Consider the following 57,671-nt stretch of genomic DNA (forward strand, 5'->3'; position numbering starts at 1 on the left):
AAACTTTTACTCTCACAGAGATGAATGAAAAGTTGCAGGCTTTTGATATTCATTAAATTTTCATTTCCATGTTGCATAAATTGCAATAACTAATTGTGAATATATCACTTTAAGCAATCTCATGTCTGTTTTAGTATGAAGTTATTCGGTAAGGCAATTACTGACCTCAATGGAAGAATCTCAAAGGAGCACCCAGATGGCTAATTATTTCAATACCCTAAACTTGCGCGAGCAGTTGGACCAATTAGGTCGTTGTCGTTTTATGGACCGCAGTGAGTTCGCTTCAGAAGCGGATTATCTTAAAGGTAAGAAAGTAGTCATTGTAGGTTGTGGTGCTCAAGGTCTTAACCAAGGTCTGAACATGCGCGACTCTGGTCTAGACGTTGCTTATGCGCTTCGCCAAGCCGCGATTGATGAGCAACGCCAGTCATTCAAAAACGCAAAAGACAACGGTTTTGAGGTAGGTAGCTACGAAACGCTAATTCCACAAGCTGATCTAGTAGTAAACCTTACTCCAGATAAGCAGCACACAAACGTTGTTGAGACGGTAATGCCGTTAATGAAAGAAGGCGCAGCACTAGGTTACTCTCACGGTTTCAACGTTGTTGAAGAAGGCATGCAAATCCGTAAAGACCTAACGGTAGTAATGGTTGCACCTAAATGTCCAGGTACGGAAGTTCGTGAAGAATACAAGCGCGGTTTCGGTGTACCGACTCTTATCGCTGTTCACCCAGAGAACGACCCAAAAGGTGAAGGTTGGGATATCGCGAAAGCTTGGGCTGCAGCAACAGGTGGTCACCGTGCAGGCTGTCTAGAGTCTTCTTTTGTTGCTGAGGTGAAATCTGACCTAATGGGTGAGCAAACTATCCTTTGTGGCATGCTACAGGCTGGCTCTATCGTATGTTACGAGAAGATGATTGCTGATGGTATCGATCCTGGCTACGCTGGTAAGCTTCTTCAATACGGTTGGGAAACCATCACTGAAGCACTGAAGTTTGGTGGTATCACTCACATGATGGATCGCCTAACTAACCCTGCAAAAGTGAAAGCATTTGAGCTTTCTGAAGAGCTAAAAGAACTGATGCGTCCGCTATACAACAAGCACATGGATGACATCATCACCGGTCACTTCTCTAGCACTATGATGGCTGACTGGGCAAACGACGATGCAAATCTACTAGGCTGGCGTGCAGAAACAGGTGAAACTGCTTTCGAAAACTACCCAGAAACTGACGTAGAAATCTCTGAGCAAGAGTACTTCGATAACGGTATCTTGATGGTTGCTATGGTTCGTGCGGGTGTTGAGCTAGCATTCGAAGCGATGACGGCATCTGGCATCATCGATGAGTCTGCTTACTACGAGTCTCTACACGAGCTGCCACTTATCGCAAACACTATCGCACGTAAGCGTTTATACGAGATGAACGTGGTTATCTCAGACACTGCGGAATACGGTAACTACCTGTTCGCTAACGTAGCAACGCCGCTTCTACGTGAGAAGTTTATGCCAGCCGTAAATACTGACGTAATTGGTAAAGGTTTAGGTGAAACGTCTAACCAAGTGGATAACGCGACTCTTATCGCTGTGAATGAAACAATCCGTAACCACCCTGTAGAGTACATCGGTGAAGAGCTACGTGGTTACATGACTGATATGAAGCGTATCGCGGTGGGCGGCTAAATGACTGGCCTTAAGGCTCCATTTCGGTGTCGAAGGTGCTTGTTTACTATCGTAAAGTCCGCGCCTTCTCCTAGAAATGAAACCTTAATACAGCGTAATTTACTTAGTCTCAAGTAACGCAGTAGATAAACTCCAGGCAGACTGGAGTGATAAATACAAAATAAAACACAACATCTAATCAAAAGGCTTGGTCGCCGTTGACCAAGCCTTTTTGTTTTTAGCCGATTTATCTGCGCGCCGATAAGAAAAACGCTCCTTTGTGAGGAGCGCTTTGATACTTATTTTTCAGCAAGCTTTTCTTCAAGTTGCGCCAACTTCTGTTCCATTTCTGTTAGCTTTTGACGTGTACGTAGTAAAACTTGAGTTTGAACATCAAACTCTTCGCGACTTACAACATCTAGCTTGTTTAGCTGGCCTTGGATTACTTGACGAACTTTCTGATCGACATCAGAGCCCAATTCTTTTACAGGTTGAGGCATTGAGTCGTGAATCTGTTTAGCAATTTGCTCTAATTTCTTTGGGTCAAACATAGTGGCTAAAACTCCTTTTGATTTGTCCTCATTTTAAGTAAATGATACGTGAAAGTCGCCACTTAGATGGCAAAAAAGAGAGCGGCAATAAAAAAGGCCACCGAAGTGACCTTTTTGAATGCCTTAATAGCTTATCTGTTATCCGCTAATTCACGATGAGCTGCTTTCGCTTCGTCAACTCGCGCTAACTTCTCCAAGTCTTTGTCTTCAACAAATACTGGCAGAGGTTTGTGTTTTTCAGCTAGGTAGCTGTAAATCACAGGTAGTACGAATAGTGTGAACAGTGTACCGATTGCAAGGCCAGCAACGATGACGATACCGATACTGAAACGTTGCGCGGCACCTGCACCTGTTGCGTACATCAGCGGGATCAGACCTGCGATCATCGCTGCAGTGGTCATTAGGATAGGGCGAAGACGCACTTTCGCAGCTTCCATCACCGCATCAATACGAGACAGTTTATTATGTAACTGCTCTTCCTTGGCGACTTCACAGATCAAGATACCGTGCTTGGTTATTAGGCCGACCAGCGTGATCAAACCAACCTGCGAGTATATGTTCATCGAGGCCGTACCCCAGGCCAATGCGATCAAGGCACCACATATTGCCAGAGGTACAGATACCATGATGACAATAGGATCGCGGAGTGATTCAAATTGAATCGCCAGAACGAGGAAGATGATCGCAAGTGCAAGACCGAAGGTTGCATACAAGGCACTACCTTCCGTTACAAACTGACGAGATTCGCCCATGTAATCATGGTTATACCCTGCAGGCAGTTTGGTTTGTGCAATATTTTCAAACCAATTAACTGCATCCCCCATCGAAACACCAGGGCCTGTAACAGCACCCACAGTTGCTGAGTTTAGCTGGTTGAAGTGTGGCAAAGAGCGAGGCTCAGCCACCACATCAATGGTAATCAGACTGCCTAATGGAACCGCTTTACCATCCACAGAGCGTACATAGTAGTTCTTCATCGATTCTGGGTTTAGACGCCATTTACGCTCAACTTGAGGAATCACCTCATACGAGCGACCATTCAGGTCGATTCGGTTTACATAACCATCTGCCATCATGGTGCTGAGGGTGATACCAATGTCTTGCATAGTCACACCGTAGGCACCTGCTTTGTCTTTATCGATCTTGATCTTCATCGTTGCAGAATCATATTTCAGATCCAGATCGGAATAGACAAACATTGGACTGCTTGCTACTTCCGACAGAATGTCATTTGCAACGGTAAACAAACTTTCAAAGTTGTTTGGCGTTGTAATTACGAACTGTACAGGAAGGCCTGAACCAGCACCTGGTAGCTCCGGCATTTCGTAGGCAGCAATAGACATTCCCGGAATGCTCGAAACAAGCCCACCAACACGCTGTTTGATTTCTGCTTGGCTCGCTTCTCGTTCGCCCCATGGTTTGAGTGTAGCTAAACCAAACGCTTGATTAGAATCCGGTACACCGTTAAATACCTGAGCGTATTCCACTTCTGGTTGATCAGAGAGAATCTTATTCACATCATCCATGGTGTTTTGGATGTAGTCCAAATTCGAATTTGATGGTGCGGTCCCTATGAGTACTACAACACCTTTATCTTCAGATGGAGCTAGCTCGCTAGGAATAAACTTGAATAGGACTGGTAAACTTGCGAATACAATTATCGCAAACACGATCACCACTGGTCGGCTAGCCATTATTGCTTTTAACATGCTTGCGTAGCGATTAGTCATGCCATCAAGTACATGGTGAACTTTTTGCTCAAACTTGCTTGGCTTCTCGTTCGCCTTCAGCATCTTCGAACACATCATTGGTGATAGTGTCAAAGCGATGATGCCGGATACGAATACTGAACCTGCCAGTGTCAAAGCGAACTCTTTGAACAATGAACCGGTGATACCACCCATCAATGCGATCGGCGCGTACACTGCACCTAGCGTCAATGTCATCGCGATAACTGGAACCGCAATTTCACGCGTACCAATAATTGCAGCTCGGAATGGCGATTCCCCTTCTTTGATGTGACGGTCAACGTTTTCTAGTACAACGATCGCGTCATCCACCACCAGACCGATGGCAAGCACCATCGCCAGTAGCGTCATCAAGTTCCAAGAGAAACCCATTGCCTGCATCACCATTGCCACACCAATCAATGAAAGTGGAATGGTCACGATAGGAATGATTACCGCGCGGAATGAACCTAGGAACAGTGTGATAACCACAAGTACGATGACCGCTGCTTCAAGAATCGTTTTCACTACTTCGTGAATCGATTCGTTGATGGCGATAGTTGAGTCGTACATCACGTTCATTTTGATGTTACTTGGTAGGTTGCGCTCAAGCTGAGGCAACAGTTCAAGTACGTCTGCTGCAATGTTGATTGGGTTAGCGCTTGGTGCTGCGTTGATCGCCGCAACCACGGCTTCTTGACCGTTTGCACTTGCGCGATAAACGTCGTGACTCTTCTCCAGCGTTACTTTAGCGATATCACCTAGGCGGATGACATCCCCTTCACCAGTTTTCACGACCAATGCTTCAAGTTCAGCAACGTTTGATACCTGAGTATCTGCGCTACCGTTATAAAGTACGAACTCACCCGTCGCTTGACCGGTTGCAGATTGGTAGTTGTTGGCGTTAAGAACGCTCATCACATCCGTAGCGGTCAACTTCAAAGCGCCCATTTTGGCAGGATCTAGCCATACGCGCAGTGCGTACTTCATACCACCATACAGGTCAACTTTGGATACACCGTTTACAGTGAACAACTGCGGGTTGATTACACGCTCAAGGTAGTCAGTGATCTGGCTTGAAGATAACTCGTCACTCGTAAAGCCGATGTACAGTACCGCCGTTGTCGAACCTGTCGACATGGTTACGGTTGGATCTTCGGCTTCTTTTGGAAGCTGAGAACGTACTGAGTTCGTTTTCGCTAAGATATCAGCCAATGCTGCATTCGGGTCAGTATTCAACTTCATGTTGACAGTAATGGTTGATTTACCTAGTACCGATTGCGAAGTCATGTAATCAATATTATCGGCTTGCGCCACCGCTTGCTCCAATGGCTGAGTAATAAAGCCTTGGATCAAGTTGGCACTTGCACCGTAGTAACTGGTGGTCACGGTGACCACCGTATTCGTCATTTCAGGGTACTCACGAACTTGCATTTTGAACACCGCTTGCAAACCAAGCAATGCAATCAAAAAGCTGATCGATACCGCTAAAACTGGACGTTTTATAAAAACATCTGTAAAGCGCATGATGCCTCCAACTTAAAGCATTGGTGTTTCAGCAGGTGGGGTAGTTGCATCGCTTTCGACAATGCTTACTTTCGCATGGTTACTCAAACGGACTTGACCCGATGTCACTACCACATCACCTGGCTTCACGCCTTCTAGAATGTGTGCGATATCTTTAGAGCGTTCGCCAACTTTTACCACATGCTGCTTAACGCGTTTTTCGCCATCTTCTTCTGTTACGATGTAAACATTGTCGCCATATAGCGTAAATGTGATCGCGGTTTGAGGTAGAGTGACCTGATTTTCTAACTTAGGCAGAATGATGTTTGCACGCGCGAACATACCACTACGCAGTTTGCCGTCACTGTTAGGGATATCCGCTTGAACTTGAATCAAACCACTTTGTACGTTAACCGCAGGCTCAATCGCAGAAATTGAACCTTTGAAAGGCTGTTCTGGGTAGGCATCCACGAAGATATCCACTTCTTGGTCGATATTGATACGTGAAATATCGGTTTGCGGCACGGTAAAGCGTAAACGCATCACGCTGGTGTCTTCCAGGCGAACAATATCGGTACCCGCTTGTAGGTACTGACCGAGGTACACGTTACGAATACCTACTACACCATCAAATGGCGCTTTGATTTCGCGTCGGTCGATGGTCGCTTTCAAGCTTTCAATGTCCGCTTTTAAGGAGAAGTAGTTCGCTTCTGCTTCGTCATACGCTTCTTTAGAAATAGAGCCTTTTTTAAATAGCCCTTGGTAGCGTTTGTATTTCGCTTCTGCTGCTGGCAACTTGGCTTGCGAGCTCTTTAAATTCGCTTTCTCAACGTCAGAGTCAAGCAGTACTAGTGGCTGACCTGCTTTGACTTGAGTACCGGAATCAAATGCGATTTTATCGATAACACCGCTCGTTTCGTTCGCTACCGTCACGCCTTGATTTGGCTCGATAAAACCAATTGCCTCGATGACTGGTACCCAATCCACCGCTTGCACTTCAGTTACGGTTACTGGGAATGCTGGTTCAGGGCGATTGGCAAACTGCTCCATTTTGTCTTTGATATCAATTAGTCTGTATGTAACAACGCTACCAAAAAGTAATAAAACAATTGATAGCATCAAAATCCACTTTTTCATTCTATTAAGAACTCCAAGTTAGTGTTTAATAATTGCATCCCAACTGGCTTCAATAGCGGCCTCTAATGCCGTCTTATCCAGTTGATAAAATCCCAAAGCGTGTTTCCGAGCAAGTGCAACACTTGCCTCAAAACTTAATCCAGAAAGTACTTCGTTATCGAGAAGCTTGAATACTCCCTCGTCTTTACCCTGATTAAAAAGAAGATCTACTTGGGCAAACATTTGTCTCTCAAGTTCCCGAGCTTTGCTACTATTTGAACAGGGTAAAGATTCATATTGGACTCGGTTGCTGATCGCACTTAAGTTCGAGCTCGCTAGATTCCAAATATTGAGCCACATGGTTCGATAACGCTGTTTTAAAGGCATCTCTTCACTAACACCTAGTTGCACCGCAGTAGCCACACGCTTAGCAACGTTAAGGCGTAGTTCCTCTAAAAGATGTTCTTTATCTGAGAAATAACGGTAAATCGTCCCTGCTGCGACACCTGCCTCATTGGCGAGCTTTTGCATGGAAAGCCCTTGAAAGCCAGATTCAGCAATGAGTTGTTCAGCAGCGACTAAGATTTGTTCTCGTTTATCTACAGCAGGGTTATCCTTCATAATGTCACCCTTTAGTGAATGAACGTTCATTCATTATAGCTTAAATACCCGCCATTTATGCAACAGAATATTGCACTTAATTGGTGTAAAAATTACAAGAAATCAGCATAGCTTTCACGAGGCCACCCCTTTATCATAGGCGCCACATTCATCACCCGCAGAGAATTTCTATGAAGCTGAACCCTAGTCAAGATGAAGCCGTGAAATACGTGTCTGGTCCATGCCTAGTGCTAGCTGGTGCTGGCTCGGGCAAAACTCGTGTTATTACCAATAAAATCGCTTATCTGGTTCAGCAATGTGGTTACAAAGCGCGTAACATTGCGGCGGTGACGTTTACCAACAAAGCGGCACGTGAAATGAAGGAGCGTGTAGGTCAAACGTTAGGGAAAGGTGAGTCTAAAGGTTTGATGGTATCAACATTCCACACTTTAGGATTGAACATCATCAAGCGTGAGTACAAGCATTTAGGGTTGAAAGCGGGCTTCTCACTGTTTGATGACCAAGACCAGCTAGCGCTGCTCAAAGAGCTTACTGAAAAGCAGCTTGATGGTGATAAAGATCTGCTACGTCAGCTTCTGAGTTGTATTTCCAACTGGAAAAACGACATGTTGACGCCAGAGCAAGCCAAAGCGCGTGCGCAAGGTGAACAGCAACAATTGTTTGCGTTCTGTTTTGATATGTACCAAAAGCAAATGAAAGCCTATAACGCGCTTGATTTTGATGACCTAATTTTGATGCCCGTTTTACTCTTACGTAATCATGAAGACGTTCGTCAGCGTTGGCAGAATCGTATCCGTTACCTACTGGTTGACGAGTATCAAGATACCAACACGAGTCAGTATGAGCTGGTCAAATTAATTGTCGGAGAACGTGGACGATTGACGGTTGTAGGGGATGACGATCAGTCTATTTATTCATGGCGTGGTGCGAAACCTCAGAACCTCGTGTTGCTGGGTGAAGATTATCCGAATTTGCGTTTGATTAAGCTAGAGCAAAACTACCGTTCAACGAGTCGAATCCTGCGTGCGGCCAACATTTTGATAGCTAACAACCCTCACGTCTATGAGAAGTCCCTGTTCTCTGAAATTCCTGACGGTGAAAAACTCAAAGTGTTGTTGGCTAAAAATGAAGAGCACGAAGCAGAGCGCGTAACGGGTGAACTAATTGCGCATAAGTTCCTAAACCGTACCGAATATAAAGATTATGCGATTCTATATCGTGGTAACCACCAATCACGTTTGATTGAAAAGTCTCTGATGCAAAACCGTGTACCGTATAAAATTTCTGGCGGCACCTCGTTTTTTGCGCGCGCAGAGATTAAAGACATCATGGCGTATTTGCGCGTTTTGGTTAATCCGGATGACGACAATGCATTTTTGCGCATTGTGAACACTCCGCGACGTGAAATTGGCCCAGTAACGTTAGAGAAATTAGGCAGTTATGCCAACATGCGAGGCAAGAGCTTGTTTGAGTCGAGCTTTGAAATGGGGCTCGAACAGCACCTAACGGGACGTGGCCTAGAAAACCTGCGTCGTTTCACCCAATGGCTAGTGGCGATTGCTGATCAAGCTGAGCGTGGTGATACCGTCGAAGCGGTTCGTTCGCTAGTTCGTGATATCCATTATGAAGATTGGCTATACGAAACTTCAGCAAGTCCGAAAGCCGCTGAAATGCGAATGAAGAACGTTTCTGATCTTTATTCATGGATAGTGGCGGACCTAGAGGGTGACAACTACGATCAAGAAGAGAAAACGTTAAAAGAAGTCGTTCAACGTTTGACCTTGCGTGACATGATGGAGCGCGGTGAAGAAGATGAAGACAGTGATGCAGTACAACTGATGACCTTGCACGCATCAAAAGGCCTTGAGTTCCCATATGTATACTTAATTGGGTCCGAAGAAGGTATTTTACCGCACCAAACCAGTATTGATGAAGATAACGTGGAAGAAGAGCGTCGCCTGATGTACGTTGGTATTACTCGAGCGCAACGTGAACTGACTTTCACTATGTGCAAAGAGCGTCGGCAGTTCGGCGAGTTGATCAAACCGACTCAAAGCCGCTTTTTGGATGAGTTGCCATTTGATGACGTTGAATGGGAAGTAAACAAAAAGCCAGTATCAGCAGAAGAGCGTATGGCGAAAGGTCAAGCACACATTGCCAATATTCGAGCAATGTTTAAGAAGTAAAGTAACCTTGTTCTCACTGACTAAAAACAAAAAGGCTTGCCAACTGGCAAGCCTTTTTCGTTGATGTCTTTACTTATAGACCTTCAATCATGTGGTCAATTGCTGCGATGATTTCATCGTCAGAACAGTCCATACAGGTTCCTTTGGCTGGCATCGCATTGAAGCCTTCTAATGCGTGCTTCACTAACGTATCTTTGCCTTGTGCAATACGCGGTGCCCAATCATCGGCATTACCTGTTTTAGGTGCGCCGTTTACACCAGATGCGTGACAAGCAATACAAAAAGTACCATAAACTGTGGCGCCATCACGTGGACCGGTTGGTTCTTCTTTCACTGGCTCAGAACCCGCTAGATAAACATCACCGACAGGTTGGATGCGTTCTGCGATCGCATCGTATTCAGTTTGGCTGATGTCAGAAGCTAAAGCTGCCGTAGAAAACGTTAAGGCAGCGAACAAAACGCTAATCATTTGTCGAGACATATCCATTAAACCCACTTCACATTCCCGAGGTAAGTGACTTACCTATTTATATAGTTAGAGTATTAATGCCGAGCAGAGAAATCATTAAATTCCACTGAATGGCATAGAATGATTAGACAACTTGGTTGCAGCTGTTAAATCAATGTAAATAATGGGTGATTATATCCCGATAACTTGTTGCAATAAACAACAAGTTATCCATGACAGGGCGTGAATCACATCAAAAATCCACTTTAACGGAAGATAACTGTCGAAAAAGAGACCAAACGATAAAAAAAGTAAAAAAAGTACTAGACGGCATAGTGTGATATCCGTATTATTCCACTCCGCCGATAGGGCATGCGCCCGTAGCTCAGTTGGATAGAGCGTTGGCCTCCGGAGCCAAAGGTCGAAGGTTCGAATCCTTTCGGGCGTACCATTGCCTCGGAGGATACATCGGTAAAAATCAGTGGTGGCTATAGCTCAGTTGGTAGAGCCCCGGATTGTGATTCCGGTTGTCGCGAGTTCAAGTCTCGTTAGCCACCCCATTCTTTCTTTTTTAGATTGAATGCGGTAGCATTGCTCCCAATCTTGATTCAATCAAGATAAAACATCGTCGGTGAATAGCGCAGCTTGGTAGCGCATCTGGTTTGGGACCAGAGGGTCGGGGGTTCGAATCCCTCTTCACCGACCACTATTTAGTTTATGGCTCTAATAGAGCGGTAAACAGCAAAAATTGATGGTGGCTATAGCTCAGTTGGTAGAGCCCTGGATTGTGATTCCGGTGGTCGCGAGTTCGAATCTCGTTAGCCACCCCATTAATTAAGGTGACTTCTTAGTTGAAGTGTCCTGTCTGATTTGAGAAAATCAGTAAATACAGTTCGGTGAATAGCGCAGCTTGGTAGCGCATCTGGTTTGGGACCAGAGGGTCGGGGGTTCGAATCCCTCTTCACCGACCACTATTTAAAGCCTCAGTCGAAAGACTGGGGCTTTTTTACATCTCTCCTGAAAAGAATCGGCATTCCATTTCAATTTTCCCCAAAAGTGTACAGCTCTAGGGGCTTTTGACCACCTATGATCTAAATGCTTTTCGAGCTGACAAAATAAACCCCAGAGCAGTGTCTGGGGTTTTGTAGTTTTCTAATCCGCTGCTTTTATTGGGCGAGTGTTTTAAGGATTTCTTTCAGTTCTACCGTTTCTTGGATTTCAAAACTTGGCGTTATATCCGTTGAGTTGCTTGCGCCTGTCGCATTCACCCATACACTCAAAATGCCCATATTGTTAGCGCCAGCAATGTCAGCAGGTAAAGAGTCGCCCACGTGTAGAGCCTCTTCTGGTTTTACTTCGACCAAGTCGAGCGCTTTTTGGAAAATACTTGTAGCAGGTTTCTCTTCTGGCTCTTCTCCTCCCACAATAATATGGTCCACCCAGTTGCTCATTTGTGTCGCGTTTAATTTAGGGTGTTGAGAAAAAATCGGACCGTTAGTGATCACGACGAGTTTGTAATGTTGACGAAGGTCGCTGAGCATTTCTTTTACACCAGGGAAGAAGGTGAACGCGCCCATACGTGCAGAGTCAAAGTAGTCTTGAGCTTGTTGAGCCTCTTTTGCAGTGATGCTGACGCCTTGCTCCGCCAAGATGTTTTGGATCAGGCCACAACGGAAGGCATTTTCATCGGGTAGCAGAGCCACAAGGTGAGGGAACTCAGCATTCAGCTTTTTGTATACACCCTGTAAGTAGCGCTGCAAAAACGCTTTTGGCTCGGTAACTTGTGGGTAGGTCTTATGAATCCAAGTTGTAAACGCTTGTCCTGCAACTTTATCGGCTTGTGACGTTGCACATAAAGTCTCGTCCATATCAAAAAAAATCGCTTTAAGCACAGGGGCTCCTTTTATTTACGGCTTGGCTTTGACACTGTTCATCTATTATCCCACTCTCAATTGTGTCGTAAAGGGTTAAAACCGGCGAGTTTTCTTATGACGTACGAATGAGGATAGCGGTACTTTCCTTTGCTTAGTCAATAAACCGCTTAAGTGGCGCATAATCTGCGTTGGAGCAGGATTTGTGTGGTTTTGCTGTTTTGTTCACGTTTTGACCTATCCTTTCTCTTCCTAAGTTTGGCTTTTTGTATTTGCCGACTATTTTATTAATAGTTTTTTATGTTGAAAAAACACTTTTTGCATATGATATTGTTTGTTAAATGTTAATAAATGCACATGAATAATATGGTTAATGATCTTGTTTAGCTCATGTTTACTTTTAGAGCATTTTTCTAGTTTTATTGGTGCATGACGCACAAAAATAGTGTGATATGAAAATGGTTAAATACTTGTTAATGCATTTTTATTCGCTAATTGTGCGTTTATTTAATGTTTTTTCGGCGGAATATACTTTAATTGTTGCTTTTTTGTGTGATTTTTGCCAAATTATTTCCGCATTAAGATTTCAGAGTATTATTCTGAATTTGAACGGATTCATTCAGGTGATGAATGGTGCCTTTGGCATGATTCGATACCACAGACAAGGCAGTAGAGGTCTGAAATGTCACTATTAGAAGTGAAAAACCTTCGTATTGAATACCCATCCCGACACGGCGTTCACGCTGCCGTGAAGTCACTTTCTTTTCATATTGAACGTGGTGAAATCGTGGGTGTTGTTGGCGAATCAGGTGCGGGTAAATCCACCGTTGGTAACGCTGTTATCGATTTGCTTAGCCCTCCAGGTCGCGTTGCTAGCGGTGATGTATTCCTGGATGGAGAAAAAATTTCTGGCCTATCACCAGAAGCGATGCGTAAGGTTCGCGGCTCGAAAATAGGTTTTATTTTCCAAGATCCGATGACCTCGCTCAATCCACTTTTTACTGTTGAGCAACAGCTGAAAGAGACGATCCACGCCAACATGAAGGTCTCTGATGAAGAGGCGTATCAGCGTGCGCTTTCTCTTATGCAGCAGGTTGGTATTCCTCAACCAGAAAACCGCTTAAAGCAGTACCCGCATCAATTCTCTGGTGGTATGCGTCAGCGTGTTGTCATTGCCATTGCTTTGGCTGGTGAGCCTGATCTCATCATTGCGGACGAACCAACTACGGCGTTAGACGTTTCTATCCAAGACCAAATCCTCAACTTGATCCGCGAGCTGTGTATCAAGAACAATGTCGGCTGTATGTTGGTTACTCACGATATGGGGGTAGTCTCCAACGTCACCGATCGCGTGGCGGTAATGTATCGTGGTGACTTGGTGGAGTTTGGACCAACAGCCAAAGTATTGGGCGATCCTGATCACTCTTACACTCGCAGTCTAATTTCAGCGGTACCACGTTCAGACAGAAAGTTAGATCGTTTCCCGTTAGTAAGCTATATCGAAGAAGCGGCGGAAATGGAGCCACTCGATATCAAGAACCACTGGTTAGGACAAAGCCAAGATGAGCGTGAGTACACTGGCCCGCTTTTGGACGTGAAGAACGTCAATCTTCGCTTTGTGACCAAAGACTCTTTGTTCGAGAGCCGCCGAGAATACGTGCAAGCATCTAATAATGTGAGCTTTGAAGTGCACGAAGGCGAAACCTTTGGTTTGGTGGGCGAGTCTGGTTCAGGTAAATCGACCATTGCACGTGTGATTGCTGGTTTATACCAACCTAACTCTGGTCAGGTGAAATTCGAGGGCATTGACCTGACCGCTTTAACCTCTGAGAAAGAGCGCCGCCCGATGCGTCGTCAAATGCAGATGGTGTTCCAAAACCCATATACTTCAATGAACCCTCGTATGAAGGTATTCGATATTATTGCTGAGCCAATCCGTTTCCATAAATTGACGAAAAACGAGTCGGAAACTCGCCAAATCGTGAATGACCTATTGGATCATGTTGGTTTGGGTCGAATGGCTGGGCTTAAGTACCCTCATGAATTCTCCGGTGGTCAGCGTCAGCGTATTTCTATTGCGCGTGCGTTGGCGACTCGTCCTCGACTTTTGATTTGTGATGAACCGACCTCAGCACTGGACGTATCGGTACAGGCACAAATTCTAAACTTGCTGAAAGATCTGCAAAGTGAGCTGAACTTGACTATGTTGTTTATCAGCCACGATTTACCTGTTATTCGTCAGATGTGTGACCGAGTAGGTGTGATGCAAATGGGTACACTTTTAGAAGTGGCACCAACAGAACAGTTATTCACGGCACCTCAACACGAATACAGCAAAAAATTGATTTCTCTGATGCCGGAGTTTACAGGCTTGCGAGAAGAGATCGAAACGGCATAAACCAAGCAATTCGCTTGGCTAACCTTTAGTCATAACAAAGACGCAAACACAACAACAAGGGATCCGTATCCCCGCATGAAGGAGTTATGCAAATGAAAACCATGAAAAGCAAATTAGCAGTGGCGCTAATGGCTGCGGGCCTAAGCTTTAACGCAATGGCAGCAGATATCAAAGTTGGCTATGCAGCTGACCCAGTATCGCTTGACCCACATGAGCAGCTATCAGGTGGCACACTGCAAATGTCACACATGGTATTTGATCCGTTGGTTCGCTTTACTCAAAAAATGGATTTCGAGCCTCGCCTAGCAGAAAGCTGGGAACGTATTAACGATACGACTGTTCGTTTCAAACTGCGTGAAGGTGTGAAATTCCATTCTGGCAATACTCTAACGGCTGACGACGTCGTGTGGACGTTCCAGCGTTTACAAAGCTCTCCTGACTTTAAAAACATCTTCGACCCGTACGAAAAAATCGTCAAAGTTGACGACAACACGTTCGATCTTGTAACTAAAGGTCCTTACCCACTAGTGCTGCAAACCGCAACGTACATTTTCCCAATGGACAGCAAGTTCTACACGGGCAAAACTGCGGACGGCAAAGACAAGTCTGAGCTAGTGAAGCACGGTAACTCATTTGCATCGACTAACGTATCTGGCACGGGTCCATTCATTGTGACTTCACGTGAGCAGGGCGTAAAAGTGGAATTTGAACGCTTTAAAGATTACTGGGACAAAGAGTCGAAAGGTAACGTTGATAAGCTAACGCTTGTGCCAATTAAAGAAGACGCAACTCGTGTAGCAGCGCTGCTTTCTGGCGGTGTTGACATGATTCACCCTGTAGCGCCAAACGACCACAAACGCGTTGAAGATGCTGACGGCATCGACCTAGTTACGCTACCTGGTACTCGTATCATCACGTTCCAACTAAACCAAAACAGCAACGAAGCATTGAAAGACGTTCGCGTTCGCCAAGCGATTGTTCACGCAATCAATAACGAAGGTATCGTGAAGAAAATCATGAAAGGCTTCGCAACGGCCGCTGGTCAGCAAAGCCCGGCAGGTTACGTGGGTCACGATGACAAACTGGTTCCTCGCTACGATCTGAAGAAAGCGAAAGAGCTGATGAAAGAAGCGGGTTACGAAAATGGCCTGACGCTAACGATGATCGCACCAAACAACCGTTACGTGAATGATGCGAAAGTAGCACAAGCGGCGGCGGCAATGTTGTCTAAGATCGGTATCAAGGTTGATCTGAAGACCATGCCAAAAGCGCAGTACTGGCCTGAGTTCGACAAGTGTGCGGCAGACATGCTAATGATCGGTTGGCACTCAGATACAGAAGACTCAGCGAACTTCAACGAGTTCCTAACGATGACTCGTAACGAAGAAACCGGTCGTGGTCAGTACAACTGTGGTTACTACTCAAACCCAGAAATGGACAAAGTGGTTGAAGCTGCGAACGTAGAGACGGATCCTGCGAAACGTGCAGAAATGCTGAAGGGCGTAGAAGCGACACTATACAACGACGCAGCATTCGTACCGCTACACTGGCAAAGTGAAGCATGGGGCGCGAAGTCTAACGTGAAAGCGGCAGATATCGTTAACCCAATGGTAATGCCTTACTTCGGTGACCTAGTGGTTGAATAATCACGGTTAGTCTACTTTGAGGAGGGATGGATTTCCCTCCTCAACTTAAAGCACTCGACTCAATTTTGTTTCAGTCGGATTGAGTTGGTTATTTAGACTGAATTTTCTCTCTAATTTAGAGATCTATGGATAGTTAAGGGGCAAGGAATGTTTTCGTTTCTGGTCAAGCGCCTGTTTCAGGCACTGATAGTGATGTTTGTGATCAGTTTGGTGGCGTTTGCCATTCAGGACAACCTGGGTGATCCGCTGCGTGAGCTTGTAGGTCAGTCGGTTTCGGAATCGGAGCGTCAAGCGCTACGCGACGACTTGGGCCTGAACGATCCCTTTATCACAAAGTACACGCGCTTTGTGGGTAATGCACTGCAAGGTGATTTGGGTACCTCATATTTTTTCAAGCGACCTGCGGTTGAGGTGATTCTCGACAAGCTGGTGGCTACATTAGAGCTCGTGTTTGGCGCGACGCTTATCATCATTGTTTTCTCTATTCCGCTTGGGGTGTACTCTGCGATTCATCCTAAGAGTGTTTTTACCAAATTTGTGATGGCGATGAGCAGTGTCGGTATCTCGATTCCGGTGTTCTTAACCGCAATCATGCTGATGTATGTCTTTTCAATAGAACTCGGTTGGTTGCCTTCCTATGGGCGAGGTGAAACCGCTAACGTACTCGGTTGGGAATCTGGCTTCTTTACCATTGATGGTATCAAGCACCTCATCCTACCTTGTATTGCGCTAGCGTCTATCATGCTGCCGTTGTTCATCCGTTTGGTACGTTCAGAAATGCTGGAAGTTCTGAGTTCGGAATACATTAAGTTCGCCAAAGCAAAAGGTTTGAACTTACAAAAGATTTATTACCAACATGCACTTAAGAACACCATGCTACCAGTATTGACGGTAGGTGGCGTGCAGATTGGTACCATGGTGGCCTACACCATTCTTACTGAAACCGTCTTCCAATGGCCGGGCACTGGCTTCCTTTTCCTAGAGGCAATCAACCGTGTAGATACACCGCTGATCACTGCCTACGTTATCTTTGTTGGTCTGATCTTCGTGGTAACCAATACCATCGTTGACTTGCTGTACGGCATCATCAACCCAACTGTGAACCTAACTGGAAAAGGAGCTTAATCATGAGCCAATCAAATTTAACACCAGCTCCTGCTCCATCAGCGTGGCAGCGTTTCAAAGAGTCAGATTTTCTGTATTATTTCAAACGCGACAAAGTGGCGATGGCGAGTTTTACCGTCTTTATGATGTTCTTAGTATTGGCATTGGCTGCACCGATTCTTGCGCCAACAGACCCGTACGATCTGACGTCTATCGACATCATGGATTCTGAGTTGCCACCTTCGTGGATGGAAGATGGCGATGAACGCTTTGTGTTGGGTACTGACGAGCAAGGTCGCGATATTTTATCGACCATTCTTTACGGCTCTCGTCTGTCTCTAACCATCGGCTTCCTGGCGGTTGGTCTTCAGTTGGTACTGGGTATCATCATTGGTTTGTCGGCGGGTTACTTCGGTGGTCGTATCGATAGCTTCTTGATGCGCTTTGCCGATGTTCAACTATCGTTCTCAACCATGATGGTGGCGATCATCGTATCGGCCATTTTCAAAGCCAGCTTTGGCAGCGATTTTTACAGCCAATACGCAGTGGTGATGCTGGTGGTGATCATCGGTGTGGCTGAATGGCCGCAATACGCACGGACAATTCGTGCCTCGGTATTGGCAGAGAAGAAGAAAGAATACGTCGAAGCGGCGCGTGTGATGGGCTTTAAAGCTCCGCGAATCATGTTCCGTCACATTCTGCCAAACTGTCTATCGCCAATCTTGGTTATCTCGACGGTACAGGTAGCGAACGCGATCATGTCGGAAGCGGCACTGTCATTCCTAGGTTTGGGTCTTCCTGTTGATCAGCCGTCACTAGGTGCGCTGATCAGCATCGGCTTTAACTACATCTTCTCAGGTGCGTGGTGGATTACTGCCTTCCCAGGCATCGTGCTCGTAACATTGGTTTTGGTTATCAACCTGTTGGGCGACTGGCTACGTGATGTATTCAACCCGAAACTGTACAAAGGATAAGAATTTTCCCACCAAGCGTTGTAAATTCGCTTAATTCCTTCCTAAACTGAGAGCCGGATGCAAATTCCGGCTCTTTTTTTGCTAGTTATTCTTTGTTCACATTTTTTTGGCGCTTTGCCGCCATAATGACCTTACCCACTAATTTAGAGTGAAGTGTATGGAAATGAAGAAGGCACAACACCCATCTCGTATCTTCCAAGCAAGCCTAGCTTTCGGCTTGTTGCTGGTATGCGCCCAGTTTTCTAGCCCAGTATCGGCGGAGGAGTTCCTTTGCCAAGCCACTCAAGCCAGCGAGAAAGAATTACCGATGCTTGAGAAAACGTGCCCAATTGGTAACGGAGTATGGGGAAAGAAAGTGCCGCAGGGGGGCAACTACCTTTACTGGATTCAATGCGGATTGCTACCCAAGCCTATGTCTCTCGCGAAAGCTAAGCCTCTCTATAGTAAAATCACGACTGACGTATGGATGAAGCCTGAATCCAAAGGCTATCGCTGTTTGATTGGACCTTACAAGGCATTGTCTGATGCGAGGGATGACTTACGAGGAGTCAAAACCTTGTCGAATTACAAAGAGGCGTTCATCCGAGTGGTTGGGAAAGGGACGAAACAACCAGTAACACCACCTACACCTAAATCTACTGTATCGTCGAAATCAGCCGCATCTTCGGTTAAGCCAACACCGACGGTGACCCCGAAACCCGCGCCAGTTCCTGCTGTGCGAGCTGATACCGACGCCTTTAAAGCGCGGGCAGAGAAGCCAGATACCAAGGCAAAAAGTTCACATGATAGCTCTTCGTCTACGCCTGTTGCTAAGACCAAAGCGAAGCCAATTGTCACTGGAAATGATGACATTGAAGTTCGGTTGAGAACTTCAGTACAGGGCAAAACGTACGTGGTCCCATATTTACTCGATCACCATAATCAGTTTTACATGGAACATGGTAAGCCGTGGAACCGCCTCAACTACGAAAACTCGCACAAAGTATGTCAGCAACTGGGTATGAACTTAGCTAACCCTGCAGAGTTTAAAGCGCTGAGGGCGTCTGGGGTGATGGAAAAAAATCAATGGCCACTGCAACTGCCGTATTGGGGCAAAGATAAGAAAGGTTTGTTCGCCGATCGTGAGCCCAATCAGCTCACCGGGACCTCATTATTGAACGTGGTGTGCGTGAAATAACGACTCAGATATTGTGGTCAAAATATAGAAGAAAGCCCCGAGTTCGGGGCTTTTTTGCGGTCTCAAATATTATCGCTATTTGAGTGGCGTTTCTTTGTGACAGTTAGAGCAGATATACACTTCTTTGATGCCGACCAATCGTTCCCAAAGTGTTCTGCGTCTTCTACGCAAATGCACGCTATCACAGCAAGGGTTAACGATGGTTGCTTTAGTCATCATCACCAGGCTCCAAAATCGGTAGTGAACTCGCGATGCTTGTCATGGCTTCTTTGCTGTTAGAGTACAGACCATATTCCGGTGCGGATTCATGACCGTTTTGTTCTTTACTCCAACGAATACCAATATAAAAGTCACCAAAATCGCGGTTGATGTAACGATGACGAGTTTTGTAATCTGACTCTGAGCCTGTTTCTTCTAGAATCAGCAGTTCACGGTCTTCATCATTCTGGATTTCCCAATTACCTGGAGTTTGGAATCCTGTTGGCATGAACGAAGTGTAGTTGTAAGTATCAGTGTCGTATTCGTACGCACCTGACGAGTATTTCAGGACTGTGTCGTCGCCTGTGCCATTACTTTCTACCATCAAGTCATGCTCTACCGTGCCGTGTTTGATGTGTTCTGCAACCGAAAGTGATTCTGCAAATGGGGTATTGCTTGAGTCCATCCAGAACAGCTCATCATCTGAGATTTTAACGATCATTTGAGTGCCGTTATGCTCGGTTTTGTGCTGGTACAACATTTCATACTCGTCGCCGTAGCTGTTGTATAGCTTACCGTCTTTCAGCTCAACGTCGTTACAGTCTTTATTGTTGTATTCCGTGTAACCAGTTTGTTGGTCCAGATCGGCAAGAATGGCGTAAGCATCGTGTTCCCATGTGTCTTTTAGGAAGTCACTGATGTTCGCTTTGTATTCTTGATTCATCTCATCGTGGTTTGAACCCCAGCAGAATAGTAGGCCTTCAGAATCTTGCATCAACATGGCGTAGCCAATTTCACCATCTTTCTGTGCAAAGCTACCCATTTTCCATTCTTGACCGTTGAAGTGCTCGTGAGTGAAGCCCAAAGTCGGTACTACTGGTGGTGGCGTGACGCCTTCGATAACCGTTGGCATGCTGAGCGCAATTTGTACCGCGGTATGGCCATCTGTTGCGCTAATCGCAAGTACTGCTCCAGCTTCACCTGCTTTTGTTGGTGTGCCTTTAATGGTGATAATTGCATCACCATCCTCAGATACTGTTAGACCTTCAATGTCTACATAGTCCGCTGAGTAGTCGGTAATTTGACCGTCTTTATCTTGGAACAAACCAGAAATATCGAGTGTTTGTTCAAACACTTCACCTTGTTGTAGGTACCAACCATCAACGATGGACTGCAGACGCGCTTGTTCTGTTTCTACAACCATTGGTGGTAAGTTTGCCGATTCGATTTCGAACTGAAATACGGTGCTTACCGTACCCAAAACCTTACCTGACGAATCAATGTCTTGCGCCGTTAGAACAATCTCAAAATCACCAGCTTTCTCTACGATTGCAGTTGGATGTAGAACAATCAGGTTGCCAGTTTGCACAACTTCAATGCCTGTGCCTGCAAAGTTGTGCGTCAGTTTGGTTGTCACAAGGTTTTGGTCTTTGTCTGCAAATAGACCTTCAATGTCTAGCTCTAAGCCATCAAAGTCCACGCCTTGTACGATTTTTGGTAGTTTTTCTAGCTTATCTTTAGCTGCCTTTTCGACGATTTTGTTTACGGTTAGCTTGTTATTAACTGCCGTTTCAGGTGCTAAGGTGTCGCTGTCTGGGGTCGCGTCAGTGATGATTGGACGTAGATTTGGGTCATTGATGTTTTCGCCAGATGCAACAAGACGTTCCACTTCTTGGTTTGCCGCTTGAGCAAACTCCGTGGCTTTTTTCTCGTAGTTCGTTGGGTTTTGTGCTTTCGAGTCGGTCAGAATCTGAGCGGTTTTATGTAGTTCGGCGTTTTTTGTCGCACCTTCAACAAAATCACTGTACAGATCAATTGGTGCTTCTTCTGAGCCTCCTAGCGCTTGGTTTACTTTCGCTTTCGCATCTTCTTCACTAATGGCTGGATCTTTTGCCATTTCAATCGCCACAAGATCCGTGATAGGTGAAATCACGTTTGACGATGTTGGTGCACGGAATACGATTTCGTGCGCCATAGCTTGGCCTGGATGATCCATATCAACCGTGTATTTGCCAGCGTACTCTTTCGCATCCAAGGCGATGAGCTGTTTCTGCTTTGAACCGTTTGGTGTGATGGTCTGTAGCGCTAGAGTGCTTTCTGGTTTTGCATCCAATTTCAGTTGACCTTTCTCATCGGTCAGACCAAGGAATGTTTCTTGAGTGTCCCATTGGCCGTTGTTGTTCGTATCTTCAAAAACAACGGCATGCTTGAAGTAGCCGTCAAAACCTGTGATCACAACGCCGTCGTTAGCACTGTTTGAACCACCATCTGAACCGCCACAGCCTGTAAGAGCGATAGCCACTGACGCTGCTAGTAAACTCACCTTATTCATTATTTATTTGTCCTTGTTTCGTTTCCGAATGAGAAAGTCGCTTTTTTTATTCTTTTTTTCTTTATATCTCACTAGTGAGATATAAGAGAGTGGTGTCTTTTTAATGACTATTGAGCTTAGGTTCAAGACACGAAAATCCGCACAAAACCCGTAAAATTTATTTCTATTTTTTGTCTATGATGGAAAATTTATAATTTGATCACGGTTCCAGTTTTATTTTGGAAATGATTGTTTTGTTAAAATAACCACCTGTAAAAAAGGTTTATTGGGTGTCGCTAAGGACAGGGGCGTGATAAATCATGTTGATCTTAAATTCCTCAACGCGATCAGCGAGCTCAGGTTTTGGACGTAAAATGTAGCTATACACCTCGCCATCAAGTAGCTCGTCGTAAGGGGAATAGTTAAGATCAAACGATAACGATTGTTGTCCAGTAGCGGGGGTGCTGATGAACTCGTGGCAATCAATTTGGTAAGTCGGATCGTCTGGGTTAGGGTCTGATATGATGTCGATTTGATAGTCTCCTTGACCAGCAATGACATGGCTGTGATACCAAATGGCGACATCGCTACAATACAGGTTAGGACCATAAGTGTGTAAATTGAAATCGGATTCGATGCTTTCACCATGAGGACCAATGACTTGAGTACCATAGTGATAAATATAATTGCCAACTTCAGCAACCAGATACCCCCCACTTGGGAGAGGTAGCAAATAATCAAAAAAGGAGATTTGATGCAGATATCGTCCTGTCGGTGCATTGATGCGCTTTTCCATGGACTGCTTGTTCTTTTGCATGGTATAGCTTTCGAATTGTTTACCATCAAACACGGTGGTGAAGTAGTTCCGAGTATCTTCATGAACCTGAGATGGGTATTCTTTTTTGATGGTCCAAATTTGGCGTACACCTTGGACATAAACGATCAACGAGTCATCACTGATTTTGTACTTGCCCACTTTTTTCAAGTCTCCCTTTTCAGGACACTGGCGTTTGTTGTGTGAGGCGGCATAACTTACTTTGCCCCCCTCAAACTGAAAGGCCTCGCAATACACCACTTCATACGCGTACGCGATACCGGCAAGATTTTGTGTCGTCTCTAGGCGATAAACTACATCGCCAACTAACGGGTGTTCTGTGTCATTTTGATCGGGTGTGATAACGGGTAACTCAAAGCGCGTTGTGACCCATGCATGATCGCTATTACCGTGATAATCATCGCGCGCTGCTACCGCCAAATATGTGGTGGTTTTTATTTCCTCAGGCGCTCCTTGCACCATCATTTGTCCTTGGTTGAGGACTCTTAACCCATTGGCGTTTTCAAGCCAAATCTGAGTGGTGAGGAGATCGCCATCTGGGTCTTCAAAAAGCTGGTTAAGGTTGAGCGAATAACTCACCGGAGAGTTTTGTTTCAGCTCCCAAGCATAAATAATGGTTTGTAGCTGCTGTTCCACAGTGAGGTTGATGATGGGTTTATTATTCTCTGATGGGTCCTCTTGTGGTCGGCTGTTCTTATCACCCAATGCTGACTCGTAAAACGTGTTGTCTTCTGTGGTATGAAATGGATTCGTAACAGGGCCTGGTTGTCCTAAAAGGGCGAAGTTAAATGCGTCATCTCCCGTTTTTTTAGGAGTGCGATCCAACGCAGAACCTGTCAACGCTTGCTTTACTTCAACTAAAGATGTGCGCTCATATTGACGATGTGCTTGCTGGGTTGACTTGTCGGCGTTGTCTGACGAGTCTTTTACAGATGCCAAATTGTGTTTGTTTGAAATGAAGCAAATACCGAACAAACCGACGCATACTGCGCCGATTATCCAAAGCTTTTTGTTCATGATTACGTGTGCGCCATTCGTGATTGTAGCCAACTGCGAGAGAATTTGAGGTCTTTCTCTATCAGGCTTGCGCTGCACTCGAGTAGCTCACTGATTTCTTGGTTTTTCATGCCCATTAAATACTTGAGTTTGAGTGCGCTCGATTGGCGTGGATAGCGGCTACTGAAACTATCCAGAGCTTTATCCATGATAATCAATTGCTCGAAACGATCTTCTTCATCTCTCATCAATGTAATGTGTTGACGCTTTTGTGCTTGGTGCGAGCGTGCGTTGTCGATCAAGATTTGACGCATCACTTTGGCGGCCATCAAAAAGAAATCGCGCTTTGTTTCAATTTCACTCATGTCGCAGTTGGACATTTTCAGGTAAGCATCATGAATTAATGCCGTGGTGCTGTTGACGCTGTCTGCCAGTACTTTGTTGTCGGTGCCGTACTTTTCTGCATTTCGTTCACGCTCGTGTTGGGCGATCTTACGCAACTGTAAATAAGCAAACTGATAGAGCTCGCTCTCAGCTTGTTTATCACCAGATTGCCATTGTTGAATGATTTGTGTCAGTGCTACTGCTGTTGCCATGGTTATACATCCTCGCTCACTTTGACAAATTCAGAAATGGTGTGGGTTTCAATGCGATCAGAGCCGTCTTGGTTGCGCAGAACATTTTGTTGATAGCGATATAAAATGCCTTGCTCCCAAGTTGCACCAGCTGGCAAGTATTCCCAGGTGGTGTAATTGATTTCGGATGGGGTTGTTGACCAACGTACCATGACGTTCATTTGCGCGAGTTCGGCTTTGGGGGCGCTATTGTTGACCCACCACATGTCGGCAAATTCGCGGGTAACATCTTGGGTGTACAGGCTTGTATCGGTTGGGCAGGTGTCCGTATTTTTCGGCAGTCGCATGACTTGTTGATGGCGCATCAATAGGCACGATTGTGTCATGGACTGTTGGTGGTATTCGGTTTGCTGCCACACGCCGAGGTAGTCAATATCGTGTTCGCTAGTATTGGGATACGTAAACCAGAGCATTTCTGTGCGGTTATTGTGTTGGATGTTTTTTTTACGCCCGAGACCTTGTACTTTTTCCATCAATAACTCGGTGCTCGGATCAAAATTGAGGGCAACGGAGCGGTACTTCCAGTCGCCTTCATCATCGAAGTCTTCGAGAGAAAAGCCATTCAAGTCGTTGCGGGTGCACCCTGTGATTGAACAACCAACGATATTAAACCAATCCGCAAACTTGCTTATCGGTTCGACGACATCTTCCGTGATAGGGCGCTTCATCGAGAGGAAGCAGCCTTGAAAATGGTCGCCAATGCTTGGGTGTTCAATCAATGAGTCTTTGGTGATGGTGAATCGAGTTTCACCAATAGGAGGACGATATTTGGGATGATGCTGATAGCGTAGATCGTAAGCACAAGCGCGGCCTTGCCAATCCTTCTTTTTGATGACGATGTTTTTGAACGTTATGTCGCGAGGTTCAAAAATGATCTCATCAGAGGAAAAATTTTTTTCAATGTACTGCTGGCTTTCGTTTAGGTGCTCAATCGCCTCATTGACAGATACCCAATCGAGATTGAGGTAGCGTTTAGCGTCATCCAGGTAATTGAGATCAAGGCCTTTGAGCTGGCTTTGAAAGTGAGGATCAGACAGCACACGGTTTGCTAGGACAATTTCCTCACGATTCTCAGGCGTGCTGTCGAGAGAAAGCAGCAGACGCGTCATATTGATGCTGCGGCTAGGTTTGGTTGTCGCCATCGTCGGCGTCAGCACTTCTTGGCTTGATAAGGTCGTCAGCAGATAACCTTTATCATCGTTACCAAGGAAGAAGCTAATTACATCACCGGGTTGGTAATGAAATGCTCCTTGCTGAGTGACGCCAGTGATATTGGAACTGGTTTTGTAATACAGGCCAGTCACTGGGGCGTCGATAAAGTAGCCTTGCTTCAAGGTTGAAGCTGGTGGGTGTGAAGTGGCAACTGAAACGTCTGCTGCCAACGTGGACGTAGCCGTCAATGCAGACAGCCAAAATACCACTGAACGTGTATACATCTTGTTTTAAGCCTTATTGGTTGGTGCTGTCCTTAGACGCACAATTTGGCTGACAACTCATTGGTGTAGTTAGGTGCTTCTCTGGCACCGGTGTCATCATCGCCAACAACATTTTTTGTTTTATATGTTTGGGGATATCTGGGTTAGAGAGTATCCGCCTTCGTGTTAACTCCATCATGGAGTTCACTGAGAGATGTTCGACATTTTGCCCCTTCGCGTGGAAGATGAGGCGAGTCATTTCGTACATCATATCTTCTGCAATCTTCTTCTCTTGTTGCAGCTGGATATTCTTTTGCATCATGGCGCTGCCAAATAACACACCAGAGAGCACAATGATGCCTGACAATACCGAAGCAAGGGGACGTCGTTGTACCAAGCGAAAGGCGCTATACAATGGCCAGTTTTTTTTCTGCTCGATTGGACGGCGTTCGATAATTCGTTCGATATCAATGCGCAATGCTCGAACATTGATATATCGCATTTGAGTGGCAGGACGCGTTGCGCGTCTTATCACCCAGTAAACATCAGACCAAATTGTTGGTGATGGAAACATCAAAGCGAGAATTTTGCCTAAGGAGTACACGTCGCTTTGCTCTGTTAGAACCTGTCCTGCTTGCTGCTCTGGGCTGGCAAAATTTTGGCTAAACGCAATCAGCGCTGAGGGTGAATCTTCTCGGTTGGAGTGCGCTTTTTGAGTCAAGTTGAAGTCAAGCAGCTTGGGACGCTTGCTACGATCAATCAGTATATTTTCTGGTTTTAGATCGGCATGCAAAACCTGGTGCTGGTGGGCGTGCTCCATCGCCTGGCAGATCTGCTTAAACAACAGCAGCTTCTCCGTTTTTTCTAGCTTATTTTCAGATAGATACTCATCCAAAGTTTGACCAAACACCCGCTCCATCACGATGTAAACCGAATCTTGATGGAGACCGCCGTCAAACACTTTCGCGATGTAAGGATGGTTTAGACGCGCGAGAAGTTGAGCTTCATCGAAGAGTGCGCGTTGCCCTAACACATTGCTCAAATTGCTTTGAATAAACTTGATAGCCAGATCTTGCTCGAACGTTTCATCTGCACGTAGAGCGGCGTATACGACACCCATGCCACCACGCCCCAACTCATGAGTTAGGCGGTACTTACTGATGATTTCTCCGCTTAGATCGACGTCTTGGTTCGTAGCCTGATGAGCACCAAAATAAAGTAACTGCGTTAGTTGTTCTTCCGGTGTCTCGTTGGCTAAAAGAGGAACGAGTTGTCGATACAGCTCAGGTTGACTTCGTTGCAATGCTTGGAGGTATTGCTGCTTTTGGGAGTCGTCCAGATCAAGCAGGTGGTAGTAAATCTGGGTTTCGCTAGAGCCTAACTGCACTGTGACTAATGTCTTATTCTTTTAGGTACGGCATTTTATAAGAACTTTGATATAAATGTCATTTATTTATTCGGTTTTGATTCACAATCCATGAAACGCAATTTGATGGCTAGTGGAGTAATAACGTCATGATTTTGCGAATTATTTTCACTGAGCTTGTCGGCAGAGAGTCTATTCGTCATAATGTTACTTGTAACATTACTGATAAATCACATATTTATGGCTCAACAGAATAAGAAAACTCGTACGACATTGCAGGATGTCGCAGACCAGGTTGGCGTCACGAAGATGACCGTTTCACGCTATATGCGTAACCCTGAATCGGTGGCAGAAAAGACTCGGGCCAAGATTGCGACTGCGATTGAAGAGATGGGTTACATCGAAAACCGTGCACCGGCGATGTTGTCAAAGTCCTCCAGTAAAGCCATTGGTATTTTACTGCCGTCTTTGTCCAACCAAATTTTTGCTTCCTTTGTTCAGGGCATAGAGATGGTGACCAAAGCCAATGGCTATGAGACGCTTTTAGCGCATTTTAGCTACGATGAGCTTGAAGAAGAGCGCAAGATCGCGTCATTACTCTCTTATCAAGTCGATGGGCTTATTCTAACTGAAAGCCATCACACGCCGCGTACATTACAGATGATCAAAAATGCGGGCATTCCGGTGGTCGAAACCATGGAACTGCCATCGGAGCCGATTGATATGGCGGTTGGACTCGATCATGAAGATGCGTCGTACACCGTGGTTAAGCAGATGCTAGATACGGGGAAGCGTACAATCGTCTATTTTGGCGCGCGTCTGGATACTCGAACCAAATTGCGGATGCAAGGTTACGATCGCGCGATGACAGAAGCAGGGCTAGAACCCAAACATGTATTAACTGGTGATCATTCGAGTTTTTCTTTAGCGCATGATTTGCTCGAACGTGCACTGGAAACGCACCCAACGCTCGATGGGGTGTTCTGTACCAACGATGACATCGCAATTGGCACCATGCTGAGTGCGCAGCAACGTGGCATTCAAGTTCCACAGCAATTGGCAGTGGCGGGCTATAACGCGCTGGATATCGGTCAAACCATCAGCCCGAAACTGACCAGCGTTGATACGCCGCGTTTCCAAATTGGTGTAAAGAGCGCAGAGCTATTAATTGCACGCCTGAAAGGCGAAACGCAAGAAGAAAAAGTCTTCGATATGGGTTATCAGATCACGTCGGGAGAGAGTGTTTAACTAATTGTTAACTGCTCTTTGTATTCGCTCATCAATGGTATTGGTAGGTTAGGGTATGGCACATCAGCTGGATGCATTGGATCTCAACTTAATGCGTTTATTAAAAGCAGTGGTGGAAAACCGCAGCATCAAGCTGGCCGCAATGCAGCTTGGCATTTCTCAACCGAGCGCCAGCCGCGGCGTGATGAAGTTGAAGCAAGTGTTTGATGACCCGCTTTTTGTGCGTAAAGCACATGGGGTAGAGCCATCACCCATGGCGATTCGTCTCGCCGCCGAGTTCGACAATATGGTTGCGCCACTGGAAAAAGTGGTGCAAGAATTTGAAGTGTTCGACCCACTGCAATACCAAGGGCAGATTGCGATTGTAACTGACCCTTATTTGATGGATGAACAAGGGCAGCGACTGCTCACTGGTTGTCATCGAGCCTTTCCCAAAGCGCACTTTGCCTTTTCCAGCTGGAATACTTACTCGCACGATGAAATGTTAGAAGGCGAGCACGATTACTGCATTCTTGACCAAGAGACCGAGCTGTCGAAAGACATTTACATGCGCCCGTTATTCGTTGAAAAACGAGTGATTTTGGCGCGCAAAAACCACCCAACGTTGTCGAAAGTCAGCAATGATTGGGACACGGTGTCCAAACTACCACTTGTCTCTTTGCCTGCGCCTGCGTCATATAAACCGCTTTGTACCGTGGAGTCCGAGTATCGACGCATGGGTTATGAGCCAGTAGTGTTACTGAAGTCCTATAATTTGCGTTTGGCTTGCCAAATGTTGCAAGAAACCGACGCGATTATGTATGCCAGTCAAAGCTCGGCATTGTTGATGCCAGAACTCGCCTCTTACGCAATGCCACCCGTTAATCGTGAGTTCAGTCAGTTTGTGGTCTCTGGCGGTTTCCTTCAAACCAACCGCAACCATCCTTTGCACAGACACCTACATAAAGTGGTGCGACAAACCCTCAATACGCCGCTGATTTTTACGCAGTGACGTCACCTGATGGCATCAGCTGAATGAGAGAGCAGATGCTTTAACCTTATCAATGTTGTGTGATTACATAGACAACTTATTTCTTAAGATATTCAAAAATGAATATCTCAATTACCTGTCTCTTTTTCCTACCCAGCGCTAACCTTATCTCAAATAGTCAGGAGAAGTGGCTCATTTTTATCTTTTTAACTTTTTGAATGTCGATACAGGTACGTGGCATTCACCATTCTCCGTTATGCATTTTTTTAATTTCTGATGGAGGATTAATCATGCTAGTTGCACGTCTATTTTTATTGCTCGCCATCGTTGCCGAAGTGGCTGGCACCAGCACTATGTCTCTTATCGGACAAGGGCACGGGTGGTGGGGCTACATCGTAATGTATGTGCTGATCGCAATCTCTTACTACTTTCTCGCGTTTGCCGCGAAGAAAATATCTATCGGTGTGGCATACGCTGTCTGGGAAGGGTTAGGTATCTCGTTGATCACCGTGGTGTCGATCATCGCCTTTGATGCCAACTTAAACCATCAAGAGTTGTTTGGTTTGATGTTAGCCGTTGTTGGCATTGTGTGTGTGACCTTAGGGGAATCACATGGTCAACCTAACGCCAAGAAAAATGCCGATAAACCGGCAAAAGAACGTTCATTTTCTACTAGTACAAGGTGCGAATCATGAGTCAATTTTTTACGATGTCATTTGGATTTGTCGTGATGGCTGCCTTGGTCGATATCATGGCCAATATGGCGCTGACACGCTCAAAAGGTTTTAAATATAAAGGCTGGGGCATTGCGGCGATTGTGTTGGTACTGACAGCATTCACGCTGTTGGCACAAGCGGTGAAAGAGATCGACTTAGCCATTGCTTATGCCTCTTGGGGTGCGATCGGTATCTTGGGTACCGCAGTGGGTGGAGCCTTGCTGTTTAAGCAGAAACTCAAGCCAATCGGCTGGTTTGGTATCTTTGTGGTGATTGCTGCCGTCGTGGTGATGAAGACCGCTTGATGTAATTTACTGAATGCTAGATATCGTCATTCTGAGCAGCAAGAGACGAGCGTGATTCAGAATCTACCAACAAAAAGTGCTGTGGAAGAGGGGTTTTCTCTGGCTTCACAGCACCTTGATATTAGATTCCTGATCTCGCCTAGGCTCGTCGGAATGACGGACTCATTCATTTTTAAAAAGAACAGAGGCCAATCCTAAAGTTCGTCATTTTGAACAGCAAGAGACGAGCGTGATTCAGAATCTACCAACAAAAAGTGCTGTAGCAGAGGGGGTTTTCTCTGGCTTCACAGCACCTTGATATTAGATTCCTGATCTCGCCTAGGCTCGTCGGAATGACGGATTCATTCGTTTTTAGAAAGAGCGGTGGCCAATCTCAAAGCTCGTCATTCTGAATAGCGAGGGACGAGTGTGATTCAGAATCTACCAACAAAAAGTGCTGTGGCAGAGGAGTTTTCTCTAGCTTCACAACACGTTGATAGTAGATTCCTGATCTCGCCTAGGCTCGTCGGAATGACGGATTCATTTTTTTAGAAAGAGCAGTGACCAATCCTAAAGCTCGTGATTCAGAATCTACCAACAAAAAGTGCTGTGGTAGAGGGGGTTTCTCTGGCTTCACAGCACGTTGATAGTAGATTCCTGATCTCGCCTAGGCTCGTCGGAATGACGGATTCATTCGTTTTTTGGAAAGAACTGAGGCTAATCCCAAAGCTCGTCATTCTGAACTGCGAGGGACGAGCGTGATTCAGAATCTACTAACAAAAAAGTGCTGTGGCAGAGGAGTTTTCTCTGACGTCATAGCATGTCGATATTAGATTCCTGATCTCGCCTAGGCTCGTCGGAATGACGGATTCATTCGTTTTTAGAAATAGCGGTGGCCAATCTCAAAGCTCGTCATTCTGAATAGTGAGGGACGAGTGTGATTCAGAATCTACCAACAAAAAGTGCTGTAACAGAGGGGGATTTTCTCTTGCTTCACAGCACGTTGATAGTAGATTCCTAATCTTGCTTAGGCTCGTCGGAATGACGGATTCATTCGTTTTTTAGAAAGAACTGAGGCCAATCCCAAAGCTTGCCATTTTGAAAAGCGAGGGATGAGCGTGATTCAGAATCTACCAACAAACAGTGCTGTGGCAGAAGTGTTTTTTCTGGCTTCACAGCACGTTGATAGTGGATTCCTGATCTCGCCTAGGCTCGTCGGAATGACGGATTCATTCGTTTTTTAGAAAGAACTGAGGCTAATCCCAAAGCTCGTCATTCTGAACAGCGAGGGACGAGCGTGATTCAGAATCTACCAACAAAAAGTGCAGTGGCAGAGGAGTTTTCTCTAGCTTCACAACACGTTGATAGTAGATTCCTGATCTCGCCTAGGCTCGTCGGAATGACGAGGTCTTTCTTCTCGCCTTAAACAATAAAGCTTGCGCCTTCTTCTGCACTCGATACGTTTTGGCGGATCACGCTAAACAAGCCTCGTCCCCAAGTTTGTTGGGTCGATTCGGTATCGAAATGAATCAACTCGCGACCAGTGGTGTCGCTTAAGTTGTTCAGTTCGCCCGTTTGGCAATCAAGGCGAATCAAATCACCGTTGCGCACTAAACCAATCGCGCCACCACGAATGGCTTCTGGAGAAACGTGAATCGCAGACGGAATTTTACCGGATGCACCAGATAAACGACCGTCCGTCACTAGCGCGACTTTAAAGCCCGCTTTTTGCACGTTCCCTAAAATTGGCATCAGCTTGTGCAGTTCAGGCATGCCATTTGCCGCTGGGCCGTTGTGTGTGACCACAACGATGCAGTCTTTGTTCAGCTCGCCACGTTTGTATGCGGCTTCCACTTCGTGTTGGCATTGGAATACGATCGCTGGTGCCACAATCACGCGTTGCTCTTCTTTCACCGCAGACACTTTCACCACGGCTTTGCCTAAGTTGCCAGTCAATACGCGAGTGCCGCCAGTATTTTGGAAAGTGGCATCCGGTTTGGCGATCACGTCACCGTCTTGGCTGCCTTGGCACGGTGTCCAAGTCAGTTGTCCATCGACAAGACTCGGTAGCGTTATCTGGTCTTCAAATTCACCAAACACGGGTTTCACATCGCGATGCAAAAGCTCGGATTCGTTCAAGCGGTGCAATAACGCTGGCACGCCCCCCGCGTCTTGGAACGCGTTCATATCGGCTGGGCCGTTCGGGTAAACGCGCGCTAATAAAGGAACCACATCCGACAGATCGCTGATGTCTTGCCACGTGAGCAAGATGCCAGCAGCACGCGCCACGGCGATCATATGAATGGTGTGATTGGTACTGCCGCCAGATGCGAGTAGAGCGATGATGCCGTTGACCAAGCTCTTTTCTGTGACCACTTCTGCCAACGGACGGAAGTGTGCAGAACCCGCCGTCATTGAGGCGATTTTCAGAGCCGCGTGATCGGTTAACGCTTTACGCAGTTGGGTATGGGGATGAATGAATGCTGAACCTGGCAGCATCAAGCCCATGGCTTCGAACACCAACTGGTTGGTATTGGCGGTGCCGTAAAACGTACACGTACCCGCAGAGTGGTAAGCGCGACACTCCATATCCAGCAGAGCGTCTTTGCCGACTTCTCCCGCTGCGTATTTTTGGCGCACGTCGACTTTCTCTTCGTTGCTGATGCCTGTTGCCATCAGACCCGCTGGCACAAACGCCGTTGGTAGGTGAGCGTAAGACAGCGCGCCCATCAGTTGCCCCGGTGCGATTTTGTCACAGATGCCAAGCAGTAATGTGGCATCAAAGACATTGTGACTCAAAGACAACGCCGTTGATTGAGCAATTAAGTCACGCGAAAACAGCGACATATCCATGCCTGCTTGACCTTGAGTCACCCCATCGCACATCGCTGGCACACAACCTGCGACTTGCGCTGTATGGCCGTAGTCCGCCAGCACTTGTTTGATTTGCGTTGGGTAGTCTTGGTACGGCTGGTGGGCGCTCAACATGTCGTTGTAGGCGCTGATCAGCGCGACATTGGCATGAGTAAAATCGAGAATATTTTTCTTTTCAGAAGAGCAAGAAGCGGCGACTGCATGGGCTAAGTTACCACAAGATAAACCAACACGGCCTTTGCCAGCTTCGGTTTGCACTTCGGTGCGAGCAAGAAACGCAGCGCGCGCTTCACGGCTGCGCTCGGTCAAACGTTGTGTGACCTCAAGAACAACAGAGTGAGTCATTACGCCACCTCGATCGCTTGCATTTTGATTAGCTCAGCGGCAGAGCGTTCCACCACGTCGCTGATGTCTCCGTCGATACTGATGATCAGAGTTTGAGGCTCGTTGTCTGGGCGCTCTAGCGTCTCGAATTGGCTCTTCACCATGTTTTCTTTCATGAAGTGGCCTTTGCGCATACGCATGCGATTAAGGATCAACTCCATATCGCCATCAAGGAACAGGAAGGTCACGTTGTCGTTGCCTTCGCGGATCTGATCGCGGTAAATCTTTTTCAGTGCTGAACAGACAATAATGCCGTGTTCGTTTTTGCTTTCTAGGCTGTACGCCGCATCACGAATGCGTTCTAGCCATGGCTTGCGATCATCATCGTTCAGAGGCTGGCCCGAAGCCATTTTCTGAATGTTCGCTCGTGGATGAAGATCATCACCATCAATGAATTTACGCCCTAGCTTTTTCGCTAGATGCTCACCAATTGTGCTTTTACCACTAGCACAAACGCCCATAACGATGACACTACTACCAGCCATAACTTATCCTCATAACCAAATTTGCGCGTGATCTCAATTTTTGAATTCACTTTAAAATATGGGTTTATCTTATTCATGTTATCGGTAACATGTTACCGGTAACTGAAATAAATGTGAACCATAACACAAACAATAATTCTTAAAGGTGAACCTATGGAGCAATTAACTCAAGCCCCAGATCCTACGTTCCTACTGACGATTGCAGGCCTTGCCATTGCAGCGTTACTCGTTCTGATCATTAAACTGAAAGTCCATGCTTTTGCTTCCCTTACTATGGTGAGTTTAGGCACAGCAATCGCCACTGGCGTTCCTTCTGAGAAAGTCGTATCGACCATGATGGGCGGCTTCGGCGGCACACTGGCTTCCGTGGCATTGCTGGTTGGTCTTGGTGCGATGATCGGTAAAATTCTTGAAGTGACTGGCGGTGCGAAAGTGCTGGCAGACACTTTGATTGGTCGCTTTGGTAAAGAGCGCGCACCATTTGCTTTGGGCGTCGCTTCATTACTGTTTGGCTTCCCAATCTTCTTCGATGCTGGCCTTGTAGTGATGATGCCAATCATCCTAAGTGTGGCGGCTCGTTTTGGTGGCTCACCAATTAAATACGCGTTGCCAGCAGCCGGTGCTTTTGCGGTTATGCACGCGTTTGTTCCACCACACCCAGGTCCGGTTGCAGCGGCAGAATTCCTTGGCGCAAACATCGGTCTGCTATTGGTGGTGGGTATTTTGGTTGCTATTCCAACTTGGTACCTTGGCGCTTACCTATTTGGTTTGTACGCGGGCAAAAAATTCGATATCCCACTATCTAAAGCCTTCTTTAATGGCGAAGCGATGGTGGATGAGCGCAACGCACCAAAATTTGGCACGGTTATGACCATCCTTGTGCTGCCAGTCCTGCTAATCTGTTTGGATACGGTATTGAACACACTGGCGGTTGCAGGTTTGATTGATGGCAAAACGGCACTGGTTGAGTTCCTACGCATGCTAGGTAAAACCCCAGTTGCGTTGCTGATCACTTTGATTGTCTGTCTGGCTGTGTTTGCCAAAGACTACGGCATGGCAAAACTAGAAAAATTGTGTGGTGAGTCATTGGCTCCTATCTGTGGTGTTATCCTAGTAACGGGTGCAGGTGGCATGTTTGGCGGCGTACTGCGCTCAAGCGGCATCGGTGATGCACTGGCTGACGTTCTTACAGATACAGGTATGCCTGTGATTGTGGCGGCGTTTGTTATTTCAACCTGTCTGCGTGTTGCTCAAGGCTCGGCAACGGTAGCGCTAACCACTACGGCAGCTCTTATCGCGCCAGTTGTGGCTGCATCAACAGGTTTGAGTGAACTAGACCTTTGCTTTATCGTAATCGCGATTGCGGGTGGTGCAACGGTACTGTCTCACTTCAATGACTCTGGTTTCTGGTTGGTATCTCGTCTGCTTGAGATGGATGAGAAAACCACATTAAAAACTTGGACGGTAATGGAAACGTTACTTGGCGGTATCGCGTTTATTATCGTCGCAACATTAAGCTTTATTCTTTAGAGGTTCCCCATGACAACACTTGAACAACGATTAAGAGATATCAAAATCGTCCCAGTTATCGCAATCAACGACGTAGCACACGCTCTGCCACTGGCAAAAGTGTTGGTAGAAAACGGTTTACCATGTGCGGAAGTGACATTCCGCACCGAAGCGGCGGCGGAATCGATTCGCATCATGCGTGAAGCGTACCCAGAACTGTTGATTGGCGCGGGCACCGTTCTGACCACAGAACAAGTGGATATCGCGATCGAAGCGGGCGTGGACTTTATCGTTAGCCCAGGCTTCAACCCAACCACAGTGAAATACTGTCAGCAACGTGGTGTGACTATCGTACCGGGTGTAAACAACCCAAGCTTGGTTGAGCAAGCGATGGAAATGGGTCTGCGTACGTTGAAGTTCTTCCCTGCTGAGCCATCAGGCGGCGTAAACATGCTGAAAGCACTCACGGCGGTTTACCCAGTGGAATTCATGCCAACAGGTGGCGTGAGCCCATCCAACGTGGAAGATTACCTAGCGCTGAAATCGGTTGTAGCTTGTGGCGGTACTTGGATGGTGCCAACCGCAATGATGGACAACGGCGATTGGGAAGGCATTGCTGAATTGGTTCGCGCAGTTAAGTAAAACGCACAAACGGCTCCGAAATACCCCCGAACGTTAGAAAAAGTGATACGAAAAAGGGTCATCAAGTTACTTGATGACCCTTTTGCTTTTTGGGATGAAACGGCTTTAGAAGTGATGCTTCATAAAGCGCTTAATAAAGCGAATGAAATCGGCTTCGGCTAGCTTCGCGCACTTCAATGTTTGGGCGTGAGACAATTCTACATCTCCCAAGCCTTCTGCCATGTTGGTGATCGCACATACTGCCAATACGGGTAAGCCGCAATGCGCCGCAGAAATCACTTCTGGCACGACCGACATGCCCACCACATCACCACCGATGATTTGCATCATGCGGATTTCGGCTGCGGTCTCAAAGTTGGGGCCTGTGTAAGAGACAAACACACCTTCATTGAGGTGAATGCCATTGGCTTTGCCGACTTCAAACGCTTCTGCGCGCAGGTCTGTGTCGTACGCATTGGCGAGGCTGAAGAATCTCGGGCCGTACTCTTCATCATTCGGACCGATCATTGGCGATTCAGGCATGGTGTTGATGTGGTCATGAAATACCACCAGAGAACCGACATCAATACGCTCAGGGCGAAGGGAGCCTGCCGCGTTGGTGACGAGCAGAAACTCACAGCCCAGCTTTTTAAAGGTGCGCACGGGCGTGGTCATGACCTTCATTGAGCCGTGTTCGTAGTAGTGACCGCGACCTTTCATGCACACTACGTCTACGCCGCCCATGGTACCAAGCACCAACTCACCAGAGTGGCCTTGCACGGTGCTAACCGGAAAGCCTTCGAGCTCTTCGTATGGAATGACCACTTTGTCTTGTAGCTCGTCTGCCAATACGCCTAAGCCAGAGCCTAAAATAAACGCCGCTTTAGGTTGGAAGTTTGGTTTGCGTTCGCGAATGGTTTGTAGCGCGCCGATTACTGGATCGTGATTCATGTTAGTCACCTTCTGGTTGTGTGTTGATTCCATTGTGTGACTTTCTGCGCTGGTTATCTTTGCTTTATTCGCTACTATCATCCTTAAAAAGAGGATGATGAAATTCGCTAGGACTCAATGCATGAAGTCAGAACCATTTGAGCGCGTGACGCTGAAGATGCTGCGTTACTTTTACGAGGTCGCACAAACCAAGCATTTCACTAAGGCGGCCGAGAACCTCAATATCACCAATTCGCCGTTGAGCAATCGCATCAAAGAGTTGGAAGAGGTACTTAACGTCAAACTGTTTGAGCGTGATTCAAGAAACGTCATGCTAACGGAGGCCGGACGATTGTTGGAGTCCAAATGCCAACTGATTTTTCAGACCTTGGATGTCTCGCTCAATCAAGTGCAGCAAGTGGGGTTGAACCAGAGAAATATCCTGCGAGTTGGTGTGGTAAGTAGCGCATTTTGGGGCGGATTTGATCGTCTGTTACAGCGCTTCCATGCTGAGCATGGCACTTATCACGCCGACATTTTTGACCTTAACCCAGAGACGCAAAAGAAGCACCTTAGCGAGAAGAAAATCGATGTGGGCATTGTGCGTTTTGCTGATGCACTCAACATTTATCCGTATCAGTCGGTATCTTTGGGCAAAGATGTGTTTGTGGTGGCGGTGTCGGAGCAACATGAGTTAGCCAGCAAATCTTTGCTGCGGCTCCAAGATTTAAAGACGTGTGAGTTTGCGTTTATGAGTTTGGCGAATTCAGCCTCGGCAAACTTCATCATCAATGCCTGTCTGCAAGAAGGCTTTTCACCCCATATTGGCAAACAAGTGGTGGAGCCAAGCACCTTGATGGCGTATGTGGCAAACAGCAATACCGTGACGTTGGTGCCGTCGACGTTTTCTCAGCATCATTGGCGTGGGATTCGTTTTATCAAGCTGAAAGAGTCACTGCGTGCAGACTTGTGTCTGATTCATGATGGTAAGCAGGAGAGTGCTATTAAAGCCGAGTTTATTCGCACATTATTAGAGAATGCGAGTTAAGCATGGGATAACAAAAAAGGTCATCCTAAGATGACCTTTTCAAATGATTCGCTGAAATCAGCAATGCGATTAGCGCGCAATTAACGCATCGTTACGAACTCTTCTGAGCCCGTTGGGTGGATAGCCACAACAGAGTCGAAGTCTGCTTTAGTTGCGCCCATCTTCATTGCTACGCCGAAGCCTTGGATCATTTCATCTACCGTGAAACCGATGCCGTGTAGACCAACAACCGTTTCTTCTTCACCCGCACATACAAGCTTCATCTTACATGGTTGACGGTGCTTAGTAACAGCGGTGTACATCGCCGTGAAGCCAGATGTGTAGACTTTGATGTTGTCTTTGCCGTACTTCTCTTCCGCTTCTTGCGTTGTAAGACCGATAGTGCCGATTGGTGGGTGGCTAAATACCACAGTTGGTACCAAATCGTAGTCCATCTTCGCGTTTGGTTTGTTGTTGAACAAACGCTCAGAAAGTTGACGACCCGCTTTCACTGCTACTGGTGTTAGCTCGATACCGCCTTCCATGATGTCACCCACACAGTAGATGCCTTTCACGTTGGTTTCTTGGTATTCGTCTACCTTAATGTAGCCTTTTTCGTTCGTTGCAACACCAGTTGACGCTAGGTTGATTGCGTCAGTTGCTGGGTGACGACCGATTGCCCAAATCAGTTGGTCAACGTTTTGGCTTTCACCGTTTTCTAGGTGCAGAGTTAGGCTGCCATCGGCTTCTTTTACCACTTCTTTTGGTACAGAGTGGGTGTGCAGTTTTGGACCTTCTGCGTCCATCACTTCAACCAACGTATCGATGATCATTGGATCGAAGCTACGCAGTGGTGACTCTTTACGTACGAACAGGTGCGTTTCTGTACCTAGCGCGTGCAGTACGCCAGCAATTTCAACTGCGATGTAGCCAGCACCCACAACCGCAACGCGTTTTGGTTGCTCTGCTAGGTCGAAGAAGCCGTTTGAATCGATGCCGTATTCAGCGCCTGGAATGTTTGGAATAGTAGGACGACCACCAACCGCGATCAGGATGTGATCTGCTGTGTAGTGTTCACCGTTTACTTCGACAGTTTTTTCGTCAACAAACTTAGCAAAGCCTTTAATCACGTTTACTTTGTTGTTGCCAAGAACGCGATCGTAAGATTGGTGAATACGACCGATGTATGCCTGACGGCTCTCAACCAGTTTGCTCCAGTCGAAACCTTTCACGTCGACATCAAAACCGTAATCTTCTGCGTACAGGTTCATTGCTTCTGCGATTTGCGCGCCATGCCACATCACTTTTTTCGGTACACAACCTACGTTGACACAGGTACCGCCAAGGTCTTGAGCTTCGATTAGCGCAACTTTCGCGCCGTACATCGCCGCACGGTTTGCAGATGCGATGCCGCCACTGCCGCCACCGATACAGATATAGTCAAAATGAGTCGCCATTACTTTCTCCAAGAGCTTATAAATTTTATCTGGTACATAGATAGATTGGGATGACCTTGCCCGAACTCAATGCCACCGTTATCCCACTATCATAAATCGAATTCGACTAATTCCTAAATGGGAAAAAGCGACAATACTTATGACAAATAGCGATGAGAGGCACAAAAAGAAGAATAAGCACGATTGTAGGGAGAAGGTGAGAGCATAAAAAAGCGCAACGAGAATATCGTTGCGCTTGAAGATAGCAGTACTGAAGTGCTTACTCTGGCACAATCCAGTCCACTTTCCAGTGGCCAGTTGCTGGTGCGATCGCGTCTTGCAGGAATGGCAGAATCTCTTTCATCTGGCTTTCCAGTTTCCATGGCGGGTTAATCACAATCATGCCGGATGCCGTCATGCCGCGCTCGTTGGTATCTGGTGCAACACCTAACTCGATTTGCAGAATTTTACGAATACCGAGTGCTTCCAAACCTTCGATCATATCTTCGATGTCGTGACGGTTTACCACTGGGTACCAAATCGCGTAGATACCGGTTGCCCAACGTTTATGGCTCTGATGAATCGCTCGCACCACATCGCGGTACTCTTTCGCGAGTTCGTATGGTGGGTCAATCAGCACCAAACCACGACGTTCTTGTGGCGGTAAGCTTGCTTTGAGGCGTTGGAATCCGTCTTCTTTGAAGATGCTCACTTGGCGATCACGATGGAATTCTTGCTCTAACAATGGGTGATCGGCCGGGTGCAACTCGGTCAGCACCATGCGATCTTGTGGGCGGATTTGCGCGCGCGCCACACGTGGTGAGCCTGGGTAGTAACGCAGCTTCTCGCCATTGTTGAGCACTTTAATGGCATCGATGTAGCTTTTGATGTCTTCGGGAATGCTTGGGTTATCCCAAATACGTGCGATGCCTTGTTTGTATTCGCCCGTTTTTTCAGACCATTCGTGAGTCAGATCGTAACGGCCCACACCCGAGTGGGTATCGTGATAAACGAATGGCTTATCTTTTTGTTTCAGCGCATCAAGAATGAGGCTTTGAACGATGTGTTTGACCACGTCGGCATGGTTGCCAGCGTGGAAGCTGTGGCGGTAACTTAACAAATTAAACTCTCGAAACACTCTTTGGTTGAGTGTGGTCTGTGATTTTCACTCTATGGCGGTATTATACTCAAGTAACTTAAAGATGTAGAACTTCCAATCAAATCTGTTCCTCTGATAAGGGGACGCTATTGAAATTTCTTTAAGTCACCCACACTTACTATTGGTAATCGAATTGAACTAGGTGAGTTTCTCGCACTCAAAAGGGTGTGAAATCTCATTTAGGTATAACAAGACTCAAGGACAGAGTAGCGCTGGTTGACTATAAGATGGTCATCGCGGCATAGAGAAAGGGAACGGAGCTCCCCCAATCCATGTTGCTGGCTCGTCTGTACATTGAGTTGGCCTATCTACACAAAATAGACAGGCAATCACAGAGTCAAAACACAAAAGGAATTATTCATGTCTAATCCTCTTCTGACGTTTACGGACCTACCTCCGTTTTCTCAAATTAAACCAGAACACATCAAGCCTGCCGTTGAGCAAGCGATTGCTGACTGCCGAGCAAAAATCGATGAAGTTCTACAAGACAACGCTCACCCAACTTGGGACAGTGTGATTGCGCCAATTGAAGAAGCGGATGATCGCTTAAGCCGCATCTGGTCGCCAGTGGGTCACATGAACTCGGTAGTGAACAGCGAAGAGCTACGTGAAGCTTACGAAAGTTGCCTACCAATTTTGTCAGAGTACGGCACTTGGGTTGGTCAGCATAAAGGGTTGTACGAAGCGTACAAAACCATCAAAGCGAGCGAAGAATTTGCAACGTTAACTCGTGCCCAGCAGAAAACCATCACTGATGCACTGCGTGATTTCGAGTTATCAGGCATTGGTTTGCCATCCGATGAGCAGCACCGTTACGGCGAGATCAGCAAACGTATGTCTGAGCTGAGCTCTAAATTCTCTAACAATGTGCTGGATGCCACCATGGGTTGGACCAAGCACATCACAGACGAGAAAGACCTAGCAGGTATGCCAGAATCGGCGCTGGCAGCAGCGAAAGCTGCCGCAGAAGCAAAAGAGTTAGATGGTTACCTCATTACGCTAGATATCCCATCTTACCTACCTGTCATGACGTACTGCGATAACCAAGAGTTGCGTAAAGAAGTGTACGAAGCGTACGTGACGCGCGCTTCTGATCGAGGTCCAAACGCAGGCAAATGGGATAACTCAGAAATCATTACTGAGCAGCTAAAACTGCGCCATGAAATTTCACGTATGCTAGGTTTCAATACTTATAGTGAAAAGTCGTTAGCAACAAAGATGGCTGAAACGCAGGATCAAGTGCTGGGCTTCCTGAATGACCTAGCGACACGAGCGAAACCGCAAGGTGAACGTGAAGTCGAAGAGTTACGTCAGTTTGCGAAAAGTGAGTTTGGTGTTGAAGAGCTGAACGTTTGGGATATCGCTTACTACAGCGAGAAACAAAAGCAGCACCTGTTCCAAATTTCGGATGAAGAACTGCGCCCATACTTCCCAGAGTCAAAAGTCGTGAGCGGTCTGTTTGAAGTGCTAAACCGCGTGTTTGGTATGATAGTAAAAGAGCGCGAAGGCGTAGACACTTGGCATGAGTCCGTGCGCTTTTTCGATATCTTTGATGCTGAAGGCACACTCCGTGGCAGTTTCTACCTAGATCTCTACGCTCGTGAACACAAACGTGGCGGCGCGTGGATGGATGATTGTCGTGGTCGTCGCGTTACGCTATCTGGCGAGCTGCAAACGCCGGTTGCGTATCTAACGTGTAACTTCAACCGTCCAGTGGGCGACAAACCAGCACTGTTCACGCACGATGAAGTCGTGACGCTATTCCATGAATTTGGTCATGGAATCCACCACATGTTGACGCAAGTTGATACAGGTGCTGTTTCAGGTATTAATGGCGTGCCTTGGGATGCGGTTGAGCTACCAAGTCAGTTCCTAGAAAACTGGTGTTGGGAAGAGGACGCTCTGGCGTTCATTTCTGGTCACTATGAGACAGGTGAGCCGCTACCGAAAGCGATGCTAGACAAAATGCTCGCAGCGAAAAACTTCCAATCTGCGATGGGTATTTTGCGTCAGCTAGAATTCGGCTTGTTCGATTTCACGCTTCACACTGAATATGACCCAGAAGTGGGTGCGCGTGTACTGGAAACTCTGGCGAAAGTGAAAGAGAAAGTCGCGGTAGTTCCTGCGGTTGAGTGGGCGCGTTTCTCACACAGCTTCGGCCATATTTTTGCTGGTGGCTACAGTGCGGGTTACTACAGCTACCTATGGGCTGAAGTGCTGTCGTCAGACGCGTATTCTCGCTTTGAAGAAGAAGGCATCTTCAACAAAGAGACGGGTCTAAGCTTCCTGAACAACATCCTAGAAATGGGGGGCAGTGAAGAGCCAATGGAGCTGTTTAAGCGCTTCCGTGGCCGCGAGCCACAAATCGATGCACTGTTGCGCCATTCGGGTATTGCGGCGTAAATTGAGCAAAAAACATCAAGGCCAACCGAACGGTTGGTCTTTTTTGTACATTTTTTATAAAAAATTTTACGGATTTACGTTGCGGTTTATCGGGTTCTGCAACGATATCAATGTCTCCGTGGACTGAACCTCATCAATGGCTTGCAGCTTGTCGATCAGTACAAATTGCAGCTCTTCAATCGATTTGCACATCAATTTGACGAATATGTTATACGCGCCCGTGGTGTAGTAAGCTTCAACGACTTCGTCGAGCGCGTTGAGTTTTTCTAACGCGGAGTGGTAATCACGAGCTGCATTGAGGTTAATACCAATAAAGCAGCACACATCGTAGCCAAGCTTTTTAGTATTGATGATCACCTCCGTTCCTTCGATGATGTCAGCCGACTTCATCTTCTCGATACGCACATGGATAGTGGCAGGGCTGACATCGAACTGCTTTGCCATTTCTGCGTAGGGCGTTCTGGCGTCAGCCATCAGTGTTTTTAATATTGCGCGGTCAAGGTCGTCGAGTTTCGGCAGGCTCGCATTCATACTATGATTTCCGTTAGGGATAGAGTTTTACCTCCCTTTTATACTCATAGCGGATAGGATTCACAAGGTTTGGCAGGAGTAACTGCGGGTTAACTCCGAGCTATGGAGATAATGTGCAGCGTTTTCTGGTTATTGCCGCGCTATGTTGGAGCGCGTTTGCTACGGCCTCAGATCCGAAGGTGTTGGTCGTGCACTCCTATCATCAGGGTTTTTTCTGGACGGACTCCATACAGCGAGGCATCGAGCAACAGCTGGGCGATCGAGCGCTGGACATGCGTGTGCTCTATCTAGACTCGAAACGTAACCAGAGTGAGCAGTTTTTTGCACAACTAAAATCCTTGTATCTTACGAAATTACGCAAAGAGCGATTCGATGCCATTTTAGTGAGCGATAACAATGCGCTTGAACTCATGCAGCGTTTAGCCCCAATCATCAAAGACACCCCAGTTATATTTAACGGCATTAATAACTACCATCCTTCTTTACATCGTTCTCTGAATGCAACCGGAGTCATGGAAGATGTCGATTTGGAAGCGAATCTCGCTCTTATTGAGCGCTTACATCCGAACTACACACAAGTTCTCATCGTCAGTGACCACTCGGTGACCGGTGAGGTGTTGCGTTATCAAATCGACAATTTTGTCCTCAAGTTCCCGCAATATCGAGACAAAATCGTACAACTTGTCCCAGACAGCATCATCGATCTAAAACAACAAGTCGCAAAACTGAGTTCCGATAAAGTCGTCTTGTTCTGGACCTATTACCGAGATAAACAAGGTATGGTTGGCAGCGAGCGTGACTGGGTTGGTGTCAACAAAGTCTCAAACGCGCCGCTGTTTATGGTGCATGACATTGGTTTGGGCCATGGCGCAGTTGGAGGGGTTATTCAAAGTGGTTATCGGCATGGTATTGAGAGCGCAGAGATGCTTGAGTTCGTTTTGGATAACCCTGATCAGCCTCTGCCTGCGGTGAAAAAAAGTGATTCTGAAATAAAGCTCGATTACCAAGCGGTAGCGCGTTGGGGATTGGGGGCTGAACAAGAGGTTTCTGCGGTATTTTTTAATAAGCCAATGAAGCTTTCTGAACGTTTTGCCAAGGAAATTCGCCTGTTTGGTAGCCTGTTTGTGGTGATGTCGGTGGTCATTTTGCTGATGGGTTATTATTTACAGCGGATGCGTCGAAGTGAGAGCGCTGCGCGAGAAAGCCAGGCTATTCTAGAATCGATTTTCGATCAGAGCATGCAGTATATGGGCATTTTGGATGCCAACGGTGTGCTTAAATCGGGCAACGATCACCTTCAATCCTTACTTTATCACCAAGGACTGCGTTTAGACCGACCACTTTGGTTTCACCCCAACTGGAGTGAAAAAGCACAAGCGTTGCTTGAGGAGTATTTCCACGCGCCTCACCATCAAGTGTCGACGTTTGAAGCTGAAATTTGGAGTAAAGAACACGGCGCATTGGTGTTAGAAGTTTCGCTCAAGCCTTTTTCTCAGCAAGTAGGGAATCATAAGCAATATTTGTTTGAAGCGCGCGATATTACCAGTCGTAAATTGATGGAGGACAAGCTCTACCAACGTGAGTCAACCCTACGCAACTATTACGAGCAGCAGCCCGTGATGATGGTGACGCTTGATAGTAATAACCGAATTCAAGAAGTGAATCGATTTGCTCAACTACTTCTTGGCTACAAACCGATGGACATGCTCGGACATCGCCTGAGGGAGTTCTATTTTGATGACAAAGTGCTGTTCCCTCGCCAAGTGTTATTGCAACCCAACCAGCAAGTGCATGGTGTTTGGCGACGTGAAGTCGAGTATCGTCATGCAAATGGTCATCGTGTTTGGGTGCGCGAGAATATTCGTCCGCTGAGTGAATCTGAGCAACTGCTGATTGTGGGCGAAGATATTACCGAAACCAAACTGCTCTCCGAGAAATTGGAATACCAAGCTCGCTATGACTTACTGACGGGGACTTACAACAGAAACCATTTTGAACTAGAGCTTAAGACCGCACTGTGCGAAGTGGACAGCCATCGTCGAGTCCACGCCATGCTGTACCTCGACTTAGATCAGCTAAAAGTCCTCAATGATACGGTTGGGCATGATGCAGGTGATGCGGCGATTCAATTCTGCGCCAGTATGCTGGAAGGCGTTCTGCCGTACAATTCCATCTTGGCTCGAATGGGAGGCGATGAGTTTGCGGTGTTACTCAAAGACTGTGACGAATATGGCGCCATCAATATTGCCAAACTGATCATCTCGACACTAAGCGAACACCTCTTTATTTGGGAAGACACACGCCTGTTCATCAGTTGCTCAATTGGTGTCCGTATCATCGATCATACCGCTGATACGCCACAAATGGTGCACGCTCAAGCAGACTCTGCTTGTCACGCCGCTAAAGAGCAAGGCCGTAACCGCTATAATCTATTCAGCTTAGATAACGAAGAGTTGCAGCGTCGTCAGATGGAAATGCAGAGCGTCAATTTGGTGCATGAGGCATTGTCGAATCAACGTTTAGAACTGTTTGCTCAACCGATAAAAAGCTTACAAAAGCACGAGACTCAAATGTATTTTGAGATTTTGGTGCGTATTCGCAATGGGTACGGTGATTATGTTTCTCCTGCGCTGTTTATCCCTGCTTCCGAGCGTTACAACATTGCCCATTGGATTGATAAGCAGGTTATTACTCAAACGCTAGAGTGGTTTGAACAGCGTCCTGAGGTGGTTGAACAGCTTGGTCGCTGTTCGATAAACCTTTCAGGTCAATCTATGGGGAATCAAGAGTTTATTGACTTCTTATTGGATCGATTGGAAAGTTCGACTCTGCCGTGTGAAAAAATCTGCTTAGAAATCACTGAGACAGCAGCGATGAGTAATCTGGATCAAGCCATTGAGCTGTTTACCAAGCTAAAGGCTTTGGGTTGCATGATTGCATTGGATGATTTCGGATCTGGATTATCTTCATTTGGTTACTTAAAGAAACTTCCTGTCGATATTGTGAAAATTGATGGTCTTTTCGTGCAAGATATCAACGTAAATGAAATGGACCGCGTGATGGTTCGTTCAATCAATGACTTGGCGAAACAGCTCGGTAAAGTGACGGTGGCGGAGTTTGTCGAAAATGACCAGGTTATGCAGCATTTGATAGACCTCGGTGTGGACTACGGCCAAGGCTACGGTATTGGCCATCCTAAGCCGCTTTCTGAGCTAGTGGAGCAACTGACGGTTGTATAACCTCTGCGTAGCAAGCTCAACCTAGCATTAATAGGTAACTTAGGTATACACTCAGCGCCAGTTACCTCGATTTTTATTGGAGCCTCCTTTTGCAACTGCAATTGATCTGTGAAAACCCGTCTCAACAATCTCATCTTGATGAACTCGCTGCGCGTTGGCAGCTTTCTCACACTGACGATAGCGATTTTGCTTTGGTGCTAACCACCGAGCGTTTGGAGCTACGTAAAGTGGATGAGCCAAAGCTGGGTGCAATCTTTGTGGATTTGATTGGTGGTGCGGTCGGTCATCGTCGCAAGTTCGGTGGTGGTAAAGGCCAGGCAATTGCGAAAGCGGCGGGGTTGAACAAAGGGGCAACGCCAACCGTGTTAGATGGCACGGCAGGCCTTGGTCGTGATGCGTTTGTGCTCGCCTCGCTAGGTTGTAAAGTGCAGATGGTCGAGCGTCATCCAGTAGTAGCGGCTTTGTTAGATGATGGCTTGGATCGAGCGAAACAAGACCCAGAAATCGGCACCTGGGTATCTGAGCGCATGTCGCTTATCCATGCTTCTAGCCATGATGCGCTGGAACAATTGGCGCAAGATAAAGACTTTGTCCAGCCAGATGTGGTGTATCTTGACCCGATGTATCCGCACCCAGAAAATAAAAAGAAGTCGGCGCTCGTAAAAAAAGAAATGCGCGTTTTCCAATCGTTGGTTGGCGCCGATTTGGACGCCGATGGCCTACTAGAACCAGCCATGGCGTTAGCCACAAAGCGTGTAGTAGTTAAACGCCCAGACTATGCTAACTGGCTGAACGAGAAAAAACCGACCATGGCGATTGAAACGAAAAAAAATCGCTTCGATGTCTACGTTAAAGCATCGATGGCATAACTTCCTGACGGCTCAACTTTTCTTGTCACAGTATGGTGTATCGTGCTGTGACTCAGCCTCTCTTTCCTCGTCTCTATTGATAGTTTTCTCTTGCTAATTCCCTTCCCTGACTGTATATCTAACTAAGAATTATTATTATTTCACTTGTTGTGATGCGGTCGATAACTGGGAAGCTGGAGTAGTAGAATGGCTAAACGTTTATGTAAAATGAGTCGCAAACAGATCGCGGCAGAACTTGGTGATATCCATCGTTTAGTTGTCGCACCAAAATTCGTTTGTCGTTCTTGCGCACGCTCTTCATCGGCCAAAGATACCCTTTGTAAGCCAGCCGCAATTCCTCCACAAAAATGCCAAGACAAGCCATTGAGTGAGCAACAAGCATGTGGCTTATTGGTTGAAGCTCTGCCATCACAAGCGATTCCAGTGACCACGAAACAAAGCAACGAAAAAGCCGCGATTGTGAAGCGTGTTGTTGAGCGTGTGAAAGAGAAAAAACAAGCCGAAAAATCTCCGGAGCCAGTAAGAGCCGACGCACCAGTATGGTTTGATTTAGCGGATAAAAAATCGCTCAAGAAAGCGAAAAAAGCACTGAAAAAGTACTATAAGCAGCAAAAGAAGTTGCTAAAAGTGGCGAAAAAACAACAAAAGTTACTTAAGCGTCAGCGCAAGCTTGAAGCGCGCAATGCGAAACTAGAAGTGCTGCTGCCAACGCCACCTAATGCTTTGATGAACGCAATCTCACAAGCCAAAGTGCATTAATCAAACAAAAAACGCTCTCCAGTCGGAGAGCGTTTTTTATTGTCGAAATGTTTATAGGATTAGCTGCGTTACTTATTGGCGTAACTCATCTCTACGCGCTTTTTCACCCAGGTTTCGTTAATCCATAGGGATAGCATGATGATCGCACCGCCAATGGCGAGTCGCATGACATCAACATCGCGGTTCCAAATCACAATGTTTACAATCAAGCCCGCCGGAACCAATGCATTGTTCATTACTGCCAGTGCACCTGCGTTCACCATAGTCGCGCCTTTGTTCCAAGCAAAGTAACCAAAACCAGAAGCAATCAACCCAAGGTATGTCAGAATGCCCCATTGTGTTGCAGTGGTAGGTAGTTTGTCGAGGTTACCCATGAGCGCGAAAGCCACGGTTGCTACACAAAGTGCACCTAAGTAGAAGTAGCCAAACACGGTGTGTTGTGGCAAATCGACGGGTTCACTCTCCATGATATATTTGTAGCCCACCTGACCGATGGCAAAGCAGAGGTTTGCTCCTTGTACGACCAAAAAGCCCAGTAGGAAATCTTCATTAATGCCTGCAAATTTAATCCAGGCGGCACCAAATACGGCTATTGCAGCGGTAACTAAGTACCAAGGTGAAAAGCGACCTTTCAAGAAGTCATAGATTAGCGTGACGTAAATGGGTGTGAATACGGTGAACAGCAATACTTCTGGCACGGAAAGGAGCAAAAAAGATTGGTAGTAGAAGCAATACATCAAGCCGAGCTGGAAGCCACCGACGGTCATCAGTTTCGCGATCAGGGGTTTGCTAACGCCACGGAATTTCAAAAAGGGAATGAAAACCAGGCTCGCCAGTGCCACGCGCATGAACACCGAGAACCAAGAATCAACCTGACCGGCGAGGTAAACGCCGATCAGGCTAAATGAGAATGCCCAAAGTAGGGTAACTGCGGATAGATAAGCCATGGATGAGAATCTTTATCAACAACAAATGTGCCCGCAGTCTAACCAAGTTTTATCGCTGCGCCAATCAGTCTTTTAGCGGTACGACCAGCATATCGACTGGTGAGCAGTTAATCAGCTGTCGAGTCGAAGATAGAATCTTGCTCCAGAAATCTTGGTGATGACCACAAACCACCAAATCAATACTGTAATCTTGAATGGTATCGCACAGCTCATTACTCAAATCGCCACTACCGACTAAAGTATGGGCAATTGGGTATTGCGCATATTCAGCGAAGTTTGCCAATTGTGTGCGCGATGCTTCCATTGCTTGATGTTGCGCTTCTGCCATATTGATATCGATAAGCCCGGTGTAGAGTTCTGCGTAGTTCACGTCGATGTGAATAAAAGAGACTTTCGCATCCAGAGGTTTAGCCAGTGATACGGCTTTCTTAATCAACACTTTACTGTCGTCTGAAAGGTCGACTGCCACAAGTATGTGTTTGTAACTCATATTGCTATCTCCTTGTAAGGTCATAGTTTTAGATTAGCACCAACCCCAAAAAAAATTTGCTGAAGTGATCTCATATCGGTGCCGTAGGTACAAAGTCTTGTCTCAGTAATCATGTTATAGTGGCGTTATACCCAAGTGACTTTGATATGCTGAAATAAGCGTAGTGTTACTGACTAGAGTTGAAGTGAAACTTCGCCGTGTCTGCCAGACCAAGCTATTCTCGCAGCGTCATTTATTTCGAGGTTACTTGGGTATATTGCATGCACAATAATAGGAGTTAACATGCTGTCTCAAACTATGGTCGAACAATTGAATGAGCAAATTAACCTAGAATTTTTCTCATCCAATCTATACTTACAAATGAGTGCTTGGTGTGAAGACAAAGGTTTTGAAGGTGCGGCTGAATTTTTACGCGCTCACGCCGTAGAAGAAATGGAGCACATGCAACGCCTATTCACTTACGTGAGTGAAACTGGCTCAATGCCAATCTTAGGCGCTATTGATGCGCCAAAGCATGACTTTGCGAGCCTAGGTGACGTTTTCCGCGAGACATTTGAACATGAGCAAATGATCACGGAAAAAATCAACAAACTGGCGCACGTTGCATTTACTAGCCAAGACTACTCAACGTTTAACTTCCTACAGTGGTACGTGTCAGAACAGCACGAAGAAGAGAAGTTGTTTAAAGGGATTTTAGATAAGATCGAACTGGTAGGTGAAGACGGTAAAGCGTTGTTCTTCATTGACAAAGATCTAGCACAAATGGCGAAAGAAGGTTCATCTTCAATCATGGATGCTCCAGCTGCGTAAACGCGTTTTGGGACGTTGTAAGTAGCGGGTAAAGACGAAGTGTTGATCGTCTTTTTCTCTTGAGCATTGTTGAAGATGTAGGGAGGAAAAGATGATCAGTGGAGACACAATCTTATTTGCGCTAATGGTGGTAACTGGAGTTAATATGGTCCGGTATCTCACCGCTCTTCGTTCTCTAATTTATATCATGCGTGAAGCGCATCCGCTGTTATATCAGCAAGTTGATGGTAATGGTTTTTTTACCACTCATGGAAATGTCACCAAGCAGGTGAGGTTGTATCACTACATTAAAAGTAAAGAATATCATCATCACCACGATGAAATTTTTACTGGTAAGTGTGAAAGAGTGCGTGAATTGTTTGTTCTATCGACCGCGTTGCTCGGCGTGACGCTACTTGCGGCCTTCATTCTCTAAGAGTCAATAATCCAGAAGTTGTTCTGTCTGAGATTTTGCGGACATACAGAGCGCTTAGAGTTTAAGCGCTTTTCCCTTTCGGTATTTGTCGGTAGAATGTCGCGCCTAGAAAGCAAGGATGTGCAATGTGCACATCCTTTTTTATTTTGATTCGATACCAATCAGTCTAAGAGCTACCGATGAGTAAGAAATTTGATGTTGTTGTAATTGGCGCAGGCGCAGCAGGTTTAATGTGTGCTGCAGAAGCAGGCAAGCGAGGCCGCCGTGTTTTGGTGCTCGATCATGCTAAAAAGCCAGGACGTAAAATCCTTATCTCGGGCGGTGGTCGTTGTAACTTCACTAACTACGACGTTTCAGCTAATCACTATTTGTGTCAAAACCCGCACTTTGTTAAGTCGGCGCTCTCCCAATACACTAACTGGGATTTCATCTCGATGGTGTGTAAACATGGCATTGAGTTCGAAGAGCGTGATCACGGCCAGTTGTTTTGTGTCGATGCATTTACGGCCAAAGATATCGTGAAGATGTTGTTAGCTGAGTGTGACATGCCGAACATCGAGCAGCGTTACCAATGCGATGTTCATTCGATTGAAAAAATTGATGAAGGCTTTCGTTTGCATGCTGGTACTGAGATTGTCGAATGTGAGTCTTTAGTTATCGCAACAGGTGGCTTGTCGATGCCAAAACTGGGAGCGACACCATTTGGTTATAAAGTCGCGGAACAATTTGGTCTTCGAGTTATCCCAACCACGGCAGGGCTTGTACCATTTACTCTGCATAAAGAAGACAAAGAAGACTTTGCTGAGTTATCTGGTATCGCGGTACCTGCGGAAATTACGGCTGAAGATGGCACCATGTTCAAAGAAGCCCTGTTGTTCACACATCGTGGGTTATCTGGTCCAGCAGTGTTACAGATTTCTTCATTCTGGCGGGCCGGACAAAAGGTGTTGATCAATCTTGTGCCAAACGATGATGTTGCTGAGTTATTAGAACGCAGTCGTGAGAAGCATCCAAATCAGTCACTCAAGAATACGCTTGCCAAAGTGCTGCCTAAGCGTCTGGTTGAAGTCTTAATTGAACGTAAAGAGCTAGTCGATAAACCGCTAAAACAGTTCAATCAAAAGGAGCTTGCGGCGATTGTGGAGCGTCTAGAGCATTGGGATATCGCCCCGAATGGCACTGAAGGCTACCGAACCGCGGAAGTGACACTCGGCGGTGTCGATACTGATCACTTATCCTCGAAAACCATGGAATGCAAAGACATTAAAGGGCTTTATTTTATTGGTGAAGTGATGGATGTGACTGGTTGGCTAGGGGGCTACAATTTTCAGTGGTGCTGGTCGAGCGGCTTTGTTGCGGGGCAGTGGGTTTAATCAAACACCAAACGCAGCCTAACTGCATAAAAGATAAGATACAAAAAGAGCACTGAATAAAAGTCAGTGCTCTTTTTGTATTCCCATAGCGAGTTACTCGTCTTGATACTTTTCGAGTTTGTTATAGAGCGTTTTCACGCTAATGCCTAACTCCTGCGCTGATTCCGTTTTATTGCCTTGATTCTCTTCAAGGGTATTGAGAATGGCGGCTTTTTCTAGCTCTTCTAGCGAAACGCCCGCCGGAACAAGGTCTTCGATGCTGGTGCCTGTTTCCAATGGTGGTGTGTCGAAGATCAGGTGTTCATCTCGGATGGTGTCATCAGCCAAAATAAATGCACGCTCGATCGTGTGTTTGAGCTCACGGACATTACCTGGCCAGTCGTGTGCAGCGACTTTTTGGATCGCAGAGTCAAGAATCGTTTTGGTTTTTGCCTCATTGGCGTTGCGGTGCGCGATAAAGTGCTTGGCCAGACCGACGATATCACCGCCTCGTTCTCGCAGTGGCGGTATCGTTAATGGGAAATGCGATAACCGGAAAAACAGATCTTCACGCAGGAACTGCTCCTCAATGGCGATTTTAGGATCACGGTTTGTAGCAGCAATGATGCGAGTATTAGCGATATGAACTGTATTACTGCCAACTGGGCGATACTCTCCGGTTTCTAGCACCCGCAATAGCTTCACTTGATGCTCGATAGGCATCTCGGTGATTTCATCTAAAAATAGGGTGCCGCCCTCTGCCTGCTTAAATACACCTTGGTGAGTTTTATTTGCTCCGGTAAAAGCGCCTTTCTCATGGCCAAACAGTTCACTATCAACCAATTCAGGGCTAATGGCACCACAATTAATCGCTATAAAGGGCTGTTGTTTACGCTCACTCGCTAAGTGGATGGTCTGCGCCACCAGTTCTTTGCCTGATCCACTTTCACCGACAATAAGGACGTTGGCTTCGGTTTTAGCAACGCGCCTGATCATACGATAGAGCTGATGCATCGGAGAGGAAGAGCCGACCAAAAGACCAAATTGGTCAAGATCGCTGGTGGACACTTTACGCCCTTGATCTTGTTTGTGTTGATAGTACTGGCTGACTTCGCTCAGGGTGTCCGTCAGAATGGCAATATCAACGGGCTTTCTGTAGTGAAAAATAGCACCCAAGTTCATCAGCTTATCCAAGTTCTCGTTTGGAGCGCCTGAGCTAATGATGATCAAGTCCATATCGTAGATGTCTTCGATATTAGAAAGACGTTGATAATCTGCACTAGTAAAGTGGGCGACTTCAACAATCGCAACTTCCGGTTTGAGTTGTAGGAAATCTTCAATCCATTGGTCTGCGGCATCGATGTCATGCAGACGAAATTTGTTCAGTTCCTGGCAAGAAGCGATGGCATTTTTAAGTGATGGATCTTGTATTCTTAGAAACAGGCTTGGCATCGACATAGAAATGTCCTCTTTACTATGACAGAAACAATGTACGTGGATTATTCTCACTTCACAAGACAAAATATTGTCAGCATAGATTTAAGGATTTGTTCGATATTTTTATGTTGTTAGCCCCTTTTTGATATATATCGGTGAGAGCCATCAGTAGATATTTCCTTTTGTTCTGATTTTTTATTTAAAATAATAATTTTGCTATTAATTGATTCTGGAGAAATAGCCTTTCTGTTTTATCAGGTTATTTAGGCACAAGTGACGGAGGCTTTATCACCGATTAAAAATTACATTTATTACGTGTAAATAATTCATGCTTATACTTTATTGCTCATCTCATTTTTACCTCTTTCCTTTATTAGTCACTTAAAAACAATGAGTTATAAAGTTGGCACATGGTTTGCTCCTAGGGAAGTGCAACGTCAATAAAGGAGAATTACCATGAATAACATCGCAGCTAAAATTGTACTTACGTCAGTTCTTGCTACTTCATCTACAGCAGTCTTAGCGAGTGATAAATGGGAAAAAGAATCCATGGACGCTTGGCTAGATGGTAAAGCTGAAACCACACTACTGCTAAACAGCAATCTCAACTCTTTTGATATCAATACCGATGTTGAGAATCAGGTCGTTACCCTTTCTGGTTCGGTAAACAATGATCTTGAAAAATCACTTGCCGAAGAGCTTGTTACTGGTCTTGATGGTGTGAAAAAAGTAAACAACGAATTGTCAGTAGTGAATGAAGGCAAGAAAGAAACTGATTCAGAAGCTTTAGCTACACTGACCGATTCTAAAATCACGACTATAGTTAAAACGCGCCTACTAATGGATACCAATGTGAGTGGTACGGATATTGATGTAACGACAGAACGTAAAACGGTAACGTTGGCAGGTAAAGTTAATTCAGATGCGGAGCATGATCTTGCAATTTCAATTGCAAATAACACCAATGACGTAAATAAGGTGATTGATAAGCTAGAAGTGGTTCAATAATAGCGAGCCGAGTGATTTAACCCACTTTTATTAGGAGGTAACACTATGGTTCGTTGGATGTTTATTTTTCTGGCACTGGCACTAATTTCTGCACTATTAGGCTTTACCGGTATTGCAGGAGCTGCTGCCTCTATCGCGCAAGTGATATTTTACCTATTCCTATTGTCATTAATTGTATCAATAGTGATTGTTCTGCTAGGAAGAAAAAACGTAAATAGATAGGAGATTCCATGCAACTTACGTCATTTATTTACCGTATCGCCGCAGTATTCGGTTTGGTGTTTGCGTTGGCAGCTTGTAGTGAAGAAGGGCCAATGGAACAGGCCGGCAAAAAGATAGATGAAGCCGCCGAAGAAACCCAAAATGCGATTGAAGATGAATGTGAAAACATTAAAGAAAATCTAAACGCTGAAGACCAAGACTGTTAGCCGAATCAGGTTAGGTTTTTTACGCATAGCTATGTAAGAGAGGGGCGGTCAATCACCGCCCTTCCTTTTGTCCCAATTGTTTACAATCAGATAAGGAGTCAAAGATGAAAAACATATTTGATGTACTGAAAGAGAGTCATGAAAAGCAGCGCCTTTTACTCGATGCTCTGATGGAAACGTCTGGAGATTCCCCCGCTCGTGAAGAGTTTTACCACAACCTTAAAGAGGAACTCGAACAGCACGCAGCGGCAGAAGAGCGATTTTTCTACGCGCCTTTAATAGATAGCGATAAGACCATTGATCTCACTCGCCATGGCATCGCAGAGCATCATGAAATTGATAAAGTGATTGCACAGCTTGATGCAACCGATATGAGCTCGCCAGCGTGGCTCAACCTAATGAAAACCTTGCGTCACAAAGTGTTGCACCATCTTGAGGAAGAAGAACAGCGTTTCTTCCAGTTAGCCGGCAAGGTAATGACCGATAAGCAGAAAATGAAACTAGCGGATGGTTATGTTGAAGAGATGGCAAGCTAGGTAGAGTGTTGGACCTTTTCGTGCCATTTCGGCACGGGAAGGCACTCAATCAAGGCGTTTACTCAAGTTCATGTATCCAAGCTCAATCCCCCGCGTATTCTAACTTCCACTAAAAAGTGCACTCGCTGAAGGCAAGGAGAGCGAATGTTTATCATCAAATATTATATTCTTGGCGCTCTGATCAGTTTATTGGCCGCTATATATACGCCTCAAATTATCGTTAGTTTGCTGTTCTTGTGGATATCTCTTTCTTTAGCGTTGGTCAGCGTAGCCTACGTATTCGACATTCCCTCTATTTTTAGAAAAAACCAAGATGGCAAGATTGTCAGGTGGATTCGCTGGGCATTCATCCCATTTCTATTGGGGGCTAGAGCGTATAACGCCTGGGAAAGACGGCGTGATACAGTGCCTCCAATCCAAAAAGTCAGCGACAATTTATACCTATCTCGCCGTTTGTTTCAGAGTGACTTAGATTTTCTCGAATCCAATGAAATCTCTTGTATTGTCGATGTCACCGCAGAATTTGCAGGCCTTGAAAGTGCGATGACCGACAAGCAGTTTCATTACCTTTCGATTCCGGTACTCGACCACAAAGCCCCGACGCTAGAGCGCCTTCGCCATGCGATTAACTGGATTGATACTCAAATCTCGTGCTCGCGGGCAGTGGTTGTGCATTGTGCGTTAGGGCGTGGTCGTTCAGTGTTTGTTGTGGCGGCGTATTTACTGAGCAAAGACCCGTCACTGACGGTTGAATCCGTGATGAAAAAAATCAATGACGTACGCAGTACCGCGAGATTGAATAAATTACAGATTAGGACGTTACGAGCGATCAGTGAAAAAGGCGTACTGGGGCTGGATCAATCCACTTGGATGGTGGTTAACCCTGTTGCAGGTGGCGGCAAATGGGAGGAAAACGAACAGCACTTGATTCGTGAACTAACCAAAAAATATCGCTTGAGTATTCATCAAACCACCACAAACCTCAGCGCCGAGCAGCTAACACAACAGGCAAAAGAAAGTGGAGCTAAGCAAATCATCGTAGCTGGTGGCGATGGCACAGTAACAGAGGTGGCGAGCCAATTGGTGGATACCGACCTCAAACTCGGTATTGTTCCGCTCGGAACTGCCAATGCGTTATGTCATGTGCTCTATGGCGTTGGCGCAAAATTCTCACCGGTCGAAAAAGCGTGTGAAGCGTTGCTTGGCGGACACTGCCAACGTATTGATACTGCGGAATGTAATCAGCGGCTTATTTTATTGGTCTTAGGCATTGGGCTAGAACAGAAAATGATCGAGCACGCTCAGCGAGAAGAGAAAAATGTTTTTGGACAACTCGCTTACCTCACCGGCTTTTTTAATGCTGTAGTGGCGGAAGAAACGCAAGCTTTAACCGTTTCGTTAGATGCTCCAACTGGAGATGGAAACCACGACAATAATACACAAACGCTTGAAGTCCATAGTTTTGTCGTTGCGAATATCGCTCCATTTAGTACGTTGCTTGCCCAAGGTGGTGATGCGCCGCAGCCTGATGATGGCAAGCTGCATATCACATATTTAGATAACACCGAGTCTTTAGGCGGACGTCTTATCGCATTGTCGGATCTGACATTAACGAGCGTAGGCGCACAGGAAGAATCGACACATTTTCAATACGCGACGGCTCAGAGCGTCACTATTTCTGCGAATAAACCGATTGAGTATGTGATTGATGGTGAACTGTATTCTGATGAGCAACTGGCAATCAAGCTGCGTCCAAAGTCATTGAACGTATTTGTTCCAAGCCAGAGACGTAAATCAGCTTCGCTTTAACACAGATAATCCGCGGATAACGCGCCATTTGCTTCGTATTCTACATGGCGCTTTTTCTGTGTTGTTTGATGATTTGGTGTGCGTCGTAAAAAGGCTATCAAGGTCGCTGCGTAGTAGATGCAGCGGCTTTTTTCTATCTGCACCTTTTACTAGGTTGATTGGGGATGAGGGTTAAACAAAGTGAAAGAAAGAAGGGCGAGTATAATTACTCACCCTGAGGTAAGTGCTTTTCAATTTCATCGTTTTCAACTTGT

The 57,671-nt window shown here is 46.2% G+C and carries 48 protein-coding genes and 5 tRNA genes (1 of these 53 running past the window's edge); 31 read left to right on the forward strand and 22 right to left on the reverse strand.

What is annotated here, in order from left to right; all coding sequences use genetic code 11:
- The first annotated feature begins 196 nt into the window (after positions 1-196).
- Entirely contained in the window at positions 197-1,681 is a 1,485-nt protein-coding gene (gene ilvC / locus R7E00_RS10260; protein WP_005379098.1) for a ketol-acid reductoisomerase, read from the forward strand.
- Positions 1,682-1,959: 278 nt separating this feature from the next.
- Here the strand turns inward: ilvC and ubiK are convergent, their stop codons facing one another.
- From ubiK to R7E00_RS10280, 4 genes are all read right to left on the reverse strand, one after another.
- The gene (gene ubiK / locus R7E00_RS10265; RefSeq protein ID WP_005379099.1) at positions 1,960-2,211 is read right to left on the reverse strand and encodes a ubiquinone biosynthesis accessory factor UbiK; all 252 of its coding nucleotides are present in this window, start codon (positions 2,209-2,211) and stop codon (positions 1,960-1,962) included.
- Positions 2,212-2,342: 131 nt separating this feature from the next.
- The gene (gene vmeD / locus R7E00_RS10270) at positions 2,343-5,465 is read right to left on the reverse strand and encodes a multidrug efflux RND transporter permease subunit VmeD (RefSeq protein ID WP_033907400.1); all 3,123 of its coding nucleotides are present in this window, start codon (positions 5,463-5,465) and stop codon (positions 2,343-2,345) included.
- 12 nt (positions 5,466-5,477) lie between these two features.
- Positions 5,478-6,581, reverse strand: a complete 1,104-nt coding sequence (locus R7E00_RS10275) for an efflux RND transporter periplasmic adaptor subunit (protein WP_042523871.1) — start codon at positions 6,579-6,581, stop codon at positions 5,478-5,480.
- An 18-nt stretch (positions 6,582-6,599) separates the two neighbouring features.
- Positions 6,600-7,181, reverse strand: a complete 582-nt coding sequence (locus R7E00_RS10280; protein WP_005384254.1) for a TetR/AcrR family transcriptional regulator — start codon at positions 7,179-7,181, stop codon at positions 6,600-6,602.
- Between the two features lie 170 nt (positions 7,182-7,351).
- On the opposite strand from R7E00_RS10280, the gene rep reads away from it, so the two are divergent.
- Positions 7,352-9,367, forward strand: a complete 2,016-nt coding sequence (gene rep / locus R7E00_RS10285; protein WP_005379104.1) for a DNA helicase Rep — start codon at positions 7,352-7,354, stop codon at positions 9,365-9,367.
- Positions 9,368-9,440: 73 nt separating this feature from the next.
- Here the strand turns inward: rep and R7E00_RS10290 are convergent, their stop codons facing one another.
- On the reverse strand, positions 9,441-9,854 hold the full coding sequence (locus R7E00_RS10290) for a c-type cytochrome (RefSeq protein ID WP_005384252.1): 414 nt from the start codon (positions 9,852-9,854) through the stop codon (positions 9,441-9,443).
- A gap of 335 nt (positions 9,855-10,189) precedes the next feature.
- Between R7E00_RS10290 and R7E00_RS10295 the strand changes: the two genes are divergently transcribed.
- From R7E00_RS10295 to R7E00_RS10315, 5 genes are all read left to right on the forward strand, one after another.
- A tRNA-Arg gene (locus R7E00_RS10295) sits at positions 10,190-10,266 on the forward strand.
- 33 nt (positions 10,267-10,299) lie between these two features.
- Positions 10,300-10,375 (forward strand) — tRNA-His (locus R7E00_RS10300).
- A 69-nt stretch (positions 10,376-10,444) separates the two neighbouring features.
- Positions 10,445-10,521, forward strand: a tRNA-Pro gene (locus R7E00_RS10305).
- 48 nt (positions 10,522-10,569) lie between these two features.
- A tRNA-His gene (locus tag R7E00_RS10310) sits at positions 10,570-10,645 on the forward strand.
- A 64-nt stretch (positions 10,646-10,709) separates the two neighbouring features.
- A tRNA-Pro gene (locus tag R7E00_RS10315) sits at positions 10,710-10,786 on the forward strand.
- A 195-nt stretch (positions 10,787-10,981) separates the two neighbouring features.
- Here the strand turns inward: R7E00_RS10315 and R7E00_RS10320 are convergent.
- Positions 10,982-11,707, reverse strand: coding sequence for an HAD family hydrolase (locus tag R7E00_RS10320; RefSeq protein ID WP_005379107.1), 726 nt, complete (start codon positions 11,705-11,707; stop codon positions 10,982-10,984).
- 661 nt (positions 11,708-12,368) lie between these two features.
- Between R7E00_RS10320 and R7E00_RS10325 the strand changes: the two genes are divergently transcribed.
- The 5 genes from R7E00_RS10325 (at position 12,369) to R7E00_RS10345 (ending at position 18,985) form a co-directional block, all read left to right on the forward strand.
- The gene (locus R7E00_RS10325) at positions 12,369-14,084 is read left to right on the forward strand and encodes a dipeptide ABC transporter ATP-binding protein (protein ID WP_005379108.1); all 1,716 of its coding nucleotides are present in this window, start codon (positions 12,369-12,371) and stop codon (positions 14,082-14,084) included.
- 92 nt (positions 14,085-14,176) lie between these two features.
- The gene (locus tag R7E00_RS10330) at positions 14,177-15,730 is read left to right on the forward strand and encodes an ABC transporter substrate-binding protein (protein WP_005379109.1); all 1,554 of its coding nucleotides are present in this window, start codon (positions 14,177-14,179) and stop codon (positions 15,728-15,730) included.
- 147 nt (positions 15,731-15,877) lie between these two features.
- Positions 15,878-16,855, forward strand: coding sequence for an ABC transporter permease (locus tag R7E00_RS10335; protein WP_005379110.1), 978 nt, complete (start codon positions 15,878-15,880; stop codon positions 16,853-16,855).
- A gap of 2 nt (positions 16,856-16,857) precedes the next feature.
- On the forward strand, positions 16,858-17,808 hold the full coding sequence (locus R7E00_RS10340; protein WP_033907403.1) for an ABC transporter permease: 951 nt from the start codon (positions 16,858-16,860) through the stop codon (positions 17,806-17,808).
- A gap of 157 nt (positions 17,809-17,965) precedes the next feature.
- Entirely contained in the window at positions 17,966-18,985 is a 1,020-nt protein-coding gene (locus R7E00_RS10345) for an SPOR domain-containing protein (RefSeq protein WP_262606418.1), read from the forward strand.
- A gap of 75 nt (positions 18,986-19,060) precedes the next feature.
- Here the strand turns inward: R7E00_RS10345 and R7E00_RS10350 are convergent, their stop codons facing one another.
- The 6 genes from R7E00_RS10350 to R7E00_RS10375 form a co-directional block, all read right to left on the reverse strand.
- On the reverse strand, positions 19,061-19,204 hold the full coding sequence (locus R7E00_RS10350) for a hypothetical protein (protein ID WP_012841245.1): 144 nt from the start codon (positions 19,202-19,204) through the stop codon (positions 19,061-19,063).
- Positions 19,194-21,515: an acid phosphatase gene (locus tag R7E00_RS10355; RefSeq protein ID WP_262606417.1), complete on the reverse strand. Its 2,322-nt coding sequence runs from the start codon at positions 21,513-21,515 to the stop codon at positions 19,194-19,196. Before R7E00_RS10355 ends, R7E00_RS10350 begins: the two co-directional genes overlap by 11 nt.
- Before the next feature lie 262 nt (positions 21,516-21,777).
- Positions 21,778-23,346: a hypothetical protein gene (locus tag R7E00_RS10360; protein WP_262606416.1), complete on the reverse strand. Its 1,569-nt coding sequence runs from the start codon at positions 23,344-23,346 to the stop codon at positions 21,778-21,780.
- Between the two features lie 2 nt (positions 23,347-23,348).
- Positions 23,349-23,921, reverse strand: coding sequence for a sigma-70 family RNA polymerase sigma factor (locus R7E00_RS10365; protein WP_104979902.1), 573 nt, complete (start codon positions 23,919-23,921; stop codon positions 23,349-23,351).
- Positions 23,922-23,923: 2 nt separating this feature from the next.
- Positions 23,924-25,396 carry a chromosome partitioning protein ParA gene (locus R7E00_RS10370; protein WP_262606415.1) on the reverse strand — a complete coding sequence of 491 codons (1,473 nt, stop codon included), beginning with the start codon at positions 25,394-25,396 and terminating at the stop codon, positions 23,924-23,926.
- Between the two features lie 13 nt (positions 25,397-25,409).
- Positions 25,410-26,762 (reverse strand): serine/threonine-protein kinase, encoded by a 1,353-nt coding sequence (locus R7E00_RS10375; protein WP_053349772.1) that lies wholly within the window; start codon positions 26,760-26,762, stop codon positions 25,410-25,412.
- A 219-nt stretch (positions 26,763-26,981) separates the two neighbouring features.
- On the opposite strand from R7E00_RS10375, the gene R7E00_RS10380 reads away from it, so the two are divergent.
- The 4 genes from R7E00_RS10380 (at position 26,982) to R7E00_RS10395 (ending at position 29,980) form a co-directional block, all read left to right on the forward strand.
- On the forward strand, positions 26,982-27,989 hold the full coding sequence (locus R7E00_RS10380) for a substrate-binding domain-containing protein (protein WP_017636149.1): 1,008 nt from the start codon (positions 26,982-26,984) through the stop codon (positions 27,987-27,989).
- 55 nt (positions 27,990-28,044) lie between these two features.
- Complete coding sequence (locus R7E00_RS10385) at positions 28,045-28,980, forward strand: LysR family transcriptional regulator (protein WP_005379132.1); 936 nt, start codon at positions 28,045-28,047, stop codon at positions 28,978-28,980.
- A gap of 269 nt (positions 28,981-29,249) precedes the next feature.
- Positions 29,250-29,654 (forward strand): SMR family transporter, encoded by a 405-nt coding sequence (locus R7E00_RS10390; RefSeq protein ID WP_005379135.1) that lies wholly within the window; start codon positions 29,250-29,252, stop codon positions 29,652-29,654.
- Positions 29,651-29,980, forward strand: coding sequence for an SMR family transporter (locus R7E00_RS10395; protein ID WP_005478614.1), 330 nt, complete (start codon positions 29,651-29,653; stop codon positions 29,978-29,980). Before R7E00_RS10390 ends, R7E00_RS10395 begins: the two co-directional genes overlap by 4 nt.
- Before the next feature lie 1,401 nt (positions 29,981-31,381).
- On the opposite strand, the gene edd is transcribed toward R7E00_RS10395, so the two are convergent.
- Positions 31,382-33,178, reverse strand: coding sequence for a phosphogluconate dehydratase (gene edd / locus R7E00_RS10400; RefSeq protein ID WP_065274992.1), 1,797 nt, complete (start codon positions 33,176-33,178; stop codon positions 31,382-31,384).
- Positions 33,178-33,702, reverse strand: a complete 525-nt coding sequence (locus tag R7E00_RS10405; RefSeq protein WP_005478642.1) for a gluconokinase — start codon at positions 33,700-33,702, stop codon at positions 33,178-33,180. Before R7E00_RS10405 ends, edd begins: the two co-directional genes overlap by 1 nt.
- Before the next feature lie 153 nt (positions 33,703-33,855).
- Between R7E00_RS10405 and R7E00_RS10410 the strand changes: the two genes are divergently transcribed.
- Both R7E00_RS10410 and R7E00_RS10415 read left to right on the forward strand, forming a co-directional pair.
- Complete coding sequence (locus R7E00_RS10410) at positions 33,856-35,232, forward strand: GntP family permease (RefSeq protein ID WP_005478622.1); 1,377 nt, start codon at positions 33,856-33,858, stop codon at positions 35,230-35,232.
- 9 nt (positions 35,233-35,241) lie between these two features.
- Positions 35,242-35,853, forward strand: coding sequence for a bifunctional 4-hydroxy-2-oxoglutarate aldolase/2-dehydro-3-deoxy-phosphogluconate aldolase (locus R7E00_RS10415; RefSeq protein ID WP_025624148.1), 612 nt, complete (start codon positions 35,242-35,244; stop codon positions 35,851-35,853).
- Positions 35,854-35,958: 105 nt separating this feature from the next.
- Here R7E00_RS10415 and xapA read toward each other — a convergent pair whose 3' ends face one another.
- Complete coding sequence (xapA, locus tag R7E00_RS10420; protein ID WP_262606314.1) at positions 35,959-36,783, reverse strand: xanthosine phosphorylase; 825 nt, start codon at positions 36,781-36,783, stop codon at positions 35,959-35,961.
- A gap of 121 nt (positions 36,784-36,904) precedes the next feature.
- Here xapA and R7E00_RS10425 point away from each other — a divergent pair, with 121 nt between their 5' ends.
- Positions 36,905-37,810 carry a LysR family transcriptional regulator gene (locus tag R7E00_RS10425; protein ID WP_262606313.1) on the forward strand — a complete coding sequence of 302 codons (906 nt, stop codon included), beginning with the start codon at positions 36,905-36,907 and terminating at the stop codon, positions 37,808-37,810.
- 80 nt (positions 37,811-37,890) lie between these two features.
- Here the strand turns inward: R7E00_RS10425 and gorA are convergent, their stop codons facing one another.
- Both gorA and R7E00_RS10435 read right to left on the reverse strand, forming a co-directional pair.
- Positions 37,891-39,246, reverse strand: coding sequence for a glutathione-disulfide reductase (gorA, locus tag R7E00_RS10430; RefSeq protein ID WP_005379157.1), 1,356 nt, complete (start codon positions 39,244-39,246; stop codon positions 37,891-37,893).
- A 259-nt stretch (positions 39,247-39,505) separates the two neighbouring features.
- Complete coding sequence (locus tag R7E00_RS10435) at positions 39,506-40,345, reverse strand: 23S rRNA (adenine(2030)-N(6))-methyltransferase RlmJ (protein WP_005379158.1); 840 nt, start codon at positions 40,343-40,345, stop codon at positions 39,506-39,508.
- A gap of 399 nt (positions 40,346-40,744) precedes the next feature.
- On the opposite strand from R7E00_RS10435, the gene prlC reads away from it, so the two are divergent.
- On the forward strand, positions 40,745-42,787 hold the full coding sequence (gene prlC / locus R7E00_RS10440) for an oligopeptidase A (RefSeq protein ID WP_262606312.1): 2,043 nt from the start codon (positions 40,745-40,747) through the stop codon (positions 42,785-42,787).
- Positions 42,788-42,853: 66 nt separating this feature from the next.
- On the opposite strand, the gene asnC is transcribed toward prlC, so the two are convergent.
- Positions 42,854-43,318, reverse strand: coding sequence for a transcriptional regulator AsnC (asnC, locus tag R7E00_RS10445; RefSeq protein ID WP_005389595.1), 465 nt, complete (start codon positions 43,316-43,318; stop codon positions 42,854-42,856).
- Between the two features lie 113 nt (positions 43,319-43,431).
- Between asnC and R7E00_RS10450 the strand changes: the two genes are divergently transcribed.
- The 3 genes from R7E00_RS10450 to R7E00_RS10460 all read left to right on the forward strand — a co-directional run bounded on the left by R7E00_RS10450 (position 43,432) and on the right by R7E00_RS10460 (position 48,185).
- Entirely contained in the window at positions 43,432-46,557 is a 3,126-nt protein-coding gene (locus R7E00_RS10450) for an EAL domain-containing protein (RefSeq protein ID WP_262606311.1), read from the forward strand.
- An 89-nt stretch (positions 46,558-46,646) separates the two neighbouring features.
- The gene (locus tag R7E00_RS10455) at positions 46,647-47,426 is read left to right on the forward strand and encodes a class I SAM-dependent methyltransferase (RefSeq protein ID WP_005379162.1); all 780 of its coding nucleotides are present in this window, start codon (positions 46,647-46,649) and stop codon (positions 47,424-47,426) included.
- A 186-nt stretch (positions 47,427-47,612) separates the two neighbouring features.
- Positions 47,613-48,185 carry a hypothetical protein gene (locus tag R7E00_RS10460; RefSeq protein WP_262606310.1) on the forward strand — a complete coding sequence of 191 codons (573 nt, stop codon included), beginning with the start codon at positions 47,613-47,615 and terminating at the stop codon, positions 48,183-48,185.
- Between the two features lie 68 nt (positions 48,186-48,253).
- Here the strand turns inward: R7E00_RS10460 and R7E00_RS10465 are convergent, their stop codons facing one another.
- The gene (locus R7E00_RS10465) at positions 48,254-49,132 is read right to left on the reverse strand and encodes a carboxylate/amino acid/amine transporter (protein WP_017635030.1); all 879 of its coding nucleotides are present in this window, start codon (positions 49,130-49,132) and stop codon (positions 48,254-48,256) included.
- 64 nt (positions 49,133-49,196) lie between these two features.
- Positions 49,197-49,622 (reverse strand): universal stress protein UspA, encoded by a 426-nt coding sequence (uspA, locus tag R7E00_RS10470; RefSeq protein ID WP_005379165.1) that lies wholly within the window; start codon positions 49,620-49,622, stop codon positions 49,197-49,199.
- Between the two features lie 282 nt (positions 49,623-49,904).
- On the opposite strand from uspA, the gene ftnA reads away from it, so the two are divergent.
- The 3 genes from ftnA to R7E00_RS10485 all read left to right on the forward strand — a co-directional run bounded on the left by ftnA (position 49,905) and on the right by R7E00_RS10485 (position 52,220).
- Positions 49,905-50,432: a non-heme ferritin gene (gene ftnA, locus R7E00_RS10475; protein WP_005379167.1), complete on the forward strand. Its 528-nt coding sequence runs from the start codon at positions 49,905-49,907 to the stop codon at positions 50,430-50,432.
- Between the two features lie 91 nt (positions 50,433-50,523).
- On the forward strand, positions 50,524-50,847 hold the full coding sequence (gene uspB, locus R7E00_RS10480; protein ID WP_005379169.1) for a universal stress protein UspB: 324 nt from the start codon (positions 50,524-50,526) through the stop codon (positions 50,845-50,847).
- A 179-nt stretch (positions 50,848-51,026) separates the two neighbouring features.
- Positions 51,027-52,220, forward strand: coding sequence for an NAD(P)/FAD-dependent oxidoreductase (locus R7E00_RS10485; protein ID WP_005382944.1), 1,194 nt, complete (start codon positions 51,027-51,029; stop codon positions 52,218-52,220).
- A gap of 93 nt (positions 52,221-52,313) precedes the next feature.
- Here the strand turns inward: R7E00_RS10485 and R7E00_RS10490 are convergent, their stop codons facing one another.
- Entirely contained in the window at positions 52,314-53,657 is a 1,344-nt protein-coding gene (locus tag R7E00_RS10490) for a sigma-54 interaction domain-containing protein (protein ID WP_086046424.1), read from the reverse strand.
- A 435-nt stretch (positions 53,658-54,092) separates the two neighbouring features.
- On the opposite strand from R7E00_RS10490, the gene R7E00_RS10495 reads away from it, so the two are divergent.
- From R7E00_RS10495 to R7E00_RS10515, 5 genes are all read left to right on the forward strand, one after another.
- The gene (locus R7E00_RS10495) at positions 54,093-54,644 is read left to right on the forward strand and encodes a BON domain-containing protein (RefSeq protein WP_005379174.1); all 552 of its coding nucleotides are present in this window, start codon (positions 54,093-54,095) and stop codon (positions 54,642-54,644) included.
- 45 nt (positions 54,645-54,689) lie between these two features.
- Positions 54,690-54,866 carry a DUF1328 family protein gene (locus R7E00_RS10500; RefSeq protein WP_005379177.1) on the forward strand — a complete coding sequence of 59 codons (177 nt, stop codon included), beginning with the start codon at positions 54,690-54,692 and terminating at the stop codon, positions 54,864-54,866.
- An 8-nt stretch (positions 54,867-54,874) separates the two neighbouring features.
- On the forward strand, positions 54,875-55,072 hold the full coding sequence (locus tag R7E00_RS10505; protein WP_005394413.1) for a hypothetical protein: 198 nt from the start codon (positions 54,875-54,877) through the stop codon (positions 55,070-55,072).
- A gap of 104 nt (positions 55,073-55,176) precedes the next feature.
- Positions 55,177-55,608 (forward strand): hemerythrin domain-containing protein, encoded by a 432-nt coding sequence (locus R7E00_RS10510; RefSeq protein ID WP_005379185.1) that lies wholly within the window; start codon positions 55,177-55,179, stop codon positions 55,606-55,608.
- A gap of 144 nt (positions 55,609-55,752) precedes the next feature.
- Positions 55,753-57,417, forward strand: coding sequence for a diacylglycerol kinase family protein (locus R7E00_RS10515; protein WP_047103710.1), 1,665 nt, complete (start codon positions 55,753-55,755; stop codon positions 57,415-57,417).
- A 205-nt stretch (positions 57,418-57,622) separates the two neighbouring features.
- Here the strand turns inward: R7E00_RS10515 and R7E00_RS10520 are convergent, their stop codons facing one another.
- Positions 57,623-57,671: the final stretch of a hypothetical protein gene (locus tag R7E00_RS10520; protein ID WP_005379193.1), read on the reverse strand. 350 nt of this gene lie beyond the right edge of the window; only the last 49 of its 399 coding nucleotides appear in the window; its start codon lies off the right edge, out of view; the stop codon is at positions 57,623-57,625.

The sequence above is a fragment of the Vibrio sp. Vb1755 genome (assembly GCF_033338635.1).
GTDB lineage: Bacteria > Pseudomonadota > Gammaproteobacteria > Enterobacterales > Vibrionaceae > Vibrio > Vibrio alginolyticus.

Bases quoted from the DNA above. Each gene is read 5' to 3' on its own strand.
- ftnA (WP_005379167.1), top strand. From the start codon at position 49,905: ATGCTGTCTCAAACTATGGTCGAACAATTGAATGAGCAAATTAACCTA.
- edd (WP_065274992.1), bottom strand. From the start codon at position 33,178: ATGACTCACTCTGTTGTTCTTGAGGTCACACAACGTTTGACCGAGCGC.
- R7E00_RS10275 (WP_042523871.1), bottom strand. From the start codon at position 6,581: ATGAAAAAGTGGATTTTGATGCTATCAATTGTTTTATTACTTTTTGGT.
- R7E00_RS10335 (WP_005379110.1), top strand. From the start codon at position 15,878: ATGTTTTCGTTTCTGGTCAAGCGCCTGTTTCAGGCACTGATAGTGATG.
- R7E00_RS10345 (WP_262606418.1), top strand. From the start codon at position 17,966: ATGGAAATGAAGAAGGCACAACACCCATCTCGTATCTTCCAAGCAAGC.
- R7E00_RS10365 (WP_104979902.1), bottom strand. From the start codon at position 23,921: ATGGCAACAGCAGTAGCACTGACACAAATCATTCAACAATGGCAATCT.
- R7E00_RS10460 (WP_262606310.1), top strand. From the start codon at position 47,613: ATGGCTAAACGTTTATGTAAAATGAGTCGCAAACAGATCGCGGCAGAA.
- gorA (WP_005379157.1), bottom strand. From the start codon at position 39,246: ATGGCGACTCATTTTGACTATATCTGTATCGGTGGCGGCAGTGGCGGC.
- prlC (WP_262606312.1), top strand. From the start codon at position 40,745: ATGTCTAATCCTCTTCTGACGTTTACGGACCTACCTCCGTTTTCTCAA.
- rep (WP_005379104.1), top strand. From the start codon at position 7,352: ATGAAGCTGAACCCTAGTCAAGATGAAGCCGTGAAATACGTGTCTGGT.
- R7E00_RS10495 (WP_005379174.1), top strand. From the start codon at position 54,093: ATGAATAACATCGCAGCTAAAATTGTACTTACGTCAGTTCTTGCTACT.
- R7E00_RS10325 (WP_005379108.1), top strand. From the start codon at position 12,369: ATGTCACTATTAGAAGTGAAAAACCTTCGTATTGAATACCCATCCCGA.
- R7E00_RS10280 (WP_005384254.1), bottom strand. From the start codon at position 7,181: ATGAAGGATAACCCTGCTGTAGATAAACGAGAACAAATCTTAGTCGCT.
- R7E00_RS10425 (WP_262606313.1), top strand. From the start codon at position 36,905: ATGAAGTCAGAACCATTTGAGCGCGTGACGCTGAAGATGCTGCGTTAC.
- R7E00_RS10505 (WP_005394413.1), top strand. From the start codon at position 54,875: ATGCAACTTACGTCATTTATTTACCGTATCGCCGCAGTATTCGGTTTG.
- R7E00_RS10370 (WP_262606415.1), bottom strand. From the start codon at position 25,396: ATGTATACACGTTCAGTGGTATTTTGGCTGTCTGCATTGACGGCTACG.
- R7E00_RS10350 (WP_012841245.1), bottom strand. From the start codon at position 19,204: ATGATGACTAAAGCAACCATCGTTAACCCTTGCTGTGATAGCGTGCAT.
- R7E00_RS10355 (WP_262606417.1), bottom strand. From the start codon at position 21,515: ATGAATAAGGTGAGTTTACTAGCAGCGTCAGTGGCTATCGCTCTTACA.
- R7E00_RS10500 (WP_005379177.1), top strand. From the start codon at position 54,690: ATGGTTCGTTGGATGTTTATTTTTCTGGCACTGGCACTAATTTCTGCA.
- uspB (WP_005379169.1), top strand. From the start codon at position 50,524: ATGATCAGTGGAGACACAATCTTATTTGCGCTAATGGTGGTAACTGGA.
- R7E00_RS10490 (WP_086046424.1), bottom strand. From the start codon at position 53,657: ATGTCGATGCCAAGCCTGTTTCTAAGAATACAAGATCCATCACTTAAA.
- R7E00_RS10380 (WP_017636149.1), top strand. From the start codon at position 26,982: ATGGCTCAACAGAATAAGAAAACTCGTACGACATTGCAGGATGTCGCA.
- R7E00_RS10510 (WP_005379185.1), top strand. From the start codon at position 55,177: ATGAAAAACATATTTGATGTACTGAAAGAGAGTCATGAAAAGCAGCGC.
- R7E00_RS10290 (WP_005384252.1), bottom strand. From the start codon at position 9,854: ATGGATATGTCTCGACAAATGATTAGCGTTTTGTTCGCTGCCTTAACG.
- xapA (WP_262606314.1), bottom strand. From the start codon at position 36,783: ATGAATCACGATCCAGTAATCGGCGCGCTACAAACCATTCGCGAACGC.
- R7E00_RS10390 (WP_005379135.1), top strand. From the start codon at position 29,250: ATGCTAGTTGCACGTCTATTTTTATTGCTCGCCATCGTTGCCGAAGTG.
- R7E00_RS10395 (WP_005478614.1), top strand. From the start codon at position 29,651: ATGAGTCAATTTTTTACGATGTCATTTGGATTTGTCGTGATGGCTGCC.
- uspA (WP_005379165.1), bottom strand. From the start codon at position 49,622: ATGAGTTACAAACACATACTTGTGGCAGTCGACCTTTCAGACGACAGT.
- ubiK (WP_005379099.1), bottom strand. From the start codon at position 2,211: ATGTTTGACCCAAAGAAATTAGAGCAAATTGCTAAACAGATTCACGAC.
- R7E00_RS10465 (WP_017635030.1), bottom strand. From the start codon at position 49,132: ATGGCTTATCTATCCGCAGTTACCCTACTTTGGGCATTCTCATTTAGC.
- R7E00_RS10330 (WP_005379109.1), top strand. From the start codon at position 14,177: ATGAAAACCATGAAAAGCAAATTAGCAGTGGCGCTAATGGCTGCGGGC.
- R7E00_RS10485 (WP_005382944.1), top strand. From the start codon at position 51,027: ATGAGTAAGAAATTTGATGTTGTTGTAATTGGCGCAGGCGCAGCAGGT.
- R7E00_RS10340 (WP_033907403.1), top strand. From the start codon at position 16,858: ATGAGCCAATCAAATTTAACACCAGCTCCTGCTCCATCAGCGTGGCAG.
- R7E00_RS10385 (WP_005379132.1), top strand. From the start codon at position 28,045: ATGGCACATCAGCTGGATGCATTGGATCTCAACTTAATGCGTTTATTA.
- vmeD (WP_033907400.1), bottom strand. From the start codon at position 5,465: ATGCGCTTTACAGATGTTTTTATAAAACGTCCAGTTTTAGCGGTATCG.
- R7E00_RS10360 (WP_262606416.1), bottom strand. From the start codon at position 23,346: ATGAACAAAAAGCTTTGGATAATCGGCGCAGTATGCGTCGGTTTGTTC.
- R7E00_RS10415 (WP_025624148.1), top strand. From the start codon at position 35,242: ATGACAACACTTGAACAACGATTAAGAGATATCAAAATCGTCCCAGTT.
- R7E00_RS10515 (WP_047103710.1), top strand. From the start codon at position 55,753: ATGTTTATCATCAAATATTATATTCTTGGCGCTCTGATCAGTTTATTG.
- R7E00_RS10410 (WP_005478622.1), top strand. From the start codon at position 33,856: ATGGAGCAATTAACTCAAGCCCCAGATCCTACGTTCCTACTGACGATT.
- R7E00_RS10405 (WP_005478642.1), bottom strand. From the start codon at position 33,702: ATGGCTGGTAGTAGTGTCATCGTTATGGGCGTTTGTGCTAGTGGTAAA.
- asnC (WP_005389595.1), bottom strand. From the start codon at position 43,318: ATGAATGCGAGCCTGCCGAAACTCGACGACCTTGACCGCGCAATATTA.
- ilvC (WP_005379098.1), top strand. From the start codon at position 197: ATGGCTAATTATTTCAATACCCTAAACTTGCGCGAGCAGTTGGACCAA.